At 66.9% G+C, this 55,157-nt stretch carries 54 protein-coding genes and 2 tRNA genes (1 of these 56 running past the window's edge); 26 read left to right on the top strand and 30 right to left on the bottom strand.

The genetic code is table 11. The annotated features are described in order from the left end of the window. Both BMW75_RS23015 and BMW75_RS23010 read left to right on the top strand, forming a co-directional pair. Nucleotides 1-276 carry the 3' end of an aldose epimerase family protein gene (locus BMW75_RS23015; protein ID WP_175493246.1) on the top strand. Its footprint begins 627 nt before the window's first position, so only the last 276 of its 903 coding nucleotides appear in the window; its start codon lies beyond the left edge, outside the window; its stop codon occupies nt 274-276. Between the two features lie 75 nt (nt 277-351). Beyond that, the gene (locus tag BMW75_RS23010; protein ID WP_092582009.1) at nt 352-708 is read left to right on the top strand and encodes a hypothetical protein; all 357 of its coding nucleotides are present in this window, start codon (nt 352-354) and stop codon (nt 706-708) included. A 26-nt stretch (nt 709-734) separates the two neighbouring features. Here the strand turns inward: BMW75_RS23010 and BMW75_RS23005 are convergent, their stop codons facing one another. Together BMW75_RS23005 and BMW75_RS23000 are read right to left on the bottom strand one after the other, a co-directional pair. Then, a complete protein-coding gene (locus tag BMW75_RS23005; RefSeq protein WP_092582008.1) occupies nt 735-1,748 on the bottom strand; it encodes a zinc-binding alcohol dehydrogenase family protein in 1,014 nt (337 codons plus the stop codon). A 28-nt stretch (nt 1,749-1,776) separates the two neighbouring features. Further along, nucleotides 1,777-2,571, bottom strand: coding sequence for an SDR family NAD(P)-dependent oxidoreductase (locus BMW75_RS23000; protein ID WP_092582007.1), 795 nt, complete (start codon nt 2,569-2,571; stop codon nt 1,777-1,779). A gap of 124 nt (nt 2,572-2,695) precedes the next feature. On the opposite strand from BMW75_RS23000, the gene BMW75_RS22995 reads away from it, so the two are divergent. Next, nucleotides 2,696-3,598, top strand: a complete 903-nt coding sequence (locus BMW75_RS22995) for a LysR family transcriptional regulator (RefSeq protein ID WP_092582006.1) — start codon at nt 2,696-2,698, stop codon at nt 3,596-3,598. Nucleotides 3,599-3,677: 79 nt separating this feature from the next. On the opposite strand, the gene BMW75_RS22990 is transcribed toward BMW75_RS22995, so the two are convergent. Further along, on the bottom strand, nt 3,678-4,199 hold the full coding sequence (locus BMW75_RS22990; protein ID WP_092582081.1) for a DUF6496 domain-containing protein: 522 nt from the start codon (nt 4,197-4,199) through the stop codon (nt 3,678-3,680). A gap of 188 nt (nt 4,200-4,387) precedes the next feature. Here BMW75_RS22990 and BMW75_RS22985 point away from each other — a divergent pair, with 188 nt between their 5' ends. Then, nucleotides 4,388-4,603, top strand: a complete 216-nt coding sequence (locus tag BMW75_RS22985; protein ID WP_076520016.1) for a dodecin — start codon at nt 4,388-4,390, stop codon at nt 4,601-4,603. Nucleotides 4,604-5,322: 719 nt separating this feature from the next. On the opposite strand, the gene BMW75_RS22980 is transcribed toward BMW75_RS22985, so the two are convergent. Together BMW75_RS22980 and BMW75_RS22975 are read right to left on the bottom strand one after the other, a co-directional pair. After that, on the bottom strand, nt 5,323-5,922 hold the full coding sequence (locus tag BMW75_RS22980) for a BPSL1445 family SYLF domain-containing lipoprotein (RefSeq protein ID WP_092582005.1): 600 nt from the start codon (nt 5,920-5,922) through the stop codon (nt 5,323-5,325). Between the two features lie 66 nt (nt 5,923-5,988). Next, nucleotides 5,989-7,662 (bottom strand): 2-isopropylmalate synthase, encoded by a 1,674-nt coding sequence (locus BMW75_RS22975; protein WP_092582004.1) that lies wholly within the window; start codon nt 7,660-7,662, stop codon nt 5,989-5,991. Nucleotides 7,663-7,941: 279 nt separating this feature from the next. Between BMW75_RS22975 and BMW75_RS22970 the strand changes: the two genes are divergently transcribed. After that, entirely contained in the window at nt 7,942-8,760 is an 819-nt protein-coding gene (locus BMW75_RS22970; RefSeq protein WP_092582003.1) for an AraC family transcriptional regulator, read from the top strand. Between the two features lie 149 nt (nt 8,761-8,909). On the opposite strand, the gene BMW75_RS22965 is transcribed toward BMW75_RS22970, so the two are convergent. Both BMW75_RS22965 and hpxZ read right to left on the bottom strand, forming a co-directional pair. Then, entirely contained in the window at nt 8,910-9,464 is a 555-nt protein-coding gene (locus BMW75_RS22965) for an NADPH-dependent FMN reductase (RefSeq protein ID WP_076520020.1), read from the bottom strand. Between the two features lie 93 nt (nt 9,465-9,557). Continuing rightward, complete coding sequence (gene hpxZ, locus BMW75_RS22960; RefSeq protein WP_092582002.1) at nt 9,558-9,932, bottom strand: oxalurate catabolism protein HpxZ; 375 nt, start codon at nt 9,930-9,932, stop codon at nt 9,558-9,560. Between the two features lie 203 nt (nt 9,933-10,135). On the opposite strand from hpxZ, the gene BMW75_RS22955 reads away from it, so the two are divergent. Further along, nucleotides 10,136-10,675: an antibiotic biosynthesis monooxygenase gene (locus BMW75_RS22955; RefSeq protein ID WP_092582001.1), complete on the top strand. Its 540-nt coding sequence runs from the start codon at nt 10,136-10,138 to the stop codon at nt 10,673-10,675. Nucleotides 10,676-10,708: 33 nt separating this feature from the next. Here the strand turns inward: BMW75_RS22955 and BMW75_RS22950 are convergent, their stop codons facing one another. The 6 genes from BMW75_RS22950 to BMW75_RS22925 are packed head-to-tail and all read right to left on the bottom strand — an operon-like array spanning nt 10,709 to nt 15,734. Next, nucleotides 10,709-11,416, bottom strand: coding sequence for a GntR family transcriptional regulator (locus BMW75_RS22950; protein WP_076520023.1), 708 nt, complete (start codon nt 11,414-11,416; stop codon nt 10,709-10,711). A gap of 41 nt (nt 11,417-11,457) precedes the next feature. Beyond that, nucleotides 11,458-12,846: an AtzE family amidohydrolase gene (locus BMW75_RS22945; protein ID WP_092582000.1), complete on the bottom strand. Its 1,389-nt coding sequence runs from the start codon at nt 12,844-12,846 to the stop codon at nt 11,458-11,460. Further along, a complete protein-coding gene (locus tag BMW75_RS22940; RefSeq protein WP_076520025.1) occupies nt 12,843-13,025 on the bottom strand; it encodes a DUF4089 domain-containing protein in 183 nt (60 codons plus the stop codon). Before BMW75_RS22940 ends, BMW75_RS22945 begins: the two co-directional genes overlap by 4 nt. 28 nt (nt 13,026-13,053) lie before the next feature. Continuing rightward, a complete protein-coding gene (locus BMW75_RS22935; protein ID WP_076520026.1) occupies nt 13,054-13,875 on the bottom strand; it encodes an ABC transporter ATP-binding protein in 822 nt (273 codons plus the stop codon). Next, entirely contained in the window at nt 13,876-14,724 is an 849-nt protein-coding gene (locus BMW75_RS22930) for an ABC transporter permease (RefSeq protein ID WP_092581999.1), read from the bottom strand. A 2-nt stretch (nt 14,725-14,726) separates the two neighbouring features. Further along, entirely contained in the window at nt 14,727-15,734 is a 1,008-nt protein-coding gene (locus tag BMW75_RS22925; protein ID WP_092581998.1) for an ABC transporter substrate-binding protein, read from the bottom strand. A gap of 280 nt (nt 15,735-16,014) precedes the next feature. Here BMW75_RS22925 and BMW75_RS22920 point away from each other — a divergent pair, with 280 nt between their 5' ends. Then, complete coding sequence (locus BMW75_RS22920; protein ID WP_092581997.1) at nt 16,015-16,926, top strand: LysR family transcriptional regulator; 912 nt, start codon at nt 16,015-16,017, stop codon at nt 16,924-16,926. A gap of 124 nt (nt 16,927-17,050) precedes the next feature. Then, the gene (locus tag BMW75_RS22915; RefSeq protein WP_092581996.1) at nt 17,051-17,719 is read left to right on the top strand and encodes a DUF4286 family protein; all 669 of its coding nucleotides are present in this window, start codon (nt 17,051-17,053) and stop codon (nt 17,717-17,719) included. Nucleotides 17,720-17,743: 24 nt separating this feature from the next. Here the strand turns inward: BMW75_RS22915 and BMW75_RS22910 are convergent, their stop codons facing one another. The 3 genes from BMW75_RS22910 to BMW75_RS22900 all read right to left on the bottom strand — a co-directional run bounded on the left by BMW75_RS22910 (nt 17,744) and on the right by BMW75_RS22900 (nt 20,617). Then, nucleotides 17,744-18,703, bottom strand: a complete 960-nt coding sequence (locus tag BMW75_RS22910; protein ID WP_076520031.1) for a Bug family tripartite tricarboxylate transporter substrate binding protein — start codon at nt 18,701-18,703, stop codon at nt 17,744-17,746. A gap of 80 nt (nt 18,704-18,783) precedes the next feature. Next, the gene (locus tag BMW75_RS22905) at nt 18,784-19,584 is read right to left on the bottom strand and encodes a class II aldolase/adducin family protein (RefSeq protein ID WP_076520032.1); all 801 of its coding nucleotides are present in this window, start codon (nt 19,582-19,584) and stop codon (nt 18,784-18,786) included. A 106-nt stretch (nt 19,585-19,690) separates the two neighbouring features. Continuing rightward, nucleotides 19,691-20,617 carry a LysR family transcriptional regulator gene (locus BMW75_RS22900; protein ID WP_076520033.1) on the bottom strand — a complete coding sequence of 309 codons (927 nt, stop codon included), beginning with the start codon at nt 20,615-20,617 and terminating at the stop codon, nt 19,691-19,693. 203 nt (nt 20,618-20,820) lie between these two features. On the opposite strand from BMW75_RS22900, the gene BMW75_RS22895 reads away from it, so the two are divergent. From BMW75_RS22895 to BMW75_RS22875, 5 genes are all read left to right on the top strand, one after another. Then, entirely contained in the window at nt 20,821-22,119 is a 1,299-nt protein-coding gene (locus tag BMW75_RS22895; protein WP_076520034.1) for an imelysin family protein, read from the top strand. Next, nucleotides 22,116-23,630: a di-heme oxidoreductase family protein gene (locus BMW75_RS22890; protein WP_175493245.1), complete on the top strand. Its 1,515-nt coding sequence runs from the start codon at nt 22,116-22,118 to the stop codon at nt 23,628-23,630. The genes BMW75_RS22895 and BMW75_RS22890 overlap by 4 nt, the downstream gene beginning before the upstream one ends. After that, the gene (locus BMW75_RS22885) at nt 23,630-24,718 is read left to right on the top strand and encodes an imelysin family protein (RefSeq protein ID WP_092581995.1); all 1,089 of its coding nucleotides are present in this window, start codon (nt 23,630-23,632) and stop codon (nt 24,716-24,718) included. Before BMW75_RS22890 ends, BMW75_RS22885 begins: the two co-directional genes overlap by 1 nt. Then, nucleotides 24,708-25,817 (top strand): DUF1513 domain-containing protein, encoded by a 1,110-nt coding sequence (locus tag BMW75_RS22880; RefSeq protein WP_092581994.1) that lies wholly within the window; start codon nt 24,708-24,710, stop codon nt 25,815-25,817. The genes BMW75_RS22885 and BMW75_RS22880 overlap by 11 nt, the downstream gene beginning before the upstream one ends. Before the next feature lie 194 nt (nt 25,818-26,011). Then, nucleotides 26,012-26,848: a mechanosensitive ion channel family protein gene (locus BMW75_RS22875; protein ID WP_092581993.1), complete on the top strand. Its 837-nt coding sequence runs from the start codon at nt 26,012-26,014 to the stop codon at nt 26,846-26,848. 106 nt (nt 26,849-26,954) lie between these two features. On the opposite strand, the gene BMW75_RS22870 is transcribed toward BMW75_RS22875, so the two are convergent. After that, nucleotides 26,955-27,716, bottom strand: coding sequence for an IclR family transcriptional regulator (locus BMW75_RS22870; RefSeq protein WP_076520039.1), 762 nt, complete (start codon nt 27,714-27,716; stop codon nt 26,955-26,957). A 161-nt stretch (nt 27,717-27,877) separates the two neighbouring features. Here BMW75_RS22870 and BMW75_RS22865 point away from each other — a divergent pair, with 161 nt between their 5' ends. Next, nucleotides 27,878-28,867, top strand: coding sequence for a Bug family tripartite tricarboxylate transporter substrate binding protein (locus tag BMW75_RS22865; RefSeq protein WP_092581992.1), 990 nt, complete (start codon nt 27,878-27,880; stop codon nt 28,865-28,867). Nucleotides 28,868-28,968: 101 nt separating this feature from the next. Here the strand turns inward: BMW75_RS22865 and BMW75_RS22860 are convergent, their stop codons facing one another. Next, entirely contained in the window at nt 28,969-29,745 is a 777-nt protein-coding gene (locus tag BMW75_RS22860) for an RNA methyltransferase (RefSeq protein ID WP_076520041.1), read from the bottom strand. Between the two features lie 129 nt (nt 29,746-29,874). On the opposite strand from BMW75_RS22860, the gene BMW75_RS22855 reads away from it, so the two are divergent. Then, nucleotides 29,875-30,660, top strand: a complete 786-nt coding sequence (locus BMW75_RS22855) for an inositol monophosphatase family protein (protein ID WP_076520042.1) — start codon at nt 29,875-29,877, stop codon at nt 30,658-30,660. Nucleotides 30,661-30,724: 64 nt separating this feature from the next. On the opposite strand, the gene BMW75_RS22850 is transcribed toward BMW75_RS22855, so the two are convergent. From BMW75_RS22850 to BMW75_RS22820, 7 genes are read right to left on the bottom strand one after another with little or no spacing between them, the layout of a single operon-like run. Then, a complete protein-coding gene (locus BMW75_RS22850; RefSeq protein WP_092581991.1) occupies nt 30,725-31,723 on the bottom strand; it encodes an FAD:protein FMN transferase in 999 nt (332 codons plus the stop codon). Nucleotides 31,724-31,780: 57 nt separating this feature from the next. Further along, nucleotides 31,781-32,281, bottom strand: coding sequence for a nitrous oxide reductase accessory protein NosL (locus BMW75_RS22845; protein WP_092581990.1), 501 nt, complete (start codon nt 32,279-32,281; stop codon nt 31,781-31,783). After that, nucleotides 32,278-33,108, bottom strand: coding sequence for an ABC transporter permease (locus tag BMW75_RS22840; RefSeq protein ID WP_092581989.1), 831 nt, complete (start codon nt 33,106-33,108; stop codon nt 32,278-32,280). Before BMW75_RS22840 ends, BMW75_RS22845 begins: the two co-directional genes overlap by 4 nt. After that, entirely contained in the window at nt 33,105-34,007 is a 903-nt protein-coding gene (locus tag BMW75_RS22835; RefSeq protein ID WP_092581988.1) for an ABC transporter ATP-binding protein, read from the bottom strand. The genes BMW75_RS22840 and BMW75_RS22835 overlap by 4 nt, the downstream gene beginning before the upstream one ends. Next, nucleotides 34,004-35,305 (bottom strand): nitrous oxide reductase family maturation protein NosD, encoded by a 1,302-nt coding sequence (locus BMW75_RS22830; protein WP_092581987.1) that lies wholly within the window; start codon nt 35,303-35,305, stop codon nt 34,004-34,006. The genes BMW75_RS22835 and BMW75_RS22830 overlap by 4 nt, the downstream gene beginning before the upstream one ends. A gap of 6 nt (nt 35,306-35,311) precedes the next feature. Further along, nucleotides 35,312-37,228: a TAT-dependent nitrous-oxide reductase gene (nosZ, locus tag BMW75_RS22825; RefSeq protein ID WP_092581986.1), complete on the bottom strand. Its 1,917-nt coding sequence runs from the start codon at nt 37,226-37,228 to the stop codon at nt 35,312-35,314. Nucleotides 37,229-37,281: 53 nt separating this feature from the next. Further along, on the bottom strand, nt 37,282-39,486 hold the full coding sequence (locus BMW75_RS22820; RefSeq protein ID WP_092581985.1) for a NosR/NirI family protein: 2,205 nt from the start codon (nt 39,484-39,486) through the stop codon (nt 37,282-37,284). 363 nt (nt 39,487-39,849) lie between these two features. Here BMW75_RS22820 and azu point away from each other — a divergent pair, with 363 nt between their 5' ends. The 3 genes from azu (at nt 39,850) to BMW75_RS22805 (ending at nt 43,021) form a co-directional block, all read left to right on the top strand. Then, nucleotides 39,850-40,299: an azurin gene (gene azu, locus BMW75_RS22815; RefSeq protein ID WP_092581984.1), complete on the top strand. Its 450-nt coding sequence runs from the start codon at nt 39,850-39,852 to the stop codon at nt 40,297-40,299. A 240-nt stretch (nt 40,300-40,539) separates the two neighbouring features. Further along, on the top strand, nt 40,540-42,126 hold the full coding sequence (locus BMW75_RS22810) for a TerC family protein (protein ID WP_092581983.1): 1,587 nt from the start codon (nt 40,540-40,542) through the stop codon (nt 42,124-42,126). A gap of 31 nt (nt 42,127-42,157) precedes the next feature. After that, complete coding sequence (locus BMW75_RS22805) at nt 42,158-43,021, top strand: undecaprenyl-diphosphate phosphatase (RefSeq protein ID WP_092582079.1); 864 nt, start codon at nt 42,158-42,160, stop codon at nt 43,019-43,021. Nucleotides 43,022-43,108: 87 nt separating this feature from the next. On the opposite strand, the gene BMW75_RS22800 is transcribed toward BMW75_RS22805, so the two are convergent. The 3 genes from BMW75_RS22800 to BMW75_RS22790 form a co-directional block, all read right to left on the bottom strand. Then, nucleotides 43,109-43,882: a UDP-2,3-diacylglucosamine diphosphatase gene (locus tag BMW75_RS22800; RefSeq protein WP_092581982.1), complete on the bottom strand. Its 774-nt coding sequence runs from the start codon at nt 43,880-43,882 to the stop codon at nt 43,109-43,111. Then, nucleotides 43,875-44,384 carry a peptidylprolyl isomerase gene (locus BMW75_RS22795; RefSeq protein ID WP_056324586.1) on the bottom strand — a complete coding sequence of 170 codons (510 nt, stop codon included), beginning with the start codon at nt 44,382-44,384 and terminating at the stop codon, nt 43,875-43,877. The genes BMW75_RS22800 and BMW75_RS22795 overlap by 8 nt, the downstream gene beginning before the upstream one ends. 134 nt (nt 44,385-44,518) lie before the next feature. Further along, entirely contained in the window at nt 44,519-45,202 is a 684-nt protein-coding gene (locus BMW75_RS22790) for a tetratricopeptide repeat protein (RefSeq protein WP_092582078.1), read from the bottom strand. A gap of 235 nt (nt 45,203-45,437) precedes the next feature. On the opposite strand from BMW75_RS22790, the gene cysS reads away from it, so the two are divergent. From cysS to BMW75_RS22755, 7 genes are all read left to right on the top strand, one after another. Beyond that, nucleotides 45,438-46,892 (top strand): cysteine--tRNA ligase, encoded by a 1,455-nt coding sequence (gene cysS / locus BMW75_RS22785; RefSeq protein ID WP_092582077.1) that lies wholly within the window; start codon nt 45,438-45,440, stop codon nt 46,890-46,892. A 20-nt stretch (nt 46,893-46,912) separates the two neighbouring features. Next, nucleotides 46,913-47,557 carry a DNA-3-methyladenine glycosylase family protein gene (locus BMW75_RS22780; protein WP_076522012.1) on the top strand — a complete coding sequence of 215 codons (645 nt, stop codon included), beginning with the start codon at nt 46,913-46,915 and terminating at the stop codon, nt 47,555-47,557. Nucleotides 47,558-47,593: 36 nt separating this feature from the next. Next, nucleotides 47,594-48,559: an acetyl-CoA carboxylase carboxyltransferase subunit alpha gene (locus BMW75_RS22775; protein WP_076520053.1), complete on the top strand. Its 966-nt coding sequence runs from the start codon at nt 47,594-47,596 to the stop codon at nt 48,557-48,559. 143 nt (nt 48,560-48,702) lie between these two features. Beyond that, entirely contained in the window at nt 48,703-49,677 is a 975-nt protein-coding gene (gene tilS / locus BMW75_RS22770; RefSeq protein WP_371467538.1) for a tRNA lysidine(34) synthetase TilS, read from the top strand. A gap of 141 nt (nt 49,678-49,818) precedes the next feature. Then, the gene (locus tag BMW75_RS22765; protein ID WP_076520055.1) at nt 49,819-51,084 is read left to right on the top strand and encodes an aspartate kinase; all 1,266 of its coding nucleotides are present in this window, start codon (nt 49,819-49,821) and stop codon (nt 51,082-51,084) included. 90 nt (nt 51,085-51,174) lie between these two features. Further along, a tRNA-Ser gene (locus tag BMW75_RS22760) sits at nt 51,175-51,267 on the top strand. Nucleotides 51,268-51,436: 169 nt separating this feature from the next. Next, complete coding sequence (locus tag BMW75_RS22755; protein ID WP_254792103.1) at nt 51,437-51,991, top strand: ureidoglycolate lyase; 555 nt, start codon at nt 51,437-51,439, stop codon at nt 51,989-51,991. 14 nt (nt 51,992-52,005) lie between these two features. Here the strand turns inward: BMW75_RS22755 and mnmH are convergent, their stop codons facing one another. Both mnmH and acpA read right to left on the bottom strand, forming a co-directional pair. Beyond that, on the bottom strand, nt 52,006-53,052 hold the full coding sequence (mnmH, locus tag BMW75_RS22750; protein ID WP_092581980.1) for a tRNA 2-selenouridine(34) synthase MnmH: 1,047 nt from the start codon (nt 53,050-53,052) through the stop codon (nt 52,006-52,008). A gap of 55 nt (nt 53,053-53,107) precedes the next feature. Then, a complete protein-coding gene (gene acpA / locus BMW75_RS22745; protein WP_092581979.1) occupies nt 53,108-54,844 on the bottom strand; it encodes an acid phosphatase in 1,737 nt (578 codons plus the stop codon). A 219-nt stretch (nt 54,845-55,063) separates the two neighbouring features. Between acpA and BMW75_RS22740 the strand changes: the two genes are divergently transcribed. Beyond that, nucleotides 55,064-55,140, top strand: a tRNA-Arg gene (locus BMW75_RS22740). Nucleotides 55,141-55,157: the final 17 nt, after the last annotated feature.

Here is a 55,157-nt window from a genome sequence, read left to right as displayed (position 1 = left end):
TGCGATACGTATCTGTCGCAGTGGCAGGGCCGCGCGACGCTGCATTGGCCCGACGGCCACGAGCTGGCGCTGCACGCCGATCCGGCATTCGCGCATCTGGTGGTGTACACGGCGCCGGGGGCTGATTTTCTGTGCGTGGAGCCGGTCACGAACGTGGCCGACGCCTTCAACCTGGCCGCGGCCGGCGAGACCCGTACCGGCATGCAGGTGCTGGAACCCGGCGAGCGCTTCAGCGCGACGCTGCTGCTGGCCCTGGCGCCGGCGCGGAAACCCTGAGGGACGCACAGGGCTTGGTAAGCGCCGCGGCCTGCGGCGATAATCCGCTGCAAACCAGGAACCAGGAGTCGTTACGTGAAAAAGCTCAGCACCGAACAACTGCAGGCCGCCGTCGAGACGCTGCGCCGGACCCAGGCCAAGCTGGCTCGCGCGGGCAACCTGCCGTTGGAACCGACCATTTACACCAGCGCCAAGGGCTTTCGCCGCAACGTGCCTGATTATGTGTGGTCCTGGCTGTCCGGTCTGCTGGCGCCGCACAAAAGCCTGTCGTCCTGGATGGACACGCACCAGCCGGGCTGGCGCGAAGGCAAGACGCCGGCGGCCGTCGTCTATGCCCGCACCGAGAACGGCTGGTTCGAGTGGCTGATCTCGGAACTGGAAGCCGAAATCAACGATCCGCACGCCCGCGCCAAGCGCGAAGGGCGCGGTTAAGGACGCCGCGGCCCCGCGCCGCCTTCCTAGAACCCCTCCAGCACGATCTTGCCCCGCGCCTTGCCGCTTTCGATGAAGGCGTGGGCGCGTCGCAGGTTTTCGGCGTTGATCGTGCCGTAGTGCTCGCCCAGCGTGCTGCGCAGCGTGCCGTTGTCGATGAGGCGGGCAGCCTGGTTCAGCAGCTCGTGCTGGGCGATGAGGTCGGGCGTGTTGTGCAGCGGCCGCGCGAACATGAATTCCCAGTGCAGCGAAGCCGATTTGCCCTTGAGCAGACGCACGTCGATGGCCGCGGGGTCGTCGATCAGGGCGATCTTGCCTTGCGGCGCGATGGCCTCGGCCATTTGCGGGAAATGCGTGTCGGTGTGGGTCAGGCCCGCGATATAGCTCACGTTCTCGAAGCCGATGCGCTTGAGTTCATCGGTCAGCGGCTTGGTGTGGTCGATGACGTGATGCGCGCCCAGTTCGCGCACCCAGGACTGGGTCTCGGGACGCGAGGCCGTGCCGATGACGGTCAGGCCGGTGAGCTGGCGCGCGAGTTGCACGAGGATCGAGCCCACGCCGCCCGCCGCGCCGATCACGAGCAGGCTGTGCTGGCTGGGGGCGGCGTTGTCCAGGACCCGCAGGCGGTCGAACAGCAATTCCCACGCGGTGATGGTGGTGAGCGGCAAGGCGGCGGCCTGCGCGAAATCCAGGCTCTTGGGCATGTGGCCGACGATGCGCTCGTCCACGACGTGGCGTTCGCTGTTGGCGCCCGGCCGGGTCAAGGCGCCGGCATACCAGACACGATCGCCCGGTTTGAAGAGGCTGGTCCGCGCGCCCACCGCGCGCACGATGCCGGCGGCGTCCCAGCCGATGATTTCGGGCTGGCCGTCGCGGGCCTTGCGGTTGGCGCGGATCTTGACGTCCACGGGGTTGACCGAGATGGCATGCACGTCCACCAGCAGGTCGTGGTCGCCCGGAACGGGTTCGGGCACGGTGATGTCCTGCAAGGCGTCGGCGTTGTCGGCGGGCAGGTTCTTGAAGTAGGCAATGGCTTTCATGGTGCGGGATTCACAGGGATAAGGGTTGTCAGAGGATGGAGCGGACCACGCCGCCGTCCACGCGCAGCGCGGCGCCGTTGGTGGCCGAGGCTTGGGTCGAGCAGGTGTAGATCACCATGTTGGCCACTTCATCCACGGTGGCCAGCCGCCGCAGCAGCGAGGTGGGGCGGTGCTGGGCGATGAAGTCCTGCTCCATCTGCGCCTGCGACACCCCTTGTTCTTTGGCCATTTCCGCGAAGAAGTCGGCCACGCCTTCCGACCGCGTGGGGCCGGGCAGCACGGCGTTGACCGTGACGCCGGTGCCGGCGGTCAGTTCAGCCAGTCCGCGCGAAACGGCCAGTTGCGCGGTCTTGCTCACGCCGTAATGAATCATCTCGGCGGGGATCTGCACGGCGGATTCGCTGGAAATGAACACGATCCTGCCCCAGTTGGCGGCCAGCATCCGCGGCAGGTAGTAGCGCGACAGGCGGATGCCGCTCATGACGTTGGTGTCCATCATGGACTGCCAGTCGTCGTCGGTGATTTCCGTAAAGGACTTTGGCGTGAACGTGCCGGCGTTGTTGACGAGGATGTCCACGTCCGGATGCGCGGCGCAGACCGAAGCCGCGCCGTCCGCGGTGGCCAGATCCGCCTGCACCGTGGAGACCTGCACGCCGGCGAACTTCTGCGTGAGGGTCTGCGCTGCCTGCGCCAGCTTGCCGGCATTGCGCCCGTGCAGCACCACCTGGGCGCCGGCTTCGGCCAGCCCGGTGGCGATGGCCAGGCCGATGCCGCCGGACGATCCGGTGACCAGCGCCTTCTTGCCCTTCAGTTCGATTTTCATGCGGAGACTCCTTGCGTGTCGGGGGGGCGGGGGATGCATGCAAGCATCATTACCCAGTCCCGGACGTTGAAAAACCGGCTAGCATCGCAGTCAGTTTCAATAATTTTTTGAAAATGAGGCGGACATGGTGCGGTTCGAGGATTTGAGAATCTTTATCGCGGCGGCCGACCTGGGCAGCTTTTCGGCGGCTGCGCGTGAACTGGACCTGACGCCGGCCGTGGCCAGCGCCGCCCTCAAACGGCTGGAGCAGGCGCTCGACACGCGGTTGTTCGTCCGCTCCACGCGCAGCCTGCGCCTGACCAGCGACGGCGAGCGCTATCTGGAACATGCGCGCTCGGCCCTGGCCTCGCTGGAGGCGGGCCGAAATGCGATGGCGCGCGACAAGACCGATATCGCCGGCACGCTGTCGGTGTCGGTCCCGTCGGATCTGGGCCGCCACGTGCTGCTGCCCTGGCTGGACGAATTCCAGCGCCAGCACCCGCGCGTCGGGTTCCAGTTGCGCATCAGCGACCGGTTGGCCGATCTGTACCGTCAGCCCGTCGACATCGCCGTGCGCTATGGCTCGCCCAACGATTCGGCCCTGGTGGCGCTGCCCCTGGCCGAGCACAACCGCCGCGTGGTCTGCGCCGCGCCCGCGTACCTGGCGCGGCACGGCGTGCCGCAGGTGCCCGCCGACCTGCGCCGCCACAACTGCCTGTCCTTCGTGCTGGGCGAGACGCTGCATGACCGCTGGACGTTCGAACGCGAGGGGTCGAGCATCGTGGTGCCGGTCAAGGGCGACCGCGTCGCCGACGACGGCGATCTGGTGCGCCGCTGGGCCTTGGCGGGGCACGGCGTGGCGTACAAGTCGCGCTATGACGTGCTGGCGGACCTGCGCGCCGGCCGGCTGGTGGAGCTGCTCTCTGGGTACGTCAGCGAGCCCTCGCCGCTGTATCTGCTGTGCGTACACCGCATGCTGCTGTCGCCGGCCGTCAAGCGGCTGCGCGAGTTCCTGCATGATCGCTTCAGGGCTTTCGACGCGGGATAGGAGCGCGGCCCGCCTGGCGATGGGCGCGGGCCCCTGCGACCACCTTCAGCTTCGGCCGAGTGGCACCGCGCGTGCGCCGTCAATGTCCGGCGTGCGTATGACCGCCCGCCGCCTGCCGGTTCGCGGCGCGGGTGCGCGCCGCCTTCTTCGCGGCAGCCGAGCGACCCGCCGCGCCCTTGGTGGCGGCGGCCTTGCGCGCTGCGGCGGAGCGATCCGCGGCCGTGCGCTGGCTCGCGGTCTTCTTGGCGTTGCGCGACAGCGCGGGCGTTGACGCGGGTGTGGCGCTTTCCTTCTTCAGGGCCTGGGTGGCGGCCTTGGCCCGCGTGCCCGACTTGGCGTGGCTGTCGTGCGCCGCATGGCTGTCCTGCTGCGCGCGGCGTTTGGTTTCGGCGCTGGCCTGTTTTGACGTGCCCACCTTCACGCCCGCACGGCGCGCTTTGGAAAGGCCGATCGCGATGGCCTGTTTGGTGGACCGCACGCCGTGCTTGCCTTCGCGCACATGCTCGATTTCCTCGCGCACGAATTCGCCGGCTTGGGTCGATGGGGCTTTGCCTGCTTGTTTGTCGCGCTTGGCGCGTTCCAGGGTCTTTCGGTCAGGCATGGTGACCTCCTTTGCTTGGCGTTGCAAAAGCGGTTCCGTCGCCGGTCGAGACCGCGCGACGGAACTCGTAACACCACTCTATCGCTGCGCGGGTATCCTGTGTGTTCGAATGGATTGCCGGTCGTAAGCGCCGGAACACGGCCAGCGCACCGACGATTCGCGACTCACCCCCAGAGCGGAGACAAGCTATGTCGAATCATGTCTACAAGCAGATCGAGTTGGTGGGTTCTTCCACCAAGTCCACCGACGATGCCATCGCCCAAGCCATCGCGCGCGCGTCCGAGACCTTGCGCAATCTCGATTGGTTCGAGGTCACCGAAGTGCGCGGGCACATCAAGGACGGAAAAGTGGCGCATTGGCAGGTGGGGCTGAAGATCGGCATGCGCCTTGAAGGCAATAGCTGACCGGGCAATGCGTGATCGGGCGGTGGGTGATCGGGCTGCGCGTGAGCGCGCGGTCCTGGTCAATCCTTGACCGCGCCTCGCAAGTGACTGTCGGATAAGGACTTTCAGGACTTGTTGTCCGACTGTTCATAGGCTTGTCCACATTCCGTGGGGACAAGCCCGCCCGCTTTTCCCCAACGCCGCGCGGTGCGCTGGCGCGACGCCGCCCGGCCGGGGCGCTGCGCCTTTCTTGCCCGCACCCTGCAAGTCCTTGCTGGGTAAGGGTTTTTGCAGGCTTCCCGCAGGCTGTCCTCAGGCTTATCCACATTTGCGGGGGACAACACAGGGCCGCGCGAACAGCGTTTGGGCCTTTCTTGACCACCGCTTGCAGGGCCTTGATATGCAACAGGATTTTCAAGCTGCCCTCATGCTGTCCTCATCCTTTTCCACAGAAGACGGGGACAAATCCACACGGCGGCGGCTGGCGCGGTCGATCCCCCTCCGGCAGCCCTGCAAAACGGGGATAACTGCGCCGCAAACCGCCCATACGGAGGATTGAGCAATGATTGCTCGTGCCTCGCAAGTGCTTGGCGCGAACGGGGATTTTGGACCTGCCCCAAGGCTGTCCTCACCTTTCTCCACAGTTGGCGGGGATAAGTGGCGCCCGATGTCCGGCGCCGTCCCGACCGGGCAGCAAAACGCCGCGGCACACCGCGGCGTTCTGCGTGCCCGAGGCGCGGTCAGGGCTCGTACTTCGAGATCTTGGTGCCTTCGAGCGACACGCCCGCCATCAACCCGCCGTTGTTCATGACGAAGCCGACGATGGGCTGCTTGGCCGTGTTGGTATCGATGCGTCCGTTGACGCCGACATTGACGATAGCCACGGTGGCATCGGCGCCTACGGTCCAGCCGCTACTGTTGCGAAACTTGTTCAAGGCGTCATCGGTCATGAACAGCAGGACCATGGCCTTCGATTGCGCGCCTGCCTGAAAGCCGACTGAACCGGACGTGGTTTGGTAATAACCGGCGGCCGAGTTGCCCACGCGCAGCACGCCCTTGCCGTGTTCGGCGCCGACGATGAAGCTCCCGCTGAGCACATCGGGGAAAACCAGCACGCCCCTCGCGCGAGCGACAAGCTCCCTGGATGACGGGGCGGCTTCGTAGAGCTTGGCGAGGGTGGCGCTGGCCGCGCTGTCCAGGGCCTGCCGTGTATCGGTTTTGGCCGCGGCAGACGGCTTGGACGGCGGTGTGGTGGTGCAGCCCGCCAGCAGCAGGCCGGCGGCACTGATCGCGATGGCGGCCATACCGGTACGGCGCAGTGCAGGAAAAGTATCGAACATGGAACTCTCCTTTTTGGGTTTGTCTTCCCTCAGGTACTGTACGGCACAATCCGGGCGCCGAACACATCAATGTGATGGCACAGCCCGAGACAGGCGGGCCGCCGCACTCAGCACGGCCAGGACCGACGCGGTAGCGATGTTTGCATGTCGGCCTACGCCAAAGCGCGAGCCGGGCACGCCGGGAATGGCGGCCTCCACAATGGCCAGCGCCACGGCATCGGAGCCTGCGCCCAAGCTGCGTTCCTCATAGCTGTCGATGCGCAGCGGCAAGCCCAGCGCCGCCACGGTCGCGGCGATCGGGCCGTTGCCTGTCCCTTCGAAGGTCGTTACGTTGCCGTTGGCATCCGCCAGTTCCAGCGCGATGCCTTGACCGTCCGCGTGCTCGTACAGGCGGTGGCCGCGGTACATGAAGCCGGGCTGGTCCCGTACCGGGGCAAGGTACGTGCGCTCAAACACGGCCCAGATCTGCTCGCTGGCCAGCTCCGTTTCGCTGGCGTCGGCCAGCGCCTGGACGATGGCGCTGAACTCCACCTGCATGCGGCGCGGCATGACGATGCCGTGGTCGCGGTTGAGCAAGAAGGCGATGCCCCCCTTGCCCGACTGACTGTTGACGCGCACGATGCTGTCGTAGGTGCGGCCCAGGTCTTTCGGGTCGATGGGCAGGTACGGCACGCGCCAGGGCGCATCGGCCTGTTGCGCGGAAAAGCCCTTGGCGATGGCATCCTGGTGCGAGCCCGAGAAAGCCGTGAAGACCAGATCGCCCACATACGGGTGACGCGGGTGGATCGGCAACGCGGTGCATTCCTCGGCCACGCGGGCAACCGCCACGATGTCCGAGAAGTCCAGCCCCGGCGCGATGCCCTGCGTATACAGGTTCAACGCCAGCGTCACCACATCGACGTTGCCGCTGCGCTCACCATTGCCGAACAGGCAGCCTTCGACACGTTGCGCACCGGCCAGCATGGCCTGTTCGGCGCAGGCCACGCCCGTGCCTCGGTCATTGTGCGGATGCACGGACAGGACGATGTGCTCGCGCCGCGCCAGCCGCCGATCCATCCATTCGATCTGGTCGGCGAAGACGTTGGGCGTGGACACCTCCACCGTGGTCGGCAGGTTGATGATCATCGGCCGTTGCGGCCCGGCATTCCAGGCTTGAATGGCGGCGTTGCACACGGTCAACGACACATCCAGCTCGGCCATGCAGAACGTCTCGGGCGAGTATTGCAACACCCACTCGGTTTCCGGGTGCGCCGCCGTCAGCCGCCTGAACCGCGCAATGTGATGCTCCACCATGTCGATGATCTGCGGCACGCTCATGCCGAACACGATGTCGCGCCAGGCGGGCGCGATGGCGTTATAGAAATGCACGATCACACGCCGCGCGCCCGCCACGGCGCGCACGGTTTCGGTTATCAGGTCATCGCGCAATTGCGTCATGACCATGGGAGTGACGTCGTCGGGGATCTGTCCCGCGTCGATGAGGTGGCGCACGATCTCGAAGTCGGTGCGCGATGCCGCGGGAAAGCCGACCTCGATTTCCTTGAAGCCGATGCGCACCAGCTCGTGGAACAGGCGCAGCTTGCGCTCGCGGTTCATCGGCTCGAACAGCGCCTGATTGCCGTCGCGCAAGTCGGTGGACAGCCAGGTCGGGGCCTGCGTCAAGGTGCGTGACGGCCATTGGCGGTCGGCAAGATCGACCGGGGCAATGGGGCGGTATTTCTGGGAAGGATCGGTCAGCATGAAGCTCACTCCAGGGGAATCGTTGGCACCCGAGTCCCCTGGCTTGGAACAAGCTGACGACGGTCGGGGTCAGGGGGAATCAGGATGGGTCATGGCACGAACGGACGCGCGCAGACCCCGACCGGGAGCCAGCGGTAGTAGCCGTTGCGAAAGACCGAGGGTGGACATGAGCGACATGGATCCAGCAGGTTGCGTTGCCTGGGATATTAGGCTTGCGGGAATAGTCCATCTACATAAAAATGGACAAATTCTTTACCTATTTGGACAAAACGCGCGGACATGGGCTTTTCCTCTCCCGAAGATGGCGGCCATGCGCTCGATCTGAGTGCGGAAGCAGCCCGCGGCCTGCCGGTGTTCGGTGTGGCCCTGCGCTACCCGGCGGGCCATGTCGTGCCCCGGCATGAGCATCCGTATGGCCATCTGATATACGCGGATCGCGGCTTGTTGCGGGTGGAAGCCGAAAGCGGGCAATGGCTGGTGCCGCCCACGGCCGCCGTCTGGCTTCGATCGGGTGTGCCGCACCAGTTGACGGCGCCCGTGGCGCTGCAAGCACACGGCCTGTTCGTGCGCGAGGATGTGTGCGCCCGCCTGCCGGCGGCTGATTGCGTCGTGCATGTGTCCGGTCTGGTGCGCGAGCTGATCATGGCGCTGGCCCGGGCCGACGACAAGGCCAACAACAAGGCCGCATCCTCCAGGCGCATGCGTTTGCTCGGCGCGCTCTTGATCGACGAATTGCGCGCTCCGCCGGTTCTTCCGCTCCATCTGCCGTGGCCGCCGAGCGGCGCGGACAGCCTGGTGCGGCACGTGTGCCAGGCGCTGTTGGACAATCCGGGCGATGCGGCTACTGCCGCCGAGTGGGCCGGCAGGCTGGCAATGGGCGGCAAGACTTTCCACCGGCGCTTTCTGCAATCGACCGGCATGACCTTCGGGAAGTGGCGTCAGCAACTGCGGCTCATGTCGTCGCTGACGCCATTGATGCAGGGAATCCCGATCACGCAGGTGGCGCTGGCCAGTGGCTACGATAGTCATAGCGCCTACACCACGGCGTTCAGCAGGCAATTCGGACAGCCCCCTTCCGCGTTTGCCGCGAATACGTAGCACAGGCAAAGGCGCGACCGTCATCCCGGCGCAGGCGTCATCGTGCAACAAAAAAGCCCCTCGACGGATCGAGGGGCTTGATCGCCCGGAGGTAGGTCGGGCGATGCGCGCCGGCTTGGCTTTGGGGCCGGGCCGGCGTCGGCGGCAGATCAGGCGTGCATTTTCTTGATCCAGTCGACGTAACGGTCCACCCAGCCCTGCAGGAACTTGCGGGTGCCTTCATTGGTGATATTGAACTGGTCGTCGACCAGGCCTTCGGCGTACTGCAGGAAGACCTCCGGCGTGGTCAGCGCATTGGCGCCTTCGGCGGCCAGGATGTTGCGCAGGTGCTGCTGCATCATCGCCGTGCCCGCGGCGCTGGGCGACGCGCCCAGGATGCCCACGGCCTTGCCGGTCCACGAGTTCTGGCCCCACGGACGCGAACCCCAGTCGATGGCGTTCTTGATGGCGGCGGGCACGGAGCGGTTGTGCTCCGGCGAGACGAACAGGATGCCTTGCGCGTCGGCGATCTGCTGCTTGAGCTTGGCCGCCGGGGCGGGCAGATTGTTTTCGTTGTCCTGGTTGTAGAGCGGCACGTCGCCCAGGCTCACATACTCGAACTTGAAGTCGGCCGGAACCAGCTTTTCCAGCGCACGTGCCAAACGCAGGTTGATCGAGGCGGCGCGCAGGCTTCCGACGAAAACTGCAATCTTGTATGTGCTCATGGACGGGTGCTCCAAAGGGGAAAAAAGGAACAGTCAGTGTAGACCTGCATAACCCGGCGCTCAATCCCGGTTACGGGGCCAAGGCCTCAAGCCTCAGGCCATCAGGCTGACGTGGGCGGCCACCACGCGCCAGCCTTGCGGGGTGCGCATCCAGGTCTGGCTCTGGCGTCCGATGCGCTCGCTGCCGTCCCGCTGGAACTCCAGGTTGGCCGTGGCGAAGTCGCGGCCGTAGGTCGTGATGGCGGTGCGCAGCACGCGGCGCGCCAGGCCTTGCGGCGAACGTTGCGCCCGGAAGGCGCGGATCGCGTCGTAGCCGTACAGGTTTTCGCCGGCGCCGTAGCGCAGGGTATGGGGGCTGTTCCAGAACAGGGTGTCCAGCTCCTGGACGTCATTCGATACCAGCGCGGTTTCGTAGCGTTCAAGGGCCGCCGTCACTTCGGCCACGACGTCGGGCAGATTGATGTCCATCGTTTCTCATCTCCGTAATGCACCAGGTTGGTGCGTCATGTAGGGGTAATCACCAATATGGGGTGTGTTGCGGTGCGCAATTTCCTTCGCGTCGCCGGCGCGGCATGACTCTCCATAGGGACATGTTGCGCTGCAAAGCTGGCACACGGCTTGCTAGGGTTAACCATGCATAACACGCTGCACGCTGCCCCAGGAGTTCCGCCATGTCCAGTTCCGCCATTTCCGTTCCGGTCACCATGCTGGTGACGCGGCACATCGCGCCCGAGCGCTATAGCGATTTCCTGTCCTGGATGCGCCAGGGCGAAATCCTGGCGGCGGGCTTCCCCGGTTTTCTGGGGTCGGGCGTGCTGCAGCCGCCCGAGGGCGGCGACGAATACCAGATCGTGCTGCGTTTTACCGACGAAGCCAGCCTGAACCGCTGGGAAAATTCGCTGCCGCGCCGCATGTGGCTGGAACGCGGAGCCACCCTGGTGCGCGCGAGCCGCGAACACCGCGTGAGCGGCACGGAAGGCTGGTTCGCGCCCAAGGCCAGCACGCCGCCGCGCTGGAAGCAGGCGGTCAGCATCTGGCTGGCCTATTTTCCGGTGCTGCTGGTGTTTTCGATGCTGGTCAGCGAGCACTTGAGCATCCTGCCGGTTTTCTGGCGCGTGCTGATCACCAGCGTGATCCTGACGCCCATCATGGTGTTTGTCTGCATCCCCGTCATCTCTCGCCTGCTGCAGCGCTGGCTGCGCGCCGGTTAGGGCCGGGCGGCCCCGCGCGGCACGCGGCCGCCGCTATGCGGCCTTGGCGCGGCGCGTGGCGTACAGCCGGTGCAGCGTGATCTTGCGCACGGCATCCTGGCTATCCTGAATATGCGCCCGCAGCAGCCGGGCTGCGCCGTCCGCGTCGCGCGCCAGTAGCGCGGACAGGATGGCGCCATGCTCTTCATACGTCGTGCGGATGCGGTCCGGCTGCGTGAAGTCCAGGCGGCGCACGATGCGGATGCGCTCGGTGGCGGCGCGGTGCACGCGGGCGATCTCGGGGTTGCCCGCGGCCGCCACCAGATCGACGTGAAAGCGTTCGTCCAGGTCCGCCAGCCATTCGCAATCGTTGGACCGCTCGCTTTCGTCCACCAGCCACGTCTGCGCGAGCGAGCGCAGGGCGTGCTGCGGACCGGGCGAGGGGTCGGGGGCGCACAGCGCGTGCACCGCCGCCAATTCCAGCACGCTGCGCAGCTCATAGAAGTGGTCCAGCGTCTCGAAATCCAGCGGCTTGACCAGCCATCCGTTGCGTTGCCGCACCTCCAGGTAGCCTTCCCGCTCCAGGCGGAACAGGGCTTCGCGCACGGGCGTGCGGCTGACCTGCAGCCGGTCCGCGATCTCGGTTTCGGTGAAGCGGTCGCCCGGGGCCAGCCGGAAGTCCAGAATGTCGCGCTTGAGCGAACTGTACGCGGAGTCGGCCAGCGTGCGCGGCATGTCGATGGCGGCAAAAGCGGATTCCATGTCTGGACCTCCAGGCGTTGCGATGGGTACTGTTGAGGGGATCAGACCGGCCGGACACGCGCCGCGCCGGCCTGTTCCAGCGCGTAGGCGGCGCGCAGGCAGACGGACTCGCGCCAGGGCGCGCCAATCAGTTGCACCCCCAGCGGCAGGTGGCCGTCCTCGTCCAGTTCGGGCCATGTCGGCGCGGTGCAGACGGGCAACCCGATGGCCGAAATGGGCTGCGTCAGCAGGCCCATGCTGGCGCGGGCCGGCAACTGCTTGCCCGCCAGGGTCAGCCAGTCCGCGCCGATCGGCGTGGCGCTGACGGGGGTGGCGGGGGCGATGAGCACGTCGTACTGGTCAAAGAGGGTCAGCGCCTCGAGGTAGGCGCGGTGGCGCACGCGCTGCGCCTGCTGCACCCAGGCCGCGGGCACCAGGCTGCCCGCCACCAGGCGGTCGCGCGAGTGCGGCTCGTAGTAGTCGTAGTGCGTGACGAGCCGGCGGCGATGCAAGGCCCCGCCTTCGGCCGCGGTGATGATGAAGGCGGCCGCGCGGGCCTGCGCCGCGGCGGGCATCTCGACCACGTCGACGGCGCCCAGGGCGCGCGCGGCAATCTCCACGGCGCGGCGCGCCTGCGGGCTCGCCCATTCAGAAAAATAGCCGCCCAGCACCGCGATGCGCAGGTTGCCCACGCCCTCGGCGAGGCCCGCCAAGGCAGGCTCGGGCGCATGCTGCGCGCACGCGACGTCTGCCGGGTCGGGTCCCTGCAGCGTGTCGTACGCCGCGGCCAGGTCGCTCGCGCTGGCCGCGAACGGACCCAGATGATCCAGGCTGCCGACGAACGGATAGGAGCCCGTGCGCGGCAGGCGGCCAAAGGTGGGCTTCAGTCCGAAGACGCCGCACAGCGAGGCGGGCACGCGGATCGAGCCGTTCGTGTCCGAACCCAGCGTCAGCGGCACGAGCCCGCCCGCCACGGCGGCGGCGCTGCCGCCCGACGACCCGCCCGCGATGCGCGACGTGTCGTGCGGGTTGCGGCAGGCGCCGTAATGCGTGTTCTCGGTGGTGAAGCCGTAGGCGTGCTCATCCATGTTGAGCGCGCCGATCAGCACCGCGCCGGCGTCGCGCATCCGCTCCACCAGCCGCGCGTCGCCGCGCGCCGGCGGGTTGGACGCATTGACGCGTCCGCCCGACAGCGTGACTTCGTCGGCGATGTCGAACAGGTTTTTCACCGCATAGGGAACGCCCGCCAGCGGCGGCAGCGTTTCGCCCCGTGCCCGGCGCGCATCGATGGCCGAGGCCTCCTGCCGCGCGCGGCTTTCCGTGATGGCGGTGAAGCAGTTGTAGCGGGGGTCGCGCTCGCGCACGCGGGCCAGCGCGGCGTCCAGCACCGCGGTGGCGCTGCGTTCGCCGCTGCGGACCTGGCGGGCGATGTCGTGGGCGGGGCCGCTCACGGACGGAACACCGAAGCGGATTCGAGTTCCACCGGCAGCGGCTCGTCCGCGAAGGACGCCGCGATGTCGTGGATGCGCGAGAACTGCTGCACGACCTGCTCGGTGGCGGAATCGCGCAAGGCATACCCCGACAGCGCCAGCGCGCTGCGCACGTATTGGTCGATGGTTTCCTGTGTCATGGCGGATGCTCCCGTGGGCGGCGTTGGATTACTTGCGCACTTCGCGCTGGAAGATTTCCAGGCTCAGTTTCTTCATCTGGATGAAGCTGGGTTCGGACAGCGTGTCGACCGTGCGTGGCCGCGCGTCGGTGTAGTCGAGGATCTCGGCGACGCGCGTGGGGCGCTTGGTCAGCAGCAGCACCTGGTCGGCCAGGTACACGGCTTCTTCCAGGTCATGCGAGACCAGCAGCATGGTGGTGCCGGTCTGCATGAAGACCTCCTGCAGCTTTTCGCGGATGAACAGCGTCATCTCGAAATCCAGGGCGGAAAAGGGCTCGTCCAGGAAAAGCACTTCGGGTCCCGGGGCCAGCGCGCGCATGATGGATGCGGTCTGCTGCTGTCCGCCCGACAGCTCATAGGGATAGCGCTTGAGGTCGAACTTCACGTCGAACGAGGCGACCAGTTCCTCGACCCGGGCGTCCACCTCGGCCTTGCTGCGGCCTTCCAGGCGCAAGGGATAGGCGATGTTGTCGATGGTGCGCAACCACGGGAACATGGCTTCGCGGTAGTTCTGGAACACGTAGCCGATCTTGGTCTGCGCCAGCGACTTGCCGTCGAACAGGATCTCGCCGGAATCGATGGGGATCAGGCCCGCGATCATGTTGATCAGCGTGGACTTGCCGCAGCCGTTGGGCCCGAAGACCGAGACGATCTTGCCCTTGGGGATGTCCAGGTTGAAGTCTTCATACAGCGGCCAGCCCGCGAAATACTTGGTCAGGCCGCGGATCGTGATGTGCGTGCCCAGCGGGCCGGGCTGGAACGGCGCGGCGGCCGGCGTGGGGGCGATGACGGGATTGATGACGGTGGACATTTATCGGCCGCTCCAATGAACCACGCGCTTTTCCAGCACGAGAAAGAGAATGTTGAGCACATAGCCCAGCGCGCCGGCGGCCAGGATGGAGGCGTACATCTCGCGCACGTTCAGCACCTGCTGCGAATTGATGATGCGATTGCCCAGGCCGCTGTCCGAGCCGATGAACATCTCGGCCACGATCACGATGACCAGCGCCATCGACACGCCGCTGCGCAGGCCGACGAAGGTGGGCTGCAGGCTTTCCCAGATCAGCACGTCCTTGAAGATCTGCCAGCGCGATGCGCCCATGACGCGCGCCGCCATCACGCGCTGCTTGCGGGCGTTGATGACGCCGTAGGCGCTGTTGAACAGGATCACCAGCACGGCCGCGAAGGCGGCGATGGCGATCTTGTTCATGTCGGTCACGCCGAAGATCATCAGGAACAGCGGGATCAGCGCGGAAGAGGGCGTGGACCGGAAGAAGTCCACCAGGAACTCCACGCTGCGGTAGGCCTTTTCGTTGCTGCCCAGCAGCACGCCCAGCGGCACCCCGATGATGCCGGCGATCAGGAAGGCCTGCACGGTGCGGTTCAGCGAGGACAGGAAGTCGCCCAGCAGCGCGCCGCCTGCCATGCCCTTGACCAGCGCCACGATGGTGGCGCTGGGGGTGGGCAGCAGCACGGGGCTGACCAGTTGCAGGCGGACCACCAGGTCCCACACCACGAAGAGCGCGAGCGGGCCGACGAGCGGCAGCAGGCGCGAGGCGTCGAACTTGCGCGGCGGCTTGGACATCCCCGCCTGCGGCGGGGCGGCCGTGGAGGCCGGGGAGGAGGCGGGCGCGGCGCCCGTTGCCGTGGATACGGTCATGGTCAGCCCTTGTAAAGCATGGTCGAGACGTCGACCTTTTGCGCGAAGACGCCCTTGTCGGTGAAGAGGTCGAAGAACTTCTGGAAGTACTGCACGTCGCTGGGCGTGAACTCGTTATGCAGCGTGTAGGCGGCCAGCGGCACTTCCTCGGTCATCGGCCCTTCGATGGCGGTGTAGCCCTTCAGGAAGGGGCGGGCCTCGGCGGGTTTGGTGCGGATCAGTTCGATGCCGCGCGCATAGGCGGCGATGAATTTCTTGCTTTCCTCGGGGTGCTTCTTCAGGAATGCGGTGGTGAGGGACGCCGAGCCGCCGAACCACGGCGCCATGGGGTCGCCCAGCACGTACTTGGCGATGACGCCGGTCTCCAGCACGCGGGTCGTGCCGTTCAGGCGGCCGACGGTGCCCGTGGGTTCCAGCGTGTAGCACGCATCCAACTGGCCGGCGGCAACCGCGGCCACGTGCTGGCTGATCGCCAACTCGACCACGGTTGCTCCGGTTGCGCCGGCGCGCTCCAGTACTGCCTTGGCCAGCGTGGAATTCTGGATGCCGGGACCAGAACCGACCTTTTTCCCCTTGAGGTCTGCGATGGATTTGATGGGACTGTCTTTCGCGACGATGAACTCATCCAGCACGTTCTTAACGTTGCTGGGGTTGGACGCAAAAATCTTGAACAGGCCGGGCGAGGCGATTTCGCCGATGGCCAGGTTGGCCGAGCCCGTGCCGTTGGCGCTGCCGTCGGCGCGGCCGGCCAGCATGGCTTCCATGACCTGCTGCGCGCCGGCGAACTTGAGCGGCTCGACGTTCAGGCCGGCTTCCTTGAAATAGCCTTTTTCGACGGCGGCGTAAAAGGGCAGGCCGGCCGCGACGGGCCAGAAGCCGATCCGGATGACCGGGCCCGATTGCGCACGCACCAGCGCCGGGGCGGCCAGCGTCGCGGCCCCCATGGCGGCGCCCTGAATCAGGCGGCGGCGGGTGGCGTTGAAGGCGAAGGGCGCATTGCGATGAATCATGTGAGGCTCCTGGTCGGCTTGAGAGGGTGGGCTTGTAGACAAGCTTGCATACCAGTCATCAAGCAAACTGCGTGCCAGCTTTTGTGCAGTGCGGGGTTCCCCGGGGGACGCGCCCGGATGGCCTCAGGCTGGTGCTCCCTGTGAACCATCTTGGTGCATGGCGCACCAAATAAGGGGACAGGACGGCCGTGCCGCACCGCCCATCCCGCCGCCGCGCCGGTCCTGTCCCGTCCTGTCCCTTCCCGCCCCTTCCCGTTCCGTATGGCGTTAGCATCTGCCCATGAACACGCGCTTTGTCGAAGCCTTTCTGTGGTCCGCCCGCCTGGGCAGTTTCCGGGCGGCCAGCGATCGCCTGCACATCACGCAGGCGGCCGTGGCGAACCGCATCGCATCCCTGGAAGAAGATATCGGCGCGCGCCTGTTCGAGCGCGATGCCAAGGAACTGAAGCTCACCGCCGTCGGCACGCGCCTCCTGGACTACGGCGAGCGCCTGCTCGAGATCCGCCAGCAGATCCTGTCGCTGGGCAAGCGCGGCGACGAGGTCGCGGGGCTGGTGCGGATCGGCGCCATCGAAACCGTCGTGCATACCTGGCTGATCGGTTTTCTGACCAATCTGCGGTCCACGTATCCGGGCATCGAAGTCCAGCTCACGTCCGAGACCACCCGCGCCCTGCACCGCGGGTTGCGCGAAGGCACGCTGGACATCGCGTTCCAGACCGACGTGCTGAACGACACGGGCATCATCAGCATGCCGTGCCTGCCGATGGACATGGGCTGGGTCGGCCCGGCGGGCGGCGAGGACGCCATGACCACGCACGAGCTGCTCAGCGAGCCGGTGCTCACCATGAGTCCGGGTTCGCAGCCGCACGAGGCGCTCAAGGCCCTGTACCGCGAAGTCGGCATGCCGCAGGGCAAGGTGCACTTCGTCAGCTCGATCTCGGCGCTGGCGCGGCTGGTGCGCAGCGGCTTCGGCCACGCGCTGGTGCCGCTGCCGCCCATCTACGAGTATGTCGCGCGAGGCGAGATCCAGGTGGTCCGCAGTGACCTGCCCGTGCCGCCGCAGCTATTGGTCGTGAGCTATCTGGAAAGCGGCGGTTCGGACGCCATCCGGCTGGTGGCCGAACTGGCCTGCCGCGCATCGGATCGGTTCACCGCGGCGGTCGTGGCGCCGAACGTGGGCTCCGCGCACTAGCAACGGTGTTATCCCGGGGGCGGCTTTCAGTAATTCTGTTGGCTGGCCCAAGAATTATTGATTTGTCGCCGGCAGGACCGCGGCCGAAGATGGGGCCTTCCGCCATCCCGACCATTCTTGCCCCATGACATTCGATCCCGTGTTCCCGTCCGCCACCAATGGAATGCTTTTCGTCGCGACCGACGTGGACCCCGCCGATGAGCCCGACTTCAACCGCTGGTACGACCGCGAGCACATCGAGGAACGCGTGCGCATCCCCGGCTTCCTGTCGGGCGCGCGCTACATGTCGGTGCAGGGCGGGCGCAAGTATCTGGGGCTGTACCGCACGCAGTCGCTGGCGGCGTTCGGTACGGTTGCCTACCGCGCCGCATTCGAACGCCAGACGGCCTGGTCCGTGACCAACCTGGACCGCATGCGGGATCCGATGCGCCGCGTGTGCGCGGTGGAAGCCGTGACCGGCATGGGCACCGGCAGCCAGCTCGTGGTGCTGCCCCTGCCGGCCAGTTGCGCCGGCGCGCCGCTGGCCAGGGCGCGCAACGCGGGGGCCGAACTGCAGGCGGTGGAGGGGTTCGTGCGGTCGTTCCTGCTGGTGCCGGATGCGGCGCTCAGCACCCCGCTGCCGCGCGAATCCACCGAGGGCCGCGCGCTGACGCCGATGTTCGTGGTCGAGGCCAGCACGCGGGCGGCTGCGCAGGCCCTGCGGGCAGGGGCTGCGGCCGCCTTCGACGCCGATCCCGCATCGGCCTGGCTCTACGAGCTGGGGTGGGCGCTGGAGGCCTCGGCGCTTAGCTAGGCCGCGCCAGGCGCGGTCCCGCGGTCACTGCGCCTGCGGGTCGAACTTCTTCACCAGCACCGCCCATTTGTCGTGTTCGCCCTTGATGAAGGAGGCGAACTGGGCCGGCGTGCCGCCGACCGGCTCGGCGCCCTCGCGCAGCATCTGCGCGTTCAGCGCGGGCAGGGTCGCGTTGACCTCGCGGTTGACGAGGTCCACCACCTGTTGCGGCGTGCCTTTGGGCGCGAAGAAGCCGAACCACGAACCGGCGTCGAAACCCGGATAGCCGGACTCGGCGATGGTCGGCAGTTCGGGCAGGGTGGCGGACCGCTGCGCGGTGCTGACCGCCAGCGCGCGCAGCTTGCCGGCCCGGATGTGCCCGATCACCGACGGGATGGTCGCAAACATGAAATCGATGCGGCCGGCCAGCAGGTCGTTGACCGCGTCCGCGCCTTTGTAGGGCACGTGCGTGGCGTTCACCTTCAGCTCGTCCATCAGCATGTAGCTGGACAGGTGCGAGGACGTGCCCACGCCCGTGGAGCTGTAGTTCAGGTTGCGCGCCGTCTTGACGTATTTCAGAAAGCCCTGGATGTCCTTGGCGGGCGAGGACGGCGGAACCACCAGCACGTTCGGCACCGTGGCGATCTGCACCATGGGCACCAGATCGGTCAGCGGGTCATAGGGCAGCTTGTTCAGGGAAGGATTGACGGCGATGGGACCGACGGAGTTCACGATCAGCGTGTGGCCGTCGGGCGCGGCGCGCACCACGTATTCGGTGCCGATATTGCCGCCGGCGCCGGGCTTGTTCTCCACCACGAACGGCTGGCCCAACTTCTGCGTCAGCGTGTTCGTGACGCTGCGCGTGAGCGTATCCGTGGTGCCGCCGGGGGAGAAGGCCACGATGACCTTGACCGGCCGGTCGGGATAGTCGGCGGCGCGGGCAGGCGGGGCGATACAGGCGCCCGCCAGCGCCGCGCAAGCGAGCAAGGCTTGGGCAGTATTCATGATGTCTCCTCGCGTGGTTGTTGTCGTGTGATGGGGCGCCGTGCCGCCACGCCGGCTGGCGCGTTCGAAATCGGGGGGATTCAGTCGCGGAAGCCGGGATCGATCCGGTCCAGCTTGCGCAGCAGCGCGGGCCACTCCATGACGCCATACGGGCGGCGGGTCCCGGGCTGGTAGTTGTTCCAGGTGGCCTCCAGGACCGGCTGGGGCACGTCCTGAAGGCGGGCGCCCGTCGCCATGGCCGCCAGTTGCGAGCGGCAGGCCAGCTCCAGGCGATGCATCCAGTTGAAGGCTTCGCCCACGGTGCGGCCCACGGTCAGCGCGCCGTGGTTGCGCAGGATCAGGGCCTCGCCCTGGCCCAGGTCGGCGAGCAGGGAGGCCTGTTCCTCCACGCCCAGCACCACGCCCTGGTAGTCGTGATAGCCGATCTTCAGAAAGCGCATCGCCGTCTGCGTCAGGGGCAGCAGGCCGCATTCCAGCGAGGACACCGCCATCGAGGCCCAGCTGTGCGTGTGGATGACGCAATCCACCTCGTGCCGGTGGGCATGCACGGCGCTGTGGATCACGTAGCCGGCCTTGTTGATGCCGTAGTCCAGTTCGCCGAAATCGGGCTTGGACAGGATGGTGCCGTCCACGTCGACCTTGATCAGGCTGGACGCCGTGATCTCCTCGTACATCATGCCGTACGGATTGATGAGAAAGGCGTTGTCCTCGCCCGGCACGCGGGCGGAGATATGGTTGGCCATCATGTCGGCCATGCCGTAGAGCTCGACCAGGCGATAACAGGCCGCAAGGTCCACCCGGGCCTGCCATTCCGCGTCGGAACAATGCGGCCGCATGGAGGAAATGCCCAGGCGACCTGGACGTGGCGTGGAAGTTGTCATCGGATTTCGTGAAGGTAGATCGCCGCCGCACCATGCGGCGACTTGATGAGGGTCAATCTATCTTCAGAAAATCCGACCGCCTAGGCATCCCGGGCGGATGGGGGCATCACGAATCGAGAAGGGTGGCGCCGGGCCAGCCGCCGTGCCGGACCAATCCGCGCATGGCATCGCGGAGCACCACGCGCGCCGCCAGGGCGGCGGGCGACAGCTCGTCGTCGCTGATGCAATAGATCTGGTTGCGGCGAAAGAGGTAGGGGTCGTCGATGGGGTGCATGCTGAGCACGCCGGTCTCGACCCGCGCGACGGCCGCGCCCGGCTGGATGGTGGCGATGCGATGGGCCTGCACCAGGTCCATCAACGTGGTCAGGCCGTCCACTTCGACGCCGATCCAGGGTTCGATGCCGGCCCGCTCGAAGGCCGCCTCGACCCAGGCGCGCAGCCCGTGCGCCTTGCTGGTAACGGCCAGCGGCAGGCCCGCCAGATCGGCCATGCCGACGGGTTCGCCATCCGATTGTTCGATCATGCCGCGCGGGGCCAGCAGGAACAGCCGTTCGTCCAGCACGGGCACCACGCTGCGGCCCTGCGCGCTGTCGTTCTGGAACAGCACCGCCAGGTCCAGCCGACGGGCGTTCAGCAGGTCGCCCAGGTTGCCGGACAGGCCCTCGACCAGATGCAGGCGCACGTTCGGATAGCGTTCGGTCATGGCCGCGTAGAAGGGACGGGCCAGGAGCGAGGCGGTGGTGGGCGCGAAGCCGACGCTCACCGTTCCGGCCAGCCGCGCCTCGCGCGCGGCCGCCACGGCGCTTTCCGCGTGCCGCAGGGTCAACTGGGCCTGGCGCAAAAAGGCCGCGCCGGCGGGCGTGGTGGTCACGCCGGTGGGGCTGCGCGTCAGCAGCCGCGTGGCCAGTTCGCTTTCCAGCCGGCTGATCTGCTGGCTCAGCGCCGATGCGACCACGCCCAGATCGCGCGCGGCGCGGCCGATGCTGCCCAGTTCCGCGACGCGGACGAAGTAACGGAGTTGGCGCAGTTCCATGAGGCGGGCTTCCAGGCAATGAGGGGAGGGCGGCAGGGCGTTCGTGACTTGCCGCAGCATACTTTTTCCGTTCAAAAGAACGTCAGCTATCTGAATCCTGCCTGAACATCAAACGAAAATTGTTTACACTCGCATCCACAAACAAAGCCAAGCCGGAACGGCCCGCCACGGGGGCGGGCCGTCCGCATTACGGGAGAAAGTCGATGCGCAAGTTGCTTTTGGGTGCGGTGCTGGCCACCGCGGTATTTGGCGGAACGGCGCACGCCGCCGTCGAACCCAAGGCCGTCGTCGCCACCTATTCTGACCTGGCGCTGGCCGGGTACGAGGATTCGCTGAAGGCTGCCAAGACGCTGCGCGAGGCCATCGATGCGCTGATCGCAAAGCCCAGCGCCGCCACGTTGAAGGCCGCGCGCGAGGCGTGGATCGTGGCGCGCGTACCCTACCAGCAGACCGAGGCCTGGCGCTTCGGCAACCCCATCGTCGATGACTGGGAAGGCCGCGTGAACGCATGGCCGCTGGACGAAGGCCTGATCGACTACGTCGATGCCTCCTACGGCACCGAGAACGACCAGAACGCGTTCTACGCGGTCAACGTCATCGCCAATTCCAAGATCTCGGTGGGCGGCAAGACGGTGGACGTCAGCAAGATCACGCCCGAACTGCTGTCCGAGATGCTGCACGAGGCCGATGGCAACGAAGCCAACGTGGCGACCGGCTATCACGCCATCGAATTCCTGCTGTGGGGCCAGGACCTGAACGGCACCGGCGCCGCGCCCGCGGACCGCAAGGGCACGCCGCAGGAGCGGCATTCGGGCAACCGTCCGCACACGGACTTCGACCCCAAGCAGTGCACCGGCGGCCATTGCGAACGCCGCATCGAATTCCTGAAGGCCGTGACCGATCTGCTGGTGACCGACCTGGAAGAAATGGTGGGCAACTGGAAGAAGGACGGCGCGGCGCGCAAGTCCGTGGAAGAAGACCCCAAGGCCGGCCTGATCGCCATGCTGACCGGGCTGGGCAGCCTGTCGTACGGCGAACTGGCGGGCGAGCGCATGAAGCTGGGCCTGATGCTGCACGACCCCGAGGAAGAGCACGATTGCTTCTCGGACAACACGCACAACTCGCACTACTACGACCAGATCGGCATCCGCAACGTCTACCTGGGCTCGTACACGCGCATCGACGGCAAGACGGTGTCGGGCGCGAGCCTGTCGGACCTGGTCAAGGCCCGCGATCCGAAGCTGGACGCCGAGGTGCGCGCCAAGCTGGACGCCACGGTCGCCGCCATGCAGGCCATGAAGACGCGCGCCGAAACGGTCGAGACCTATGACCAGATGATCGCGGACGGCAACAAGGAGGGCAATGCGGTGGTGCAGGCGGCCATCGACAGCCTGGTCGCGCAGACCCGCAGCCTGGAGCGCGTGATCACGCTGCTGGATCTGGGCAAGGTCGCCATCGAAGGTTCCGACAGCCTGGACAAACCTGACGCCGTATTCAAGTGAAACTCGTATTAGCCGCCGTACTGGCGGCGTCGGCCCACGCCGCCGCCGCCGAGCCCGCCGCCCTAGGCGGGCGTGACGACCTGACGCCCGAAGACCGCCAGCGCGTCACCGCCATCACCGCTCCCACCCGGGATTTCTCGAAGACCGAGTCGTTCGAGATCATGCAGGCCGGGGCCGCCACCACCAGCAAGCTGATCAACGCCGACATCTTTTCGCAGCCGTCGGCCAACATGAGCTTTGAACGGCGCCAGGAGTTCCAGGTCGGCAACGGCCTGTTCCGCAAGGACTGGGTCTCCGCGCCCGCGTCCACGCAGGCGTCGGACGGACTGGGGCCGCTCTTCAACGCACGCTCCTGTCAGGCCTGTCACACCAAGGACGGCCGCGGCACGGTGCCCGGGTTCGATCCGCTGGAACGCACCGACGCCGTGGCGCTGCTGCTGCGGCTGGCCGTCCCCGAGGGGCCCGACCGCGGCCATCCCAAGCTGGGCGCCGATGAGATCGCGGCGCTGCCCGAGCCCGTCTATGGCTTGCAGCTCCAGAACTTCGCCGTGGCCGGGCTGCCGGCGGAAGGGCGCATGGAGATCGAGTACGAGCCCGTGCCGGTGGCCCTGCGCGGCGGCGAGACCGCCACGTTGATGAAACCCACCTACCGGATCGAAAACCCGGGCTACGGGCCCATGCGCGCGGACACCCAGATTTCGCCGCGGCTCGCGCCGCCGATGATCGGCCTGGGCCTGCTGGAATCGATCCACGAATCCGACATCCTGGCCAACGTGGGGGCCGACAAGCGCGACGGCATCGTCGGCAAGGCCAACTGGGTCACCGACGCGCGCACCGGCAAGCGCGTGCTGGGGCGATTCAATCTGAAGGCCGGGCAACCGACGGTCGAGCAGCAGAGCGCCGCGGCGTTCTCCAACGACATGGGCCTGTCCACGCCGCTCTTCCCCAGGCATTCGGGCGAATGCACGGCCGCGCAGGCGCAGTGCCTGGACATGCCGCATGGCGCGCAGCCGCGCTTCGGACCAGAGGAGGTGCCGGCCAAGCTGATGGACTTCGTCACCACCTATTCGACCAACCTGGCCGTGCCGCAGCGGCGCGACGCGGACGACGCGCGCGTGCTGGCGGGCAAGAAGCTCTTCTACGAAGCCAATTGCGTGGCCTGCCACGTGCCCAAATACGTGACCAGCCGCAACGCCAGGCAGCCGGAGCACCGCTTCCAGCTCATCTGGCCGTACACCGACATGCTGGTGCACGACATGGGCGAAGACCTGGCGGACGGCGTGAGCGACGGCCTGGCCACGGGCCGCGAATGGCGTACGCCGCCGCTGTGGGGCATCGGCCTGACCAAGACCGTCAATCCCAACGCGACCTGGCTGCACGACGGGCGCGCTCGCACGCTGCTGGAGGCCGTGCTGTGGCATGGCGGCGCGGCCAAGCCCGCGCGCGACCGCGTCGTGGACATGACGCCCGACGAGCGGGCGGACCTGATCCGTTTTCTGGAGTCCCTGTGATGGCCCATTCCGTCCGCCTTCTGTTTACGCGCGCCGCGGCCACGGTGGTGATCCTGGCGGCGCCGCTCGCCGCGCAGGCGGCCTTGCCCGCCGACCTGGGCGAACGCCTGGCGCGCGACTACGCCCGGCCCGCCGTGGCGAAGATGGCGGATGCCGCCGCCGTGCTGGAAAGCGCGCTGGGCGGCTGGTGCGCCGCGCCCGATGCGGCCGGGGCCACGCGCGTCGGCAATGCCTTTTCGGCGCTGGCGCACGCGTGGTCGGGCGTCGAGATCCTGCGCTTCGGCCCGCTGGTGCAGGCCAACCGCTTCGAGCGGCTGGCGTTCTGGCCGGACACGCGCGGCGTCATGCCGCGGCAGGTCCAGGCGCTGATCGCGGCCAAGGACGACGCGCTGCTCAAGCCCGGCGCACTGGCCGGCCGCAGCGTGGCGGTGCAGGGACTGCCCGCCCTGGAATACGTGCTTTACGGCGAGCCGGATCTGCTGGGGCAGAAGGATGCGCCCGGCTTTGCCTACGCCTGCGGCTACGCCCGCGCGGTGTCCGCCAACGTGGCGGCGATCTCGCGCGACGTGGGCCAGGCCTGGAGCGCGCAGGGCGAGTTCGGCCGGCAGTTCGCGCGGCCGCTGCCGGGCAACGACCTGTATCGGGACCCGCAGGAAGTGGCGGCCGAAGCCATGAAGGCCTTGTCCACCGGGCTGCAGTTCGCGCGCGACGTCAAGATCGAGCCGGTGCTGGGCGATGCGCCGCAGGCCGCGCGGCCCAAGCGCGCAGCGTTCTGGCGCAGCGGACTGTCGACGAGCCTGCTGGCGGCCAATCTGGATGCGCTCAAGGCGTTCTATGTCGCCGGCGGTTATCCCTTGCCCGCGGGTGAAGCCTGGATGGATGCGTCGGTGCGCGGCGAATTGTCCAGCGCCGCGCAGGCGCTGCGCGCCGTGCCTGTTCCGCTGGAACAGGCGCTGGCCGGCGAGGAAGGCCGCCGCTTGCTGGTCCTGGCGTCCCTGACCATCAAGAACGCCAAGGCCATCGTCGACGAGAACCTGGCGCCCGCCCTGGGCGTCACCATCGGCTTCAACGCGCTCGATGGCGATTGACCGGCGCCGCTTCCTGGCCCTGGCTGCGGCGGCGGGCCTGTCCGCGGCCGCGGCCCGCGCCGCGTTTGCGGCCGGGGGCGGACCGCTGTACCTGGCCGCGCGCAAGCGCGGCGGGCGCGACGAAGCGGTGCTGCTGGACGAGGCCGGCCATGATCGCCTCGCCATCCCCATGCCCGCGCGCGGCCATAGTTTCGCGATCGACGCGGCCGCGCAGCGCGCGGTCGTCTTCGGCCGCCAGCCGGGTTTCTTCGCGCTGGGCTTTTCGCTGGCAGGCGGCGAGCCCGTCGCCTTGCCGCTGCCCGAGGACAGGCATTTCTTCGGCCACGGCGCCTATGTGCAGGGCGGCCGCCTGCTGGCCGCCACGGAGAACGACTTCGAGGCGGGACGCGGCGTGCTGGGCCTGTACGACGCGACGCCCGGCGGCGGCTACCGCCGCGTGGGGGAATTCGATTGCGGCGGCATCGGACCGCACGAAGTCGTGTTGATGCCCGACGGCAGGACGCTGTGCGTGGCCAATGGCGGCATCCTGACGCATCCCGACTACGGCAAGCTGGAACTCAATCTGGACACCATGCGGCCGTCTCTCGCCTATATCGACGCAAAAACCGGGGACCTGCTGGAAAAGGTCGAACTTGCGCCCGCGCTGCATCGGCTGTCGATCCGGCACCTGGCCGTGGCGGCGGACGGCGCGGTGTGGTTCGGCTGCCAGTACATGGGACCGGCCGGCGACCGTCCCGCGCTGGTCGGGCGGCACCGCCGCGGCGCCGCGCTGGAACTGTTCGACGCGCCCAGCGAGACGCTGCGCAACATGCGCAACTATGTCGGATCGGTGGCGGTCGACGCCGCGGGCGGGATAGTCGCCACCTCCAGCCCCGTGGGCGGTCAGGTGATCTACTGGGACGCGGCCAGCGGCAAATGCCTGGGCGTCACGGCGCTCGCCGACGGCTGCGGCGTCGCGCCCGCTCCGCAAGGCGGCTTTCTGGTCAGCAGCGGCCTGGGCGCGGTGCTGCGCACCGATGCGGAAGGCGCCGAACAGCCCGTGCTGCCGCCCTCGCGCGACGTGTCGTGGGACAACCACTTTCGCATCGTGCCGGCGTAATGCGCGTAATGCGCGCAATGAGCGCAATGCGCCGCGCGCCGCCGACCGTTTTGCCAGCCGGCACCGCAGGGCCTATGCTGCGTGAGTGCCGGGCGCCATCTCCTTACAAAGCCTGACATTCCAGCCGCGCGCCGCGCCCCTTCGCGCCGGCCGCTTCTGATACAGTCGTCGTCGTTTTTTTTGCAGGAGGTTCCATGGATGAGGCCGTAAAAGAGTTCTATGTCTGGGCGCCCAGACTGATGGATATGGGCATCAATCTGCTCGTCGCCCTGTTGATACTGGGCATCGGCTGGTGGGTGTCGTCGCTGCTGGGCGGCTGGGTCCGCCGGGCCGCCACGCGGTCCCCCAAGATCGATCCCACCATCGTGCCCATGTTCGCCACGACGGTGATCTGGGCGGTGCGCATCTTCACCGTGATCGCCGTGCTGGCGCGGTTCGGGGTGCAGACGGCGAGCCTGATCGCGGTGCTGGGCGCAGCCGGCCTTGCCGTCGGCCTGGCGTTGCAGGGCACGCTGCAGAACATCGCCGCTGGCATCATGTTGCTGATCCTGCGTCCCATCCGGGCGGGTGAATACATCGCGCTCAGTTCGGGCGCCGATGGCACGGTCGAGGAAGTGGGCCTGTTCCTGACCCGCCTGATCCAGGGCGATGGCATCCATCTCTCGCTGCCCAACAGCACGGTGTGGAACGCCACCATCACCAACTACAGTCGCAACAAGACGCGGCGCCTGGACATCCCCGTGCCGGTTCGCTATGGCGACGACCTGGACGCGGTGGTCAAGAAGCTGCAACAGATCGTGGATGCGCGTCCCGATGCCTTGAAGGATCCGGCGCCGCAGGTGAAGGTGTTCGATTACAAGGAAAACGGCGTCACGGTGAACGTACGCGTGTGGGCCGAGTCGAGCAAGTACTGGGACCTGCGCTGGGACCTGTACCAGGAGATCCGCCGTTCGCTCGAAGCGGCCGGTTTCCAGGCGCCGATCCCGCTGCGCGAGATCCAGAATCCCAAGGCCGGCGCGGCCGCAAGCTGATCGCGGCGTTATCGCGATGGCCACGAAAATGGGCGCTACGGCGCCCATTTTCTTGCGTCTTCGCCGCGCGGCGTGCGCGCCGCGAAGCCTGCCGGCAATCCGGCAATCAGGCCGGCGTGGCCAGCCGGGCCAGTTCCGATTTGATCCAGCCCGCGATCTCGCGCTGTCGCTGCGCGGGCATGCGGTCGATGATGGCGGTGACGCTGACCGCCAGCAGCGGCGCGCCATGCGCGTCCAGCAGCGCGCAGCCCACGCCCAGCGCGCCGCGCACCGCGTGGTTGCCCACCACGGAATAGCCGCGCGCGCGCGTGTTTTCAATCAGGCGGAACATCTCCTGCGGCGTCATGCCGCCGTATTCGTCCAGCCTGCCCGAGTTGCGCTCGACGATGCCGCGCGCCAGGTCGTCGGGCAGCGCGGCCAGCAGCGCCATGCCGCCCGAGCCCACGCCCAGCGGCTGGCGCTTGCCGGCGTAGGTGGCGAGGATCTGCACGGGATAGCTGCCGATCTCGCGATGCAGGCTGATCGAATCGTCCTCGTCGCGCACCACCAGGAACACGGCGTCCCCGGTGCGGTCGGCCAGGCGGCGCAGCACGGGCAGGAGCTGCCGCACGCGCGGATCGCGCGAACGCGTGTCCGGATCGACGGCAAGCTGGGCGCGATATTTCTTGGTGCCCGCCACCGGCAGCACCAGGCCCGCATCGAGCAGGGCGGCCAGCAGGCGGTAGATGGTCGGACGCTGTATGCCCGTCAGGCGGGCAATGTCCGTCACGCTCAGGCCGTCCGGCCCCTGGTCTCGCAGGGCGGCCAGAACCGCCAGACCGCGCCGCAACGTGCGTGGGCCCGCGGCCGCCGTGTCGCTGTCTTGCATGCAAATCTCTGAAAACTAAGGGTTATCGAGGAACGGACAAGGGAAAACCATCGTCCGTAGGGTGGACTCTACCTTGATGCAATCCGCGTGTATAGCGCAGAATGCGTCCATCCAATAATTCAAATCGTCCATCTAATGGACAGTACCTGCACGGAGACTCTATGACTACAGGTCAAAAGCCTGGCCTGCGGCGTATCGCCGCCACCCTTCTGGCCACCGCCGCAAGCGCATTTGCAATGGGTTCCGCCCACGCAGCCTATCCCGACAAGCCCGTCCGTATCGTGGTCGGTTTCTCGGCTGGCGGCACCACGGACGTGATCGCCCGCATCATGGCCAAGGAACTCACCGAGACCCTGGGCCAATCTTTCGTGGTCGAGAACAAGCCGGGCGCCGGCAGCAACATCGCCACCGATTACGTCCAGCGCGCCGCGCCCGACGGCTACACGCTGCTGTTCGTGGCCGTCACCAGCGCGATCAACCAGACGCTGTACAAGAACGTTTCGTTCGACCTGACCAAGGACTTCGCGCCTGTCGCCCTGGGCGCCAAGGTTCCGAACATCCTGGTCGTCAATCCCCAGGTTCCCGTCAAGTCCGTCAAGGAACTGGTGGACTACGCCAAAAAGAACCCGGGCAAGCTGGCTTTCGCCTCGTCGGGCAGCGGCACCTCCATCCACATGGCGGGCGAGCTGTTCAAGATGAAGGCGGGCATCGACGTGCTGCACGTGCCCTACAAGGGCAGCGCCCCGGCCATGACCGACCTGATCGGCGGCCAGGTGCAGTTCATGTTCGACAACATGCCGTCCGCATGGCCGCATGCCCAATCGGGCAAGCTGCGCGCCCTGGCTGTGACCACCAAGGACCGCTCCACGAGCGCGCCGGACCTGCCCACGATGCAGGAATCGGGCTTTGAGGGCTTCGACGTGTCCTCCTGGTTCGGCCTGCTGGCTCCCGCCGGCACGCCCCCGGAAGTGATCACCAAGCTCAACGCCGCCATGCAGAAGGCGCTGGACAATCCTGCCGTCAAGACCAGCTATGAAAAGCTGGGCGCCGTGGGCGTGAAGACGACGCCGGCCGAATTCGGCCAGTTCATCAAGTCGGAAGTCGATGGCTGGGCCCCCGTGGTCAAGGCCTCGGGCGCCAAGGTGGACTGATACACGCCGCTGCCGGCCCAGCGCCGGCGGTACGGCTAAATAAAAAGGGACGGGCAATTAGCCTGTCCCTTTTTATTTGTGCGCCGGCGGGTCCTGGCTGATTATTTCTTCTTGGCCGCGTTCAGCATCGCCGTGCAGACGCCGCGCATCATGTCCACTTCGTCGCGCGTCAGCGACAGCCGGGAATACAGGTGCCGCATGCGCGGCATCAGCTTTTTGGGGTGGGCCGGATCCAGGAATTGCACGCCGACCAGCGCTTCTTCCCAGTGCGCGAGAAACGCCTGGACCGCCTCGCTGGAGGCGGGCGCCGCGCCGCGCGCGGGTTCCTGCGCGGTGGACCGCGGCAGCAATTCGGCCCCGGCATCCGCCAGCAGCGCATAACGCACCTCCCAGGCGGCCAATTGCAGCGCCTGGGCGACGTTCAGCGAGCTGTACTCGGGGTTGGCGGGGATATGGCAGATGCGGTGGCACAGCGCGATCTGGGCGTTCGTGAGCCCCGCGCGCTCGGTGCCCAGCACCACCGCGGCCACGCCTTCGGCGGTGCCGGCCAGGTGCTCGCAGGCTAGGTCGGCCGCCTGGCGGATGTCGCAAGGCGGAGGACCCAGGTCCCGGACCCGCGCGGTCAGCGCGAAGGCCAGGGTGACCGGCGCCAGCGCTTCTTCCAGCGTCGGGTAGATCCGGGCGTTCTCCAGCACGTCCAGCGCGCCGCTGGCCAGCGCCACCGCCTCCGGCTGGGTTGTTACATCCGCGAATTTGGGCTCCACCAGGACGAGTTCCGAGAAGCCCATCGTCTTGATCGCGCGGGCCGCGGAACCGACGTTTCCGGGGTGGCTGGGGTTCACCATTACGAAGCGAACACGTGAAAATGCTTGAGTCATTTAAAATGGCACGTTTGGCTTCGTGCCTTCCTGGTTTTTTGGGTCGATTTCCCCATGAGGGAGACGGCGCGCCGGGGGGCGGCAAGCGGCCTACCATCAAGCCAACTCATCGCATACGTACGGAATTTTATGCACCCGATGCTCAATATCGCCATCAAGGCGGCCCGGCGTGCCGGCACCATTATCAACCGTGCCAGCATGGATTTGGAACGACTCAGCGTGGCACGCAAGGGGCCGCGCGATTATGTCACGGAAGTCGATCGCGCCGCCGAGGAGTCCATCGTCGAAACGCTGCATGCCGCCTATCCGGACCATGCCGTGCTGGGCGAGGAATTCGGACTGCAGGGTCCCGACCAGGCCGAATTCCAGTGGATCATCGATCCGCTGGACGGCACCACGAACTTCATCCACGGCCTGCCCAACTACGCCGTGTCGATCGCGCTGACGCAGCGGGGACAGGTCACACAGGCCGTCATTTACGACCCCTCGCGCAACGAACTCTTCACCGCCAGCCGCGGCAGCGGCACCTTCCTGAACGACCGCCGCGTGCGCGTCTCGGGCCGCACCCGCTACCATGACGCGCTGCTGGGCGCCCACTGGCCCAACGCCGGCGATCCCGAAACGGGCTCGCAGCGTTTCCGCCAAATGGCCGAAGGCGCCACCGGCGTGCGCCGCCTGGGCTCCACCGTGCTGGACCTGGCCTACGTGGCCACCGGCCGCCTCGACGGCTTCTGCGGCGTGGGCCTCAAGCCCTGGGATCTGGCCGCGGGCAGCCTGATGGTCCTGGAAGCCGGCGGCCTGGTTGCCGACTTCGACGGCGAGCAAGGGTGGATGGACAGCGGCAACGTGCTGGCCGCCAGCCCGAAGATCTTTACGCAGATGCTCGCCACGCTGAATCCGCCGTCGGCGGCCTGATCGGCGCCACGCAATGCAAAAACCGGCCGCGAGGCCGGTTTTTTTTTGATAGTGGCCGCCGCCCTCAGTCGCCGCCGCCCTGCGCGATCAGTTTTCCATCCGGCAGCACCATCCAGGCGCGCACGCCCAGCGCGTGCACGAGCGCCTCGATGCGCGCCAGCGGCATGTTCGAAAATGCGGTGGACAGCGCATCGGCCGCGGTCGCCGTGGATGCCATGACCGACACGCTTCGATAGCGCGGGCTCGCGCGGCCGCTGTGCGGGTCGAAGAGATGCGAATGGCGCCCCGCGGCGTCCAGCGGCGTGCCGTAGCCGCCGGACGTGGCCAGCGCCTGGTTGCTCACCGGCACCTGCGCCAGGATCCGGTCCGGCGACAGGGGGTCCGCCAGGCCGACCCGCCAACCCTCGGCACGGGCCGACGCGTCCAGGCCGCGAATTTCGCCCAGGTCGACCAGCGCCCGCTCAAGGCCGGCGCTGCGCAGCAGATCCGTCACGCGGTCGGTGATGTAGCCCTGCGCAATGCCGTTGAGCGTCAAGGCCATGTCGGGTCGCAGCCGGATGCGCTGCGGATCGACGTCGATGTTCCGGTACGACACATGCGCCAGCGCGCGCGCCACGTCGGCCGGCGCGGGGCCGTCTGGCGATGCGCCGGGCTGTGCGAAGTGGTCGGCGTACATGCGCCACAGCGGCTGCACGGACGGGTCGAAGAGACCGTCCGTGACCTGGGCGTAGTGCCGGCTTTCGCTCAGGAGCCGCACCAGATCGGAGGGCGGGGCGGCCAGGAACCCCTGACGGTTCAGGACGGACAGCGCGCTGTCTTCGCGGTACAGGCTGAACACGCCCTCGAGTCGGCGCAGCTCTCGCAGCGCCCGGTCGATGAGCTGTTCGGCGGCCCGCCGGTCAGGATGGTACAGGCGCAGTTCCGCGTCCGCGCCCAGCGCCACACCCTGCCAGCGCGTGGGCGCGATAGCGGCGTGCGCGCGGCGCAGCAGGGAAGGGGCGAGCGCCAGGGCGGAGGACGCGGCGACGATGCCGATGAAGCGGCGGCGGGTGGGATGGGTCATGGCGTTATCGATCGGAAGATGGGAAAGGCGCAATGGGCGCGGCGAAGGCCGGCGGCCCTACTGCGCGAAAACGTAGTCCTCGGGCACGTCGGCAAAGCGCACGACGCGGCCGCCGTGGGCCTGGGCAAAGGCCTGCGCCCGGGCCGGGTCCGAGAACGGCATGGCGTCCTCGGCGCCCATGCCGCCGAGGAAGCTCGAACCGATCACGTAGAAGGCCTGGCGCGCGTCCACCCAGACCCGCAGATCGGCGGCGCCGTCGGGGCCCGCGGCGGCCATGTCGTTGACGTAGATGGCGGCCAGTCCCTTGGGCTCTTCCGGCAGCAGCGTGTAGGCGAACACCTGCTTGATGGACGAGAACCACACGGGCGCGGCGCGTCCCTTCACGAATATCTGGCCTTTGGGCCCGGCGTGGTCCTGCAGTGTCATGCCGCAGTAATGGCCGACGGTGTCGGCGCTGACGGCCTGAGGCGGGGGCGGCGGCGCCGCAGTGTCCTGGCCGCCGCAGGCCGATAGCGCCAACGCCAGGACCAGCAGACCTGCCAAGCGTTGCAGCGTCATAGCTGTTTCCTCCGGAAGCAGATGGCCGCCAACCCGAAGGGCACCGCGATCCACAGCAGTTGCGCCGCCACCAGCATCGGCACGGGCAAGCGCGCCTGGTCGCTGACGCCGGCCATGCCCGCGTACAGGGAGATGTTCTCGAACCCGGTCAGGTTCAGCAGCCGGTATACGTCGGACGGGTTGGCGAGCAACAGCGCATTGAGGATGCCGGGCGTCACATGGCGGCCCTGGTCCGCGGCCAGCACGCCCAGGAGGCCCATGTCGTAGATGACGACGAAGAACAGCCACACGCCCAGGGCGATACCTGCTGCCGTGGCGCGCTCGCGCACCAGCGTGCTGATCAGGTAGCCCATCGCCAGGAAGCTCGCGCCCAGCAGCACGCTGGCGCCGATCAGCATGGCAAAGGGCCGCCAGGCGCCCGCGTCCATCCCGCCGTAGACCCATTGCAGCGCCAGTCCGGCCGACCCGTAGCCCGCGCCGGTGGCGATCGCCAGGATGGCCAGGTGCCCGATGAACTTGCCCATGATCACCTGCCCGCGCGACACGGGGTAGCTGAGCAGGAGCGCCATGGTGCCGCGGTCGACCTCGCCGACGATGGCGTCATACGCCAGCAGCATCGCGATGAGCGGCACCAGAAAAATGGACAGGCTGGACAGGCTGACCACCGTGACGGTCAGCGGATCGACCTTGACCGCGCCCGTGGGCGCGCTGCCCAACAAGCCCAGCGCCAGGGCCAGCGCGGCCAGCAGCAGCGACGTGGCCAGCACCCAGCGGTTGCGCAGGCCGTCGCGGATTTCCTTGCCGATGATGGTGCTTACCGCGTTCATGCGTCCTCCCGTTCAAGCAGGTGGGCATAGATGTCATCCAGGCCGGGCACCTGGATGTCCAGGTCGCGGATGGGCGAGGCGATGGCCCCGATGCTGCGGATGGCGTCCACCTTGTCCGCCTCGTGGCACAGCAGTTCGTAGCGGCCGGGTTCGACCGGGCGCCACGCGGGGGAGGGGGCGGCAGCGCCCGGCTGGCAGAGCGACACGCTGATGCGGATGGGCAGGCCGGTATCCCGCCGCAGCGCCGACATGGCGCCGTCGGCGATCTTCACGCCGGCCTTCATGACCACGATGCGGTCGGCGTGGCCGGCCAGTTCCGACAGGGCGTGGGTGCTGAGCAGGATGGTCGCGCCACTGGCGCGCAGCTCATGCACGATTTCATAGAACGTCAGCCGCGACGCGGGGTCCAGGCCCGTCGTGGGCTCGTCGAACAAGAGGATGCGGGGTTCTCCCAGCAGCGCCTGCGCCAGCGCCAGCCGCTGGCGCATGCCCTTGGAGTACCCGCCGACCCGCCGGTGCGCGGCGCTGGAAATGCCCACTTTTTCAAGCAGCCCTGCATTGCGCGACAGCGGCTGGCGCTTGAGTCGCGCGTAGAACGCCAGCGTCTCGGCGCCCGTCATGGCCGGGTGCAGGGCCACTGTTTCGGGCAGGTAGCCGATGCGCGCGCGCTGCCGGGCGGCCGCGGGGCTGTGGGCGTCGTGCCCGAACAGCATGACGCGGCCATGCGTGGGACGGATGAGGCCCAGGATCAGCTTGATCAGGGTGCTCTTGCCCGCGCCGTTATGACCGGCCAGCGCCACGCATTCGCCTTCGCGCAGGTCCAGGTCCAGGACGCTGACCGCGCGGTGGGCGCCATAGTGTTTGCTGACGCCGGAGAGCGTTACCAGTGCATGGCTCATTGGATTACCTCGGCGCGTTTCGCGCCGTTCTGCCGGGCGGGCTTCATCAGCGGCGCGCTGTCGATGACGCCTCCCGGCAATATCGCGGGGAACTGCGACTGCGCCCAGCGGACCACCGAGATGGCCGGGCTGTTGAGCAGGATGCGCGCCGCCGGGGCGCGCCACAGCAATTGGTCGACCACGTCGTTCGGGCGGTAGGCCGTGTCGGCGATGCCGTCGCCATCCAGGTCGAAGGCCGTGTTGTCGCTCCAGTAGTTGCCGCGTCCCTCGTCCGACCACTCCAGCACGCGCGTGCCCACGTACTTGACCTGGTTGCGGTTGTTGATGAACGCGTTGCCGGAGATCCGGTTTCCCTCGGAGCCCGCCGTGAAGTGGATGCCGATGTCGCAGTTGGAGAAATGGTTGTCCGCAAAGCGGTTCTTGTTGGCGTTGTAGATGAACACGCACTTGCCGGCGCCATCCACGGTATTACCCGAGATGTCCGAGTTGTTGGCGTAGTTCATCATCAGGCCCTGTTCGACGTTGTCCATCGCCACGTTGTCGGTGACGACGAGCCGGTGCGAATACATGATGGCGTAGCCGATGTCGTTGCGCGTGGCCGCGTTGCCGCTGATCTCGCTGTCGTTGGTATACATGTAATGCACGCCATAGCGCAGGTCATGGAGCCGGTTGCCGATGAACCGGTTTTGCTTGCTGGTGTTCACGAAGATGCCGTCGCGGCCGGCGGAGATGTCGTTGTCGACCACCGCGCTGCCCGGCGTATTCCACAAGGACACGCCATTGCCGCGCTCGGCCACGCGCAACTCCTGGTTGCCCACGATGCGGTTGCCGCGCACCAGCGCGTCCTGCGGGCCCCACACGTAGATGCCGAACAGGTTGTCCAGGATGTCGTTGCGTTCCACCACGGCGCGGTGCGCCGTACGGTCCAGGAAGATGCCCGCGTCCATCGCGGGCAGGTCCAGGCCGGAGCGCGTGACGGTCAGGTTGCGCAGCGCCACGTCGGCGGCCTGCACCCACAGCGTGCGTCCGTTGCGCGTGCCCTCGATGATGGCGGTGCGGTCCTGCGGTCCCTCCAGGGTCAGGGGCTTATCGATGACGATGGCGCCGGCGTAGGACCCCGGCGCCAGCCGCAGCGTGTCGCCGGGCTGCGCCGCGGCGATGGCCTGGGCCAGGTCCGCGCCCGCCGCGACGTCCACGGTGGCCGCCGCGGCGGCTCCGGGCAGGGCCGGGGCAAGCCCGGACAGCACGAGGCCAGCCGCGGCCCGCGCCGCGCTTCGCAAGGTTGCGATGACAGCCATGGATCGTTACGCGGATTTCTTGGGATGCACGATCATCTGGCCGGACATTTCCATGTGCAGCGCGTGGCAGAACCACTGGCAGTAGTACCAGTACACGCCCGGCCGGTCGGCCTTGAACGTGACGGACGAGGTGGCCTGGGGCCCGATCTCCATCGCGATACCGTGGCCTTCCAGCGTGAACCCGTGCGTCAGGTCTTCGATCACCTCCATGTTGGTCACGAACACCGTGACCTCGTCGCCCTGGTTCACCTCGAACTGCTTCAGGCTGAACATGGGCGCGACGGCCATCATGTACACGCGCACCTTATTGCCGTCGCGCACCACCTTGGCGGCGTCTTCCAGCGTCACGCCGTCTTTCTTGGCGATCTGGCGGGCGTCTTCCCACATGGGGTCGTCGCGCTTCCAGACGCTGACCGGGTTGATCTTGGAACGGTGCACCAGGCACATGTCGTGCGGCTCGGCGAAGCTGGGGCCGTCATGCACGAGCTTCATCTCGTCGCCCGAGATGTCGATGAGCTGGTCGTTCTCGGGCTTGAGCGGGCCCACGTTCAGGAACCGGTCCTTCGAGAACTTGTTCAGCGACACCAGCCACTTGCCGTCGGCTTCCTTGGTCTCGCCCATCGTGGAGTGGTTGTGGCCCGGCTGATAGTGCACGTCCAGCTTCTGGATGATCGGGTCGACCTTTTCGCCCTGGTAGGCGCGCTTGGCCTTGTCGATGTTCCACTTGACCATCTGGCTGTCGATGAACAGCGTGGTGTAGGCGTTGCCGCGGCCGTCGAAGGCGGTGTGCAGCGGGCCCAGGCCAAGCTGCGGTTCGGCCACCACGCAGTCGCGCGGCTTGATCTTGTCGGCGAACAGGTCGTCCAGCTTGCGCACGTCGATCACCGTCACGGTGGGCGACAGCTTGCCGTTCAGCATGAGGTGGATGCCGTCGGGCGCGGCGTTGCAGCCGTGGGGCGAGTTGGGCACCGGGATGTAGCGCGTGTACTTGGAGCCGTGGCGGCCGTCCACGACCGGCACGCCGCCCATGGTCTTGAAGTCGCCGTCCTTGATCGCCTGTTCGATGCGCTTGATGTTGAAGACCACGACCCAGTCCTGCTCGTTGGCCGACATTTCCTCGACGGTCACGCCCTTTTCCGAGTTGTAGCAGGTGGCGAAGGAGTACTTGCCCTGGTAGTCGGCGTCGCCGTTGTCCAGGTTGCCGTCCACCAGCACCTGCCAGGCGACCTTCATCGTGTCGCCGTCGAGGGCCGTGTAGACGGCGAAGAAGTTCTTCTTGGGATCGTCCAGTACCTTGCCATTGTTGGGCAGCGGCGAGATGTGCTCGCCGTTGGCGAACACATAGCCGGTGCGCGGGTAGCGCTGCGGGCGCAGGCCGTGCACGCCCGACACGTTGGGCAGTTCGGTGATCTTGTCGGTCTTCATCACGTCCAGGCGGATCCGCGCCACGCGGTTGTTCGCCTTGTCGTTGATGAAGAGATAGCGCCCGTCGTAGGTCTGGTCGGTGAACGACAGATGGGGGTGGTGCGCGTCGCCGTTGGGAAACACGCCGCCCTTGTCCTTCAGGAATTCGCGCGTTTCAGGCGTCAGGCCTTCGGTCAGGATCTTGCGGCTTTCGTTGGTGCGGCCCCATCCGGTGGCGCTGCACTGGTTGAACACCGGAATGCGCACGAGTTCGCGCATGGAGGGCAGGCCCAGCACGCGGACCTCTCCGGACTGGCCGCTGGAGTTGAACGCGTAGTACTCGTCCAGCTCGCCCGGCGCGACATGTCCGAGCACGGCGCCGCCGCCGGACTTGCCCTCCTTGCCGTGGGCGGTGGGAATCTGCGCGCCGGCCACGAGGCCGGCCGCGCCGGTGATGGCGGCGGTTCCCAGGAAGCTGCGGCGGCTGAGGCCGGCTTTTTCGGGGGTCTTGTCGGACATGGATAACTCCTGGTTTGTGACGGCGCGGGGCGCCGCCGTACGGAAACCGTGTTTCACGATTCCGGGTTGGGGCGATTCGCCGGGGTCAAGCTGGGCATGCGGTGCAGCACGACTTCCTGCACCGCCGGCTCGGGAGGCGGAGCCGGGCGCCGCTCACGCCTGGACCGCTTCTGGATCAGGTGAGGGCACTTCTCCTGGTGGTGGTAAAGCATCTGGCAGTGCAGGCATTGGATGCACTCGTTCGGATTGATCTCGCCGGACGGGTGGATGGCCTGCACGGGGCATTCGATGTTGCAGCGTTGGCAGGGATTGCCGCAGTCGCGGTAGCGCTTGAGCCAGTTGAAGATGCGCAGGCGGGCGGGAATGGCCAGTGCGGCGCCCAGCGGACAGAGGTAGCGGCAGAAGAAGCGCTCGATGAACAGGCCCGCGGCCAGCAGCGCGACGGCGAACAGCACGAAGGGCCAGTAACGCACGAAGCGCAGGATGATCGCTGTCTTGAACGGCTCGACTTCGGCGAGCTGTTCGGCGACCGCCAGGTCATACAGCGAGAACCCGAAAAGAAGGAGGAAGATCACGTACTTGAGCGTGGACAGCCGCTGGGCCACGCCATGGCGGATCTTCAACTGGCGCACGCCCAGGCGCCGCGCGATGCGATTGGTCAATTCCTGCAGCGCGCCGAACGGGCAGAGCCAGCCGCAGAACGCGCCCCGGTTCCAGAACACCATGGAGATGGCGGTGGCGCACCAGAGGATGAACACCAGCGGGTCCATCAGGAAATATTCCCACCGGAAGTCGGTGCGCAGCGCGGAAAAGAACGTCAGCACGTTGACGATGGACAGTTGCGCCTGGCCATACCAGCCGATCCAGAACAGCGCGAAGGCCAGGAACGCCAGGCGCAGCCGGTCGTGCAGCAGGGGGCGCGCGGTGAGCTGGTCCTGGAAAAAGAAGATGCCGACGAGCACCGCCAGGGCGACGGTCAGGATGGAGATCTGGCCGGCCTTGCCTTGCCAGATCTGCTTCCACAGCGCAGGCGGGGCGGCTTCGGCTTGCGCTTCTGCGGCTGGCGGGGCGGCGGGCGCATCGGCGGCCGCGGCCTGCGCCGGCGCGGGGCCTGCGGCGACGGCACGGGTGTAGGCCGCGGGCAGTTCATAGGGCAGGTCGAACGTGACGAAGGCTTTGTCGGACACGCTCAGCACGCGCTGCACCATGAGCTGCAGGCGCCAGGGTTTGACGGGGTCCAGCGCGGCGTCCTCGGGCACGACGAAGAGGGCGACCTCGCGCAGCGCCGGCGCGCCCGCGGCGCTCACGTCCGCCAGGCGCTGGTGGTTGCGGTCGCGGAAGCGGAAGGCGCTTTCGTCCTGGACGACCTCGATGCGATCGAAGATGCCGCCCCGCACATAGCCCGAGCCCTTGAACGAATACAGGCCATTGCCCGCGACCAGCACCGCCTGCTGTCCGGGCTTGAGCCGTTCCTTCAGGCGCTGCCAGCCGTTTTCGCCCAGCAGGCTGCGGCCGATGGACGGCGCGCTGACCAGCGCGGCGTAGAGGTCGATGAAGGTGTCGTCCGGGCCGCCTTCGCCGTGCTCGGCCGCGTCCTGGCGTCCCGAGCGCAGGAACGCCTGGTTGACGTCTTCGGGCGTGAGCCGCAGGTTCTTGACCGCGCCCGCATCGAGCAGTGCCTGCCAGCTCTGCACATCGTTCCTGTCTTCGTCCAGGACGCGCGCGGCTGCGGGCTGTGCGGTCTGGCGCGGCGCGCCCGCCTTGCCGATGCCATGGGCGCGCGCGACCGCGATGGCCGAGCGGGTGATGGTGTCGCCGATCACCATCAGCGTGACGGTGGCGCCGCTGACGATATCCACGGGCGGCGGCGCGCCGTGGCGCGGCGGGGCATCGACGAAGTTCAGGCCCACGTAGCCCTGGATGAAATGGTCGACCTTGGACTGCGGGATGCCGATCAGCACGATGGGCTCGTGATGCTCCACGAGCTTGGCGCCCACGATGCGCCCGTCCGCCGCCAGGCCGACCAGCACGTCGATCGGCTTGCTGGAATAGCCCCGGGTGTTGACCACGTCGGTGGTGAGATAGACCAGGCCCAGCTGCCGGTTGCCCGCGTAGACGCGCGCCGCAGCCGGTTTGCCTTCGACGAGGCCGGTGCGGTCGGCGCCGGGGAACACCTCGCCGATGGGCGTGGTCGCCAGGAACTCGGGCAGGCGCTGCGCCTGCGCGTCCTGCGCGACGGCCAGACAGGAAAGCCACATCGCAAGCAACGCGGCCAGCAGGCATCGTGCGAACCGGTTGTTTATGACTGTTGTTGTGGATGTTGCCGCTGCCGTTGCTGCCGTACTGCCGCGCATGCTGAGCTCTGCTTGTCGTGTTTGCGTGCAGGCATCCTACGAACATGCAACAGGCGGGGGATTGCGGTTTGTCAATCGCGCCATGTCAACGGCGAATACCCCTACGAAACGTAGGGGATGTTCCGGATTTTTCAGTGAAATGAGAGGGGAGGCTTGATGGAGGTCAAGGGCGCCGGAGCAGGGCGCTCCTACACTGGTCCGCGGCGGCAACGGCGTCTGCATATGGCTGGCGCAAGTGCATCGACCGCTGTGTCATCGGAGAAATTCATGCTGGCAAAAGCCACCCTCGCCCTCCTTCTTTCTGCCACCAGCCTGCCCGTGCTGGCCGCGCAATGTGAAGCCACCGTCGAAAGCAACGACGCCATGCAGTACAACGTCAAGGAAATCGTGGTCGACAAGAGCTGCAAGGAATTCACCGTCAACCTGAAGCACGTGGGCAAGATGCCCAAGGTCGCCATGGGCCACAACTGGGTGCTCACTAAGGAAGCCGACAAGCAGGGCGTCGCCACGGACGGCATGGGCGCGGGCCTGGCCCAGGACTACGTCAAGGCGGGCGACACCCGCGTCATCGCGCACACCAAGGTCATCGGCGGCGGCGAATCCGACACCGTCAAACTGGATGTGTCCAAGCTCGCCGCAGGCGAAAACTATGCGTTCTTCTGCTCCTTCCCCGGCCACTGGGCCATCATGAAGGGCACGCTGAAAGTCGGCGCCTGATTCCCCGGCAGGTCCGTCGAGACGGGCAGAAGCCGGCCGGGCGGCCGGCTTTTTCTTGCCCGCCGCGCCCGCTGCGGACCCTGCGCGACCCGCCGCGTCCCGCTCGTGTTCAGGCGCTTGCAAGTCTTAGTCCTTACGGCCCAAAGCGGCTGTCCATCAGGCTTACGGACGGGATGCGTCACCGGCATGTCACGGATTTTCCATGTACGATTACCGGTCGTGTAACTTCTGGAGCTCCTGATGGAGTGGCTGCTGGACCCCGCTGCGTGGGTCGGCTTGCTTACCCTGGTCGTCCTTGAGATCGTCCTGGGCATTGATAACCTGATTTTCATCGCCATCCTGGCGGACAAGCTGCCTCCCGCGCAGCGCGATCGCGCACGCATCATGGGCCTGAGCCTGGCGCTCATCATGCGCCTGGGCCTGCTGTCGGTCATGTCATGGCTGGTCACGCTGACCACGCCGCTGTTCAACATCGGACCCCTTTCCCCGTCTGGGCGCGACCTGATCCTCATGGTGGGCGGCCTGTTCCTGCTGTTCAAGGGCACCATGGAACTGCATGAGCGCCTGGAAGGCGGCGTGCACGCGGGATCTTCCGGCCCGCGCGTCTATGCCAGCTTCTGGGTGATCGTCACGCAGATCGTGGTGCTGGACGCGGTGTTCTCGCTGGACTCCGTCATCACGGCGGTGGGCATGGTGGATCACCTGGCCATCATGATGATCGCGGTCGTCATCGCGATCGGCATCATGCTGCTGGCGTCCAAGCCGCTGACGCGCTTCGTCAACGCCCACCCCACCGTGGTGGTGCTGTGTCTGGGCTTTCTGCTCATGATCGGCTTCTCGCTGCTGGCCGAAAGCTTCGGCTTCAAGGTCCCCAAGGGCTACCTGTATGCCGCCATCGGTTTCTCGGTGGCCATCGAGGCGCTCAACCAGGTGGCCCGCCGCAACCTGCTCAAGCTGGACGCCCGCCGCCCGATGCGCGAGCGCACCGCCTCCGCCGTGCTGCGCATGCTGGGCAAGCGCCCGCCTGCCAGCGACGAGCCCGACCTGCCCCATGCCGACGGCCCGGCCGTCCAGGCCTTCGGCGTGGAAGAGCGCAACATGGTCAGCGGCGTGCTGACCCTGGCGGAACGGTCCATCCGGTCCATCATGACGCCGCGCACGGACGTGTCGTGGATCAACATCGACGACGATCCCGACACCATCCGCCGCCAGCTCACCGACGCGCCGCACAGCTTCTTCCCGGTCTGCCGCGGTTCGCTGGATGAGGTCGTGGGCATCGGGCGGGCCAAGGACCTGATCGCGGACCTCATCACCGAGGGCCGCGTGCGCCGCAACCGCCTGCGCGATCCCATCATCGTGCACGAGTCCATCGGCATCCTGCGCCTCATGGACACCCTCAAGCGCTCGCGCGGCCAGCTAGTCCTGGTGGCCGACGAGTTCGGCGCCATCGAAGGCCTGGTGACGCCCATCGACGTCTTCGAGGCGATCGCAGGCGAGTTCCCCGACGAAGACGAACTGCCCGACATCGTGGCCGATGGCGCCAATACCTGGAAGATCGACGGCGCGGCCGACCTGCACCACGTCGAGCAGGTGCTTGAAACCGAAGGCCTGGTCGATGACGCCCAGGACTTCTCCACCCTGGCGGGCTATCTGCTGTCGCGCTTCGGACATCTGCCCAAGCCGGGCGACGTCTGCGAATATACGATCCATCACCAGCATTTCCGCTTCGAAGTCCTGGAAATGGACGGCCGCCGCATCGCACTGGTGCGCGTGGAGAAACGCCCGGACGAGCATTTCTCCGACGAAGCATCCCTCGCCAACGACTAAGACAGACTCACACAGAGAGAGAACCTTGCCCGTGACAGAGAACGCGCTCTATCTGATCAAAGCATTCATCCTGGGCGTCCTGGAAGGCCTGACGGAATTCATTCCCGTGTCCAGCACGGGCCACCTCATCCTGGTCGGCGACTGGCTCAATTTCGATTCGGGCGACGGCAAGGTGTTCGAGGTGGTCATCCAGCTCGGCTCCATTCTTGCGGTGATGTGGGTCTTCCGCACCCGGCTGCTCAAGCTGATCCGCGGCACGCTGACGGGCGTGCCCAGCGAGGTCGCCTTCACCCGCAACCTCCTCTTGGCCTTCCTGCCGGCCGCGGTGATCGGCGCGATCTTCATCAAGACCATCAAGTCGGTGTTCTACCATCCCGCGGTGGTGGTGGTGACGCTGGTCCTGGGCGGGCTGATCATGCTGTACGTCGAACGCCGCACCCGCCACACGCCGGGCGACGTGCCGGGCGCCTCGGACGACACTGCGTCGGACGAGCGCGCGTCGGCCCACACGCTCGAACAGATCACCTGGAAGCAGGCGCTGGGCGTGGGCGTGGCCCAGTGCTTCGCGATGATTCCCGGCACTTCGCGGTCGGGCGCCACCATCATCGGCGGCATGATCGCCGGCATCCAGCGCAAGACGGCCACCGAGTTTTCGTTCTTCCTGGCCATGCCGACCATGCTGGGCGCCGCGGCCTACGACATGTACAAGAACTTCGGCCTTCTCACCCAGCACGATCTCTCCGGCATCGCGGTGGGTTTCATCGCCGCGTTCCTGAGCGCCATGGTGGTGGTCCGCGCCGTGCTGCGCTTCGTGGCCAACCACACGTACCGGGTGTTCGCCTGGTACCGGATCATCTTCGGCGGCATCGTGGCGGCCTGGATCTTCACGCGCTGACCGGGCCCGCCGCGGCGGGCGCCAAAAGAACGAGGGCCGCTTTTTCAAGCGGCCCTCGTTCTTTTGCGCTGCCTGCAAGCCAGGCGGCTACGCTTCGGTTTCCAGGTCGTAGAACTGCAGCCCGTCGCGGTCGATGACCAGCCAGCCGCCGCGCGGCGGCGTCACGTGGTCGCAATCCCAGTCGGGCAGCACCCAGCGTTCACGCTTGACGCCGTCGACCTCCAGCACGTGGCGGGCGGGGCGGTGCGTGTGGCCATGCACCAGCACGCGGACATGGGTGTCGCGGAAGATCGACTCCACCGCGGCCGCATTCACGTCCATGATCTCCATGGACTTCATCTGGTTGGCCGCCTGGCTTTCGCCGCGCGCCTGCTGCGCCATGGCCAGCCGCTCGGGGATGGTCTTGGACAGGAACTCGGCCTGCCATTGCGGATTGCGCACCATCGTGCGGAACTGCTGGTAGGCGGTGTCGTCGGTACAGAATTCGTCGCCGTGCGTCAGCAGGATCTGGCCGAAATCGGTCTCCAGCAGCGCGGGCTCGGGCAGCAGGCGGGCGCCCACGGCCTTGGCCAGTTCTTCCCCGATGAGGAAGTCCCGGTTGCCGCGTCCCAGCCAGACCGGGATGCGCGCGGCGGTGTCCCGCAGCGCCGTCAGCGCCGTGGCGAGCCACGGCGGCGCGGCGCGGATCACGTCGTCGCCGATCCAGGCGTCGAAGATGTCGCCCGGCAGGAGCAGGGCGGCGGCCTCTTCCTGAGCCGCCTGCAGGAAGGCCACGAAGGCCTCCGAGGTGGCCGGCGTGGCCGGCCCCAGATGCAGGTCGGACGCCAGCCAGATCGGGCCGGACAGGGTGATCTTATTCAAGAACTTCGGCCTTCTCGATGATGACGTCTTCGTTGGGCACGTTCTGGTGGAAGCCCTTGTTGCCGGTCTTCACGCCCTTGATCTTGTCGACCACGTCCTGGCCTTCGGTGACGGCGCCGAACACGGCGTAGCCCCAGCCGTTCGGCGTGGGCGACGTGAAGTTCAGGAAGTCATTGTTGGACACGTTGATGAAGAACTGCGCGGTGGCCGAGTGGGGGTCGCTGGTGCGGGCCATGGCGAGCGTGTACTTGTCGTTCTTCAGGCCGTTGTTGGCCTCGTTTTCGATCGGGGCGTGGGTCTGCTTCTGCTTCATGCCGGGTTCGAAGCCGCCGCCCTGGATCATGAAGCCGTCGATCACGCGATGGAACACCGTGCCGTTGTAGAAGCCTTCCTTGACGTAGGTAAGGAAGTTTTCGACGGACTTGGGCGCCTTGGCGGCGTCCAGGGTGATGACCATGTCGCCTTGGTTCGTTTGGAGCTTGACGCGGGGATTGGTGCTCATGGCTTTTGTGCCTTCGGAGGTGGAGTTGGAAGAAGTGGCCGCGGGGGCGGCGCTGACGAGGGCCGGGGCGAATGCCGCCAGCGCGAACGAGCACGCCGTCAGGCGCAGCAGGTGTAGAGGAGAGTAACGGGACATCATTTGCCTTGTTTATCCTTCAACATTGTTTCAACTTCGCGGACCTTTTCCTTCATGCCGGGCACGCCGTCGCCGGCGGCCTTCTTGTAGGTGCGCAAGGCCTGCAGCAGTTGCAGGTCGCCCAGATTGGCGCGCGCGGCGGCGTAGCCCGGGTCGGCGCGCAGTGCCATCTGCAAGGCATCCTGCGCCCGGTCCAGTTCGCCGCGGCTGGCATATAGAGCCGCCAGGTTGTTCCAGGGTTCCGGCAATTCGGGAAACCGCGTGGTCATTTCGTTGTAGACGTCGATGGCCTCGTTGGTGCGGTTCAGGGCGGCCAGGGCGCGCGCGTGCTGGAACATCAGTTGCACGTCGGTGCCGCGCTGGTCCTTGATCTCGGCCTGGCGCTTTTCGATCATCTCCAGGGCTTCCTGGTTTTCGCCGCGGTTCAGCATGCGCTCGATGTGCGTGGTGATCTGCGAGGCGGAGGGGATCAGGCGCGTGTCCACGCTGGGCTTGGCCGCTTCCAGCAGGTTGGCCAGGGCGTCCCAGCCGCCTTCCGGCGGAATCGGGTCCAGGGTGGTGCGGTTGGAATTGGGGTTCACTCCCCCGCCGCCGCTCATCGACTGGGCGAGGGCGACCCCGGCCGGTGCGCCGGCCAGGGCCAGCGCGAGCAGGGCAACGCAAAAACGCGGCTTGATGGTCACGTGGGTTCCGATAAAAGTCTTGGCCGTCATGCGCTTACGCGCGCGAGCGGGCCGCTTGCTATACTTGACGACCGCCATTTTAGCCCCGGTTAGGTTTTTGGCTCGATCATCGCGCTCCGAATCGTGTTCAAAAGCCGGAGATACGTCACGGGCGCAGATCCAGGACCGGATGCGCCGGGACGACAGCAACCATTTCCGCAACCGCCACGGAAAACCAGACAAAGCCTATCGCGCCATGCTGCAAATCTACAATACGTTATCGCGTACCAAAGAACCGTTCAAACCGGCCCAAGCCGGCCAGGTGCGCATGTACGTGTGCGGCATGACCGTCTATGACTTCTGCCACCTCGGCCACGCCCGCATGCTGGTGTCGTTCGACGTCGTCCAGCGCTGGCTGCGCGCAAGCGGCCTTGCTGTGGATTACGTGCGCAACATCACGGACATCGACGACAAGATCATCCGCCGCGCCGTCGAAACCGGCCGCCGCATCGGCGAAGTCACCGAGTTCTACATCGACGCCATGCACGCCGACGAACGCGCGCTGGGCGTCGAATCCCCCGACCGCGAGCCGCGCGCCACGCAGTACGTGGGCGAGATGCTCGACATCATCGGCAAGCTGGAAAAGAACGGCCTGGCCTACCAGGCCGAGGATGGCGACGTGAACTACGCGGTGCGCGGTTTTTCCGGCTACGGCAAGCTCTCCGGCAAGACGCTGGACGACCTGCGCGCCGGCGAGCGCGTGGCGGTCGGCTCCAGCAAGCGCGATCCGCTCGATTTCGTCCTCTGGAAGTCCGCCAAGGCCGAGGAACCCGCCGACACCAAGTGGGAATCGCCCTATGGTCTGGGCCGCCCGGGCTGGCACATCGAGTGCTCGGCCATGAGCAAGTCGCTCCTGGGCCTGCCGCTGGACATCCACGGCGGCGGTCCGGACCTGAAATTCCCGCACCACGAGAACGAGATCGCCCAGACCGAGGGCGCGTTCGGCGGCACGCTGGCCAACATCTGGATGCACTGCGGCCCGCTCATGGTCGATTCGGACAAGATGTCCAAGTCCCTGGGCAATTTCCGCACCATCCGCCAGACGGTTGCGCAAAACGATCCGGCGGCTGACCAGTCCGATTACCCGGTGAATCCGCGCGAAGCCGAAATGGTGCGTTTCTTCATTGTGCGCAACCACTACCGCAGCCCGCAGAACTACACGCCCGATAACCTCATCGACGCGCAGAACGCACTGGATCGCCTGTATCAGGCCTTGCAGAACGTGCCGGCCGACGGCCAGGGCATCGACTGGAACGAGCCGCAGGCCCAGGCCTTCAAGGCCGCCATGGACGACGACTTCAACAGTTCGGGCGCTGTCGCGGCCCTGTTCGAACTCGCCTCCGAAGCCAACCGCACCAAGAGCGCGCGCAGCGCAGGCCAGATGAAGGCGCTCGCCGCCTTGCTGGGCCTGCTGCAGCAGGAGCCCGCCGCGTACTTCCAGTCGCCCACCCGCTACTCCGCAGCCGCCATCGAGCAGGGCGTGCGCAGCACGCTGGACGCCGATGCCATCCAGTCCCTGATCGACGCGCGCGCGGCGGCCAAGGCCGCCCGCAATTTCGCCGAGGCCGACCGTATTCGCGCCGAACTGCGCGAAGCGGGCATCGAGCTGGACGACAAACCGGGCGGCCTGACGCAATGGCGTCGAGCGTGACGCCGCAGGATACGCCGGACATGTCCACTGCAGATCTCGAGATTCCCAAGCCTGATTATTGGGAAGCCGCCGTAGCGCACCTGATGCGCCGCGACCGCATCCTGAAAAAGATCATCCCCCAGCACCCCGAGGTCTGGCTGACCTCGCGCGGCACGCCGTTCATCACGCTGGCGCGGGCGATCATCGGCCAACAGATTTCCCCCAAGGCGGCCGACGCCGTCTGGACCAAGTTCATCGACGCCGTGGGCAAGCGTCCCACGCCCGTGGCCGTGCTGCGCGTGGGCCTGGACGGCCTGCGCAAGGCCGGACTGTCCCAGCGTAAGGCCGAATACGTGGTCGACCTGGCCGTGCATTTCGGCGAACGCCGGGTCCATCCCGAGAAATGGGCGGCCATGGACGACGAGGCCGTCATTTCCGAGCTGGTCGCCATCCGCGGCATCGGGCGCTGGACGGCGGAGATGTTTTTGATTTTCAATCTACAGCGGCCTGACGTCCTGCCGCTGGATGATCCTGGGTTGCTCAAGGCAATCTCGCTACACTATTTCAGCGGCGAGCCTGTCTCGCGCTTCGAGGCTCGCGAAGTCTCGTTGGCGTGGCAACCCTGGCGTACCGTGGCAACCTGGTATCTGTGGCGCAGTCTGGAACCGACGCCGGTCCAATACTGACGCACTCCAGGCAGCCCATCTACGGAACCACACTACATGCGCAATACATTTCTGGAATTTGAACAGCCGCTCGCCGAGCTTGAGAACAAGATCGAGCAGCTGCGCTATGTGCAGGCCGATTCGGCAGTAGACATCTCCGATGAAATCGGACGTCTGCAGCAGAAGAGCCAGACGCTCGCCAAGGAGATCTACGCCAAGCTCACGCCCTGGCAGACGGCGCTCGTCGCGCGGCATCCCCAGCGTCCCTACACGCTGGACTACGTGCGCGAAATGTTCACCGACTTCCATGAACTGCATGGCGACCGCATGTACGCCGACGACCAGTCCATCGTGGGCGGCCTGGCGCGCTTCAACGGCACGCCCTGCATGGTCATCGGCCACCAGAAGGGCCGCGACACCAAGGAGCGCGCCGCGCGCAACTTCGGCATGCCGCGCCCCGAGGGCTATCGCAAGGCCCTGCGCCTGATGCGCCTCGCTGAAAAATTCGGCATTCCGGTCTTCACCTTCGTGGACACCCCGGGCGCCTATCCCGGCATCGGCGCCGAAGAGCGCGGCCAGTCCGAAGCCATCGGCCACAACCTGTATGCCATGGCCGAACTGAAGGTGCCGATCATCTGCACGATCATCGGCGAAGGCGGCTCGGGCGGCGCCCTGGCCATCGCCGTGGGCAACGCTGTGCTGATGCTGCAATACGCCACGTACGCGGTGATTTCGCCCGAAGGCTGCGCCTCGATCCTCTGGCGCAGCGCCGAGAAGGCCCCCGACGCCGCCGAGGCGCTGGCCATCATCGCGCCTCGCCTCAAGGACCTGGGCCTGGTGGACCGCGTCGTCAACGAACCCGTGGGCGGCGCGCACCGCGACCCCCGCGTCATGGCGCGCCTGCTGCGCCGCGCGCTGGGCGACGCCCTGCGCCAGCTCCAGGACATGACGCCCGAGCAGCTCGTGGAGCAGCGCGTCCAGCGCCTGCTGTCCTACGGCGCCTACCAGGAAGTGCGCGCGTAAAGCGGGCAGGGCGCCGGCCAACCGCCGGCGCCGCGGCCCACGCGCCATCGCCCATGACCGACGTCCCGCCGCCCGACAGCACGCCCGGGGCCGACGCGGGTCCCGGTCCCTCCCTTCCCATTTCCCCCGCGCTCGCGGCCGCGTTGCGCCGGGCGCTCGAGGCCTTGCCCGAACGTCCGGCCCGTGTCGCCGTCGCATTCAGTGGAGGCGCGGACTCGGCCATGCTGGCCGTGCATGCGGCCGCCGTCGCGCCGGCGCTCGGCATCGACGTCCTGCTCTTTCATGTGCACCACGGGCTGCAGGCCCAGGCCGACGCCTGGGCGCGGCATGGGCAGGCGCTGGCGGCCAGGCTTGCCGTGCTGCTCGTCGAGGCCCGCGTCCAGGTCGAGCCGGCGGCGGGCAAGGGCATCGAGGCCGCCGCGCGCGACGCGCGCTATGCGGCGCTGGCGCGCCTGGCCCGGGAACACGGCGTGGCCCACATTCTTCTGGCCCACCATCGCAACGACCAGGCCGAAACCGTGCTGCTGCGCCTGCTGCGCGGCACGGGGCTGGCGGGCATGGCGGCCATGGCGCCGGTTGCGCGGCGCGATGGCGTGGCCTATCTGCGCCCCTGGCTGGACCAGGACCGCGGCGCGATCCTGCAAGCGGCGGACGCGGTCGAGGCCGCCACCGGCTGGCGCGCGGTGCAGGACCCCACCAATGCCGATCCTCGCTATACCCGCGCCGCGCTGCGTGAACTGCTGGCGCCGGTGCTGGACGCGCGGTGGCCCGGTTGGCGCGCCATCGTCGCGCGCCACGCGCGGCACATGGCCGAAGCCGCCGAGATCCTGGACGAAGTGGCCCGTGAAGATTTTGCGGGACTTGATCCCAGCCCCGACGGCGTGAGCTTTTCGCTGCAGGCGTGGCGGCGTCTCTCGCCCGCCCGCCAGGCGCAGGTGCTCAGGCACTGGCTGGAGCGCAACGGCGCCCGCATGCCCACGGACGCGCGCATGGCCGATCTGCTGCGGCAGCTTCGCGGCCTGCACAGCCTGGGCCACGACCGCCAGTTGCGGGTCGAGCAGGCGGGCCACGTCATCCGCTGCCATCGCGGCCGGGTGTGGGTGGAGCCGCGGCCGTAGGCGCCACGGCGGGGTTTTTTTCTTATTTCTGACCCCAAAATGGACATAAATCCGCGCAATCTGCGCAAATTTTTATCGTCGCGCTAGAATATATGGTTTTGCCCGTCAACACTTGCGGCGGGTGTCCAGCCAGAGCACGAGATGTCCCTGATCGTTCACAAATATGGCGGTACTTCGATGGGCTCGGTCGAGCGCATCAAAAACGTGGCGCGTCGCGTCGCGAAGTGGCATGCCGCCGGCCACCAGGTTGTTGTAGTCCCGTCCGCCATGGCGGGCGAAACGAATCGTCTGTTGGGTCTGGCGCGCGAAATCACGCCCCAGCCCGACGGCCGCGAACTCGACATGATCGCCGCCACCGGCGAGCAAGCCAGCAGCGGCCTTCTGGCCATTGCCTTGCAGGCCGAGGGCGTGTCCGCGCGCAGCTATGCCGGTTGGCAAGTGCCCGTGCGCACCGATTCGTCGTTCACGAAAGCCCGCATTTCTTCCATCGACGACGCGCGCATCCGCGCCGACCTCGATGCCGGCCGCGTGGTCATCGTGACGGGCTTCCAGGGGATCGACCCCGACGGCCACATCACCACGCTGGGCCGTGGCGGTTCCGACACCTCGGCCGTGGCCGTGGCGGCCGCCATCAAGGCCGACGAATGCCTGATCTACACCGACGTGGACGGCGTCTACACGACCGATCCGCGCGTGGTGCCCGAGGCGCGCCGCATGTCCGTCGTTTCCTTCGAGGAAATGCTGGAAATGGCATCGCTGGGCTCCAAGGTCCTGCAGATCCGTTCGGTCGAATTCGCCGGCAAATACCGTGTGCCGGTCCGGGTCCTGTCCTCGCTGACCGACCCCCTTATCCCGCTCGAGGAAGAAATGGTCTCGGGCACGCTGATTACTTTTGAGGAAGACGAAAAAATGGAAGCCGCCGTTGTCTCCGGCATCGCCTTCAGCCGCGACGAAGCCAAAATCACCCTGCTGGGCGTTCCCGACAAGCCCGGCATCGCCTTCTCCATCCTGGGCCCGGTCGCCGCCGCCAACATCGACGTCGACATGATCGTGCAGAACCAGTCCGTGGCCGGCACGACCGACTTCTCGTTCACCGTGAACCGCAACGAATTTGGGCGCGCCGTGGACCTGCTCAAGCGCGAAGTCATCCCCGCCGTCGGCGCGCGCGAACTGTCCACCGACGAAAAGGTCGCCAAGGTCTCCATCGTCGGCATCGGCATGCGCTCGCACGTCGGCGTTGCCAGCCTGATGTTCCAGACGCTTTCGCAAGAAGGCATCAACATCCAGATGATCAGCACCAGCGAAATCAAGACCTCGGTGATCATCGACGACAAGTACATGGAACTGGGCGTGCGCGCGCTGCACAAGGCCTTCGGCCTGGACCAGGCGCCCGCCACGAAGGTGTAAAGGCAACGAGTCCGGCACGATTTTTTTGATGGAAGGCCCGCATCGCGGGCAAGACCGAAAAAAATCGTGCTAGAATCTCGTTCTCTTTTCGGAGACGTGCCCGAGAGGCTGAAGGGGCTCCCCTGCTAAGGGAGTATGTGGCTAAAAACTGCATCGTGGGTTCGAATCCCACCGTCTCCGCCAAAGACACTTGCACCAGTGAACCAAGGTTGCCTCAAGACCCGCATAGCTAATTGCTCTGCGGGTTTTTTGTTTTCCGTCTGCGGCCTTGGGGAATACGCGCGCTTGCTGGTCCGCCGCCATGGCGGCTACCGTACGGGATTCCGCCGCGCGATCCTGATGCGCGATCCTGATGCGCGATTCCAATCACACCGGGCGGATCATCCGAACGCTCAACGCCGCCATTCCCATGCTGCACAACCCCTTGCTCCTGAACGTGCTCACGCCCGACGCGTTTGCGCCCTATGGATCGGTCATCACCAGCGCCGGCCGCGATGGCCGCGAGATCAATGCGGGCACGACTTTGCGCGTGGACATGCCCGAGCCCGACATCCTGCGCGAGGGCGGGCGGCCTTCGCTCAGCGTGTTCCGCGCCCTGGCCGGCGCGCTGCCTTTCGAGATGAAGATGATGGAGCGTCATCGCGTGGGCAGCCAGACCTTCGTGCCCATGATGGGCACGCCGTTCGTCGTGCTGGTGGCGTTGGGCGCGGACAGGCCGGACATGTCCACCCTCAAGGCGTTTCTGGCGAACGGCAGTTGCGGGATCACGCTGGCGCCGGATGTGTGGCACCACCCCTTGCTGGCGCTGGCGGCAGGCGACTTCGTGGTGCTGGAGCGCAAGGGGCCGCAGGTCGATTGCGAGGTCGTCGACATGCCGGCCGGTGTGTGGGTGGCGCAAGGCGTCTAGCCGTTGCGCGGCCCTCATTGCCGCCGGTGTATCAGGGCAAGCGCCTGGTCTGCGATGTCTTCATCATTGGGGCGGAAGTCCACGCGCATCGCCTGCGTCAGGCCCGTGAAGTGCGAGCGCGAACTGCGCGCATAGGCCGGGTCGTAGTGGCGGTCGATGAGCTCGCGCGCCAGGTCTTCGCGCCGGCCCTCATCGACCAGCGTGATCCAGCCTTGGATGGTGTCGCGGCTGTGCAGGCCCACCATGCGCTGCAATTGCGCCTTGAGCCAGTCCGGATTGTCGAAGAGCCGCGCGTAGTCCTGCTGCAGAAAGCGCGTGCGATCGTCGCGGCTGCAACGCACGTCGATGCATTCTCCCTGGTGCATGGCCTGCAGCAATGCGGCCGGGAGCTCCAGCGCGCCGATCTTGCGGCTTTCCGCTTCCACGTACACGGGCCGGTGCGCATCGAACTCGCGCAGCCGGGCCGCAAGCAGCGTATCGAAGCGCTTTTGCGTGGGCTGCTGCGCGTCGGGCAATGCGCCCAGCAGCGAGCCGCGGTGGGCGGCCAGTTCCTCCAGGTCCAGCGTCTGCGCGCCGGCTTGCCGCAGCGCGTGCAGCAGGCGCGTCTTGCCGCTGCCGGTGGGACCAGTCAGCACCACGTAGCGCAGGGCGCGCGGCAGCGTCTGCAGCGCGTCCAGCGTGGCGCGGCGATATTGCTTGTAGCCGCCGTCCAGTTGCCGGGCGCGCCAGCCGATCATGTTGAACATCAGCGTCATGGAGCCGGAACGCTTGCCGCCGCGCCAGCAGTACACCAGCGGGCGCCAGCGCTGCGGGCGGTCGGCGAAGGTGGTCTCCAGGTGGCGCGCGATGTTGCGCGCGACGAGGGCGGCGCCCGCGCGCGCCGCCTCGAAGGGCGAGACCTGCTTGTACATGGTGCCGATCAGCACGCGCTCCTCGTTGCTGAGGACGGGCGCGTTGCAGGCGCCCGGGATGTGATCGTCGGCGTATTCCAGCGGCGTGCGCACATCGATGATTTCGTCGAAATCATGCAACTTGTCCAGCCCGGCGAGCAGGTGGTTCACGAAAATCGCCCCGGTGTATCGATGCCCGATTTTCGCATGCCCCTGCCCGGGGCCGTCAGGTGCCGAAGGTCAGTGCATGGGTCAAGTCGCCCATCGGCGCCTGACCGCGCGCGGCCATGGCGTCGTCGCGTGATTTCAGCCCTTCCAGCAGGGGCAGATCGAAGAGCCGCGTGGCAAGGCGCAGGATGGAGCCCGTGTCGTAGATGGTGTGGTCCACCGTGCCCTTCCTGGCGAACGGCGACGCGATGATCGCCGGTACGCGCGTGCCCGGCCCCCAGCGGTCGCCTTGCGGAGGCGCGACGTGATCCCACCAGCCGCCATTCTCGTCGACGGTGATCACCACCGCCATGTTTTCCCACTGCGGGCTTTTCTTGAGGCTGTCGACGATGTGCGCAATGTGGCGGTCGCCCGAGTCCACGTCGGCGTAGCCGGCATGCATGTTCAGGTTTCCCTGCGGCTTGTAGAAGGTCAGCGGGGGCAGGACGCCGGCTTCGGCGTCGGCCAGGAATTTGTTGGTGGTGTTGAGGTCGCCCAGGCCGCCGTCGCGTATGTGGGCCGTGCGCGCGGCCGTGCCCGGCGCGGTGCTCTTGAAATAGTTGAATGGCTGGTGATGGGCCTGGAAATTGGGCGACGACGGAAAGCCAGTGCTGGCCGTGGAATCCACGGCGGCCTGCCAGCCTCCCGCGTACCAGGCCCAATCCAGCCCTTTGGCGCTCATGAGATCGCCAATGTTGGCGTGCGACTGCGGCACCATGGTCTGCGGACTGGTGGGATCGGCCAACGTCGGGTCGGTCGCGTCGCGGCTGAACGACGGCCAGTAGGGCGGGGCCATGGTATTGACGCCGTAACCGTCGGGCGTGAGCGCGCTTGCGCCGAATTGGGGAATGCCCGCGAGCGCGCTGGCCGGCGATGCCGGCTTGGGCGCGAGGCGAGGGTCCGTGGGGTCGGCGCTCTGCAGCTGTGCGATCTGAGTCTTGGCGACCGAGTCGGCCGCGTCAGGGTAGAAGGGCGGGCGTGCCGCCACCAGATACTGATGGTTCAGGAAAGACCCGCCGAAGGCGCCCTGGAAGAAGTTGTCGCACAGCACGAATTCCTGAGCCAGCTTCCACAGCCGCAGGTTGTACGCGGCGTCGCTGTAATGGCCCATCACCAGCGCGCCCGAATCGGCCCAGGCGACGAACTTGTCGTTCTTGCCGCCATTGATCTGCATCTGGTTCTGGTAGAACACGTGCCAGAGATCGCGCGTGACCAGGCCCTGGGGCAGGGGTTCGCCTTGCGGTCCCAGCAGCGCGAAGGGCGCGTTGGGCAGGTTGTTCATGTAGGCCGCGGCCTGGTCGACCTGGTAGGTGATGTGATTGGCTTGCTGCGCGGTAGGCACCATGCCATTCCAGACGGGCGGCAGTACGGGCAGCGGCGTGCCGTCGCGGTCGAGCTGCGTGTAATCGGCCGGCGTCAGCGCGGACAGGGGCTTTTCCACGCCGGGGAAATTGGCGAACAGGTTGTTGAAGCTGCGGTTCTCGGCAAAGATTACGACCAGCGTTTTCACGTTCTCGCGCAGTTGCGCGGTCAGGTCCGGCGCGGCGGCGGGTTCTGGCGCGGGAGCGGGCGTGGCGGAACTGTCGTCGTCATCGTCATTGTCGTTGGAGCAGCCGGGAAGCGCGCCCATGGCGGCCGCGCTGGCGCCCAGCGCGGCAATGCCGGTCAGAAACCCGCGGCGGGTGGCGCGCACGGACGGCGTTGCGCCCGTGGCTTCCTGGGAAGGTTCTCCAGGGCGTTTGTCTTTGTCGGACATGTGGAAGTCTCTTTGGCTAGCGGATGACGTGGCGCACTGTCATTGCGTCACGGAAACGCCGGATGACAGCCGGCATCGGTAACGGCCGCTAGGCTAAAGAGAGAAGGTGCTATCGGTGTGACGATCCGCTGTCGGCAAGCTGTACGGCACGATAGGCAAAGCCTTCCTGACTTGCGCATCTTTAGAAACAACGCTATTATTCAAGGCTTGCTTTTTCAAGCGCCCGTAGCTCAGCTGGATAGAGTACCTGGCTACGAACCAGGGGGTCGTAGGTTCGAATCCTGCCGGGCGCGCCAGAAATTGCAAATACGTT

Source organism: Achromobacter sp. NFACC18-2 (assembly GCF_900108985.1).
Lineage (GTDB): Bacteria > Pseudomonadota > Gammaproteobacteria > Burkholderiales > Burkholderiaceae_B > Achromobacter.
This window is presented reverse-complemented; position numbering and strand designations above follow the sequence as displayed.

Bases quoted from the DNA above. Each gene is read 5' to 3' on its own strand.
- BMW75_RS22855 (WP_076520042.1), top strand. From the start codon at position 29,875: ATGCACCCGATGCTCAATATCGCCATCAAGGCGGCCCGGCGTGCCGGC.
- BMW75_RS22830 (WP_092581987.1), bottom strand. From the start codon at position 35,305: ATGGCTGTCATCGCAACCTTGCGAAGCGCGGCGCGGGCCGCGGCTGGC.
- BMW75_RS22950 (WP_076520023.1), bottom strand. From the start codon at position 11,416: ATGGAATCCGCTTTTGCCGCCATCGACATGCCGCGCACGCTGGCCGAC.
- cysS (WP_092582077.1), top strand. From the start codon at position 45,438: ATGCTGCAAATCTACAATACGTTATCGCGTACCAAAGAACCGTTCAAA.
- BMW75_RS22935 (WP_076520026.1), bottom strand. From the start codon at position 13,875: ATGTCCACCGTCATCAATCCCGTCATCGCCCCCACGCCGGCCGCCGCG.
- BMW75_RS22995 (WP_092582006.1), top strand. From the start codon at position 2,696: ATGGTGCGGTTCGAGGATTTGAGAATCTTTATCGCGGCGGCCGACCTG.
- BMW75_RS22905 (WP_076520032.1), bottom strand. From the start codon at position 19,584: ATGACAACTTCCACGCCACGTCCAGGTCGCCTGGGCATTTCCTCCATG.
- BMW75_RS22885 (WP_092581995.1), top strand. From the start codon at position 23,630: ATGGCCCATTCCGTCCGCCTTCTGTTTACGCGCGCCGCGGCCACGGTG.
- BMW75_RS22860 (WP_076520041.1), bottom strand. From the start codon at position 29,745: ATGACTCAAGCATTTTCACGTGTTCGCTTCGTAATGGTGAACCCCAGC.
- BMW75_RS22940 (WP_076520025.1), bottom strand. From the start codon at position 13,025: ATGACACAGGAAACCATCGACCAATACGTGCGCAGCGCGCTGGCGCTG.
- BMW75_RS23005 (WP_092582008.1), bottom strand. From the start codon at position 1,748: ATGAAAGCCATTGCCTACTTCAAGAACCTGCCCGCCGACAACGCCGAC.
- BMW75_RS22925 (WP_092581998.1), bottom strand. From the start codon at position 15,734: ATGATTCATCGCAATGCGCCCTTCGCCTTCAACGCCACCCGCCGCCGC.
- BMW75_RS22965 (WP_076520020.1), bottom strand. From the start codon at position 9,464: ATGAGCACATACAAGATTGCAGTTTTCGTCGGAAGCCTGCGCGCCGCC.
- BMW75_RS22865 (WP_092581992.1), top strand. From the start codon at position 27,878: ATGACTACAGGTCAAAAGCCTGGCCTGCGGCGTATCGCCGCCACCCTT.
- BMW75_RS22850 (WP_092581991.1), bottom strand. From the start codon at position 31,723: ATGACCCATCCCACCCGCCGCCGCTTCATCGGCATCGTCGCCGCGTCC.
- BMW75_RS22775 (WP_076520053.1), top strand. From the start codon at position 47,594: ATGCGCAATACATTTCTGGAATTTGAACAGCCGCTCGCCGAGCTTGAG.
- BMW75_RS22755 (WP_254792103.1), top strand. From the start codon at position 51,437: ATGCGCGATTCCAATCACACCGGGCGGATCATCCGAACGCTCAACGCC.
- BMW75_RS22985 (WP_076520016.1), top strand. From the start codon at position 4,388: ATGTCGAATCATGTCTACAAGCAGATCGAGTTGGTGGGTTCTTCCACC.
- BMW75_RS22880 (WP_092581994.1), top strand. From the start codon at position 24,708: ATGGCGATTGACCGGCGCCGCTTCCTGGCCCTGGCTGCGGCGGCGGGC.
- BMW75_RS22930 (WP_092581999.1), bottom strand. From the start codon at position 14,724: ATGACCGTATCCACGGCAACGGGCGCCGCGCCCGCCTCCTCCCCGGCC.
- BMW75_RS22915 (WP_092581996.1), top strand. From the start codon at position 17,051: ATGACATTCGATCCCGTGTTCCCGTCCGCCACCAATGGAATGCTTTTC.
- hpxZ (WP_092582002.1), bottom strand. From the start codon at position 9,932: ATGGACATCAATCTGCCCGACGTCGTGGCCGAAGTGACGGCGGCCCTT.
- BMW75_RS22875 (WP_092581993.1), top strand. From the start codon at position 26,012: ATGGATGAGGCCGTAAAAGAGTTCTATGTCTGGGCGCCCAGACTGATG.
- BMW75_RS22970 (WP_092582003.1), top strand. From the start codon at position 7,942: ATGGGCTTTTCCTCTCCCGAAGATGGCGGCCATGCGCTCGATCTGAGT.
- nosZ (WP_092581986.1), bottom strand. From the start codon at position 37,228: ATGTCCGACAAGACCCCCGAAAAAGCCGGCCTCAGCCGCCGCAGCTTC.
- BMW75_RS22765 (WP_076520055.1), top strand. From the start codon at position 49,819: ATGTCCCTGATCGTTCACAAATATGGCGGTACTTCGATGGGCTCGGTC.
- BMW75_RS22835 (WP_092581988.1), bottom strand. From the start codon at position 34,007: ATGAGCCATGCACTGGTAACGCTCTCCGGCGTCAGCAAACACTATGGC.
- BMW75_RS22955 (WP_092582001.1), top strand. From the start codon at position 10,136: ATGTCCAGTTCCGCCATTTCCGTTCCGGTCACCATGCTGGTGACGCGG.
- BMW75_RS22975 (WP_092582004.1), bottom strand. From the start codon at position 7,662: ATGCTGACCGATCCTTCCCAGAAATACCGCCCCATTGCCCCGGTCGAT.
- BMW75_RS22810 (WP_092581983.1), top strand. From the start codon at position 40,540: ATGGAGTGGCTGCTGGACCCCGCTGCGTGGGTCGGCTTGCTTACCCTG.
- BMW75_RS22845 (WP_092581990.1), bottom strand. From the start codon at position 32,281: ATGACGCTGCAACGCTTGGCAGGTCTGCTGGTCCTGGCGTTGGCGCTA.
- BMW75_RS22820 (WP_092581985.1), bottom strand. From the start codon at position 39,486: ATGTGGCTTTCCTGTCTGGCCGTCGCGCAGGACGCGCAGGCGCAGCGC.
- BMW75_RS22910 (WP_076520031.1), bottom strand. From the start codon at position 18,703: ATGAATACTGCCCAAGCCTTGCTCGCTTGCGCGGCGCTGGCGGGCGCC.
- BMW75_RS22895 (WP_076520034.1), top strand. From the start codon at position 20,821: ATGCGCAAGTTGCTTTTGGGTGCGGTGCTGGCCACCGCGGTATTTGGC.
- BMW75_RS22900 (WP_076520033.1), bottom strand. From the start codon at position 20,617: ATGGAACTGCGCCAACTCCGTTACTTCGTCCGCGTCGCGGAACTGGGC.
- BMW75_RS22795 (WP_056324586.1), bottom strand. From the start codon at position 44,384: ATGAGCACCAATCCCCGCGTCAAGCTCCAAACGAACCAAGGCGACATG.
- acpA (WP_092581979.1), bottom strand. From the start codon at position 54,844: ATGTCCGACAAAGACAAACGCCCTGGAGAACCTTCCCAGGAAGCCACG.
- BMW75_RS22780 (WP_076522012.1), top strand. From the start codon at position 46,913: ATGTCCACTGCAGATCTCGAGATTCCCAAGCCTGATTATTGGGAAGCC.
- BMW75_RS22980 (WP_092582005.1), bottom strand. From the start codon at position 5,922: ATGTTCGATACTTTTCCTGCACTGCGCCGTACCGGTATGGCCGCCATC.
- BMW75_RS22990 (WP_092582081.1), bottom strand. From the start codon at position 4,199: ATGCCTGACCGAAAGACCCTGGAACGCGCCAAGCGCGACAAACAAGCA.
- BMW75_RS22870 (WP_076520039.1), bottom strand. From the start codon at position 27,716: ATGCAAGACAGCGACACGGCGGCCGCGGGCCCACGCACGTTGCGGCGC.
- BMW75_RS22840 (WP_092581989.1), bottom strand. From the start codon at position 33,108: ATGAACGCGGTAAGCACCATCATCGGCAAGGAAATCCGCGACGGCCTG.
- BMW75_RS23000 (WP_092582007.1), bottom strand. From the start codon at position 2,571: ATGAAAATCGAACTGAAGGGCAAGAAGGCGCTGGTCACCGGATCGTCC.
- azu (WP_092581984.1), top strand. From the start codon at position 39,850: ATGCTGGCAAAAGCCACCCTCGCCCTCCTTCTTTCTGCCACCAGCCTG.
- BMW75_RS22920 (WP_092581997.1), top strand. From the start codon at position 16,015: ATGAACACGCGCTTTGTCGAAGCCTTTCTGTGGTCCGCCCGCCTGGGC.